Source organism: Salinicoccus sp. Bachu38 (assembly GCF_038561955.2).
Taxonomy (GTDB): Bacteria; Bacillota; Bacilli; order Staphylococcales; family Salinicoccaceae; genus Salinicoccus; species Salinicoccus bachuensis.
In genome coordinates this window covers 1-57,671 of the sequence record NZ_CP138333.2, presented here as the reverse complement: position 1 = coordinate 57,671, position 57,671 = coordinate 1, and the positions used below count along the sequence as shown (strand labels likewise).

Sequence of the window (57,671 nt, the reverse complement as noted above, 5' to 3'; positions counted from 1 at the left end):
GCAATCGAATCTACTGGGAAGTCCTGAGGCACGACCATACCAATTTTTGCACCTTCCAAGTTTGCGCCCAGATCTTCAAATTGTTCTTCATACTCGTCGTATAGATCTCCATGTGTCAAAGGCAACCATGCACTTACCATGCCATCCGATTCACCGGTTGCGACCGACTGCCACATGATGGCATTATCAAGCGGTGTTATTTCAACGCTGTATCCAGCATCTTCCAAGACTTTCTGGATGACGTAAGTAGAAGCAATTTCTGAATCCCATTCTACATATGAGAGAGTAAGGCTCTCTTCACCCAAGTTACCATTATCTTCTGTTCCGCCTTCTTCTGATGTCTCCGTCTCTTCCGTGCCCCCACATGCTGCAAGGACAACTGATAATACAAGTGTCAGTACTAAAAGATTCCACTTTTTCACAAAATAACCTCCTAAGATTATTGGTTCTATATATTTTTCTTGGACTGTGTAAAACGATCAATTATTATTGCTAATATCACGATACCCAATCCAGCAACAAACCCTGTACCTACTTGAGCTCTCTGCAGAGAACTCAATACTTCCGTTCCAAGACCCGGCGCACCGATCATGGATGCGATGACTACCATTGAAAGTGCCAGCATGATTGTCTGATTTACACCGGCCATGATGGACACTTTCGCAAGTGGCAATTGTACTTTGACCAGTTTTTGGAAAGGTGTAGTACCGAATGCATCACTTGCTTCAATCAGGTCTGTTGAAATCTGCCTAATTCCCAGATTCGTCAACCGAATCGTAGGGGGAGCAGAGAAAATAACAGAAGCAAACACACCCGGCACCATTCCAATACCGAAAAATGCAACGGCTGGTATCAGGTAAACAAAAGCCGGCATCGTCTGCATGAAATCTAGAACCGGTTTCATGAACGATTCGAAATAGTCACTTCTGGACATGAGGATGCCCAATGGGATGCCGATAATGACTGATATTAACCCACTTATGATTACCAGCGTCATCGTATCAATCAGATGCTCCCATAACCCCTGATTATATATGAATAGGAGACCGAGACCAATCAGCAACGGAGATACGATCTTTCTCGTCATGAATATTGCAGCCAATGCCATGATAATGAGGATGAAGAGTATTGGAGGTATAAACTCCAAAATAGTGATGATCATATCCATCAGACTGCCAAGATACAGTTTTATAGGGTCAAATATGAAGCTGAACGAACTGGTCAGCCAGTCCACAAAACTCGCTGTCCAGTCGGCAACAGGCAAACGCGGGAGACTATCCAACATCACCATTCACCTCGCTTCCCTGGGCCAGAACTTCAAACACCTTATCAAACTCTACGACACCGATCGTTTCTCCGTTTTCTTCGACACCTAGTTCCTTGACGCCCTCTTTAAAAGCATCGAATGTTTTGTATAGCAGTGCTTCCGAGTCAATCGTGTGCTTAGGATCAGATATCCAGTCATTGCCACGTGGTGTCATGATATGTTTGACCTTAAGCACCTTTGAGCGGTCTATATCTTTTACAAAAGATTTTACATAATCATCCGCAGGTTTTCTTACGATTTCTTCAGGTCTGCCTACTTGTGCGATTGCACCATCTTTCATGAGGGCGATGCGGTCCCCGATACTAAGTGCCTCATCCAGATCATGAGTGATGAAGACAATCGTTTTCTTCATCTTTTTTTGCAACTGCAGCAACTCATGCTGCATTTCCTTCCTGATCAGGGGATCGAGGGCAGAAAATGCTTCATCCATCAAAAGTATGTCCGTTTCGTTTGCAAGTGCCCGAGCCAGACCTACACGCTGCTGCATTCCACCGGACAATTGATCCGGATACTGGGTCTTATAGTTATCCAATCCGACCAGTCTGAGGGCGTTCTCCGCCTTCTCCAGCCTTTCTTTCTTGGGAATCTTTCTTACCTCCAACCCGAAAGCAGCATTCTCGAGTATATTTTTAAATGGAAACAAAGCAAACTTCTGAAAAACCATACTCAAGTTCACTCTTCTGAATTCTCTCAGTTCCTCTGCACTTAACTTGGAGACATTCTTATCTTTAACAATCAGATTCCCATCTGTCGGATCTATCAGGCGATTGATGAGTCTTATCAGAGTGGATTTGCCACTCCCTGAAAGCCCCATGACTACAAAGACTTCACCTTGTTCTACCGTCATATTCGCAGATTTTACCGCCACTGTGGCGCCTGTCTTCTTGAATATTTCATCCTTCGATTCATTGCTATGTAATAGATCCTGCACCTCTTTGGTGTAATCTCCAAAAACCTTGGTTACATCCTTTATTTCTATTATGCCCACATCTCTCATTCCTTAACTGTTCAACATTTTTTATCCGTTGCACCCTCTTAGTGCGCTTTACCAACCTAACATAAGGAATTTAATAAATCAAACTTGGTTAGATAAAATGCTAATGTAATATATTATTATAAGGTATTAAATAGTAAGCAATACATAGAAAATAAATATTGATATAAATTAATCATTATCATTTGACCAACATTGACCTTAGTGTTATAATATATATGCAAAGTCGGCAGGGTGTGAAGATATCCGGGGCTTTGTATATTATCATTAAAGGAGAGATGTGGAATGGCTTTTGAAATGAAACCTTTCAACAACAGCTTTTTTGATATGAGTCCTAGCGATATGTTCAGGGATGTTGGTCGTCAACTCTTTACACAATTCCCTGAAAGCACGATGAAATCCGACATTCGAGAGTATGACCACTCATATGTCCTCGAGGCGGAACTGCCAGGCATCGAGAAGGAAAACATCAATATTGAATATAGTAACGGTATACTGTCGATTTCAGGTGAACAATCCATCGATAATGAAGCCAAGGATGATCAGGGACGTGTCATTCATCGTGAACGCAGCTACAGCACCATAAAACGCCAATTTGCCTTCGATAACATCCGGGAGGACGGCATTTCAGCCGACTTCAATAACGGTATACTGAAAATAACACTCCCAAAAACAAATAGAGATGACCGCTCGAAACGCATTGAAATCAATTAGACGATAAATAATCAGTGAACAGGCATGAACCTTTTGGTTCATGCTTTTTTTATTGGTATAATAAGGAAAACTTACAGATTAAGAGGTGATGCGATGAACACGGGATGCAAATTATGCCACTCAGACACCAGCCTTTTCAGCCATCAAAAACTTGGTGACTACCACTTTTGCCCTTTCTGTGAATATGTTTCTAAAGATGAAAACAGCATCCTTTCTGAACAGGAGGAACTCAAAATCTACAACTCCCACAACAACTCGATCGATGACCCCGGGTATGTCGATTTCTTCTATGAGTTTCTGTATGATGCGGTCTTCCCCTATGTCAGCGGCGATGTTCAGGGCCTTGATTTCGGAAGTGGGCCGGCACCGGTTCTTGCCCAGATACTGGATCAGAACCATGATTTCCATATGGACATATACGACCTGTTCTATGTCCCGGAGAGGATCTATGAGGGAAAAAAGTACGATCTGATTACCGCTACTGAAGTGGTCGAACATCTGGAAGACCCCCTCGAATACTTCAGCCGGTTCGCCGACCTCTTGAAACCTGAGGGAGTACTTGCTGTCATGACCCTTTTCCACCACAATGACATGAATCATTTCAACAACTGGCACTATATGCGTGACCGCACTCATATCTCCTTCTATACGCCAAAAACCATGCATTATATTGCCAATAGAACGGGGCTGAAGATCATCCACACCAACAATGTACGGCATACAACGTTCATGCTGGATTCATGAAGAACTCAGCTATGAAAATGAATGTAAATGTAATGAATCTGAAAGGACTGCGCCAAAACTCCCGAAATTCAAGTATAATGGAGGGTAATATCTGAACAGGAGTGTGTCTTATGGTAAATACTTTTGGTAACGATTTCAAAACTGGGACAGTCGGCAAAGGACGGGATATGGAAGCGAAATATCTCAACCTGCTGTCAGAAAAATTCAATAGCGAAGAAAAAGTCGTCACGGAGATCATCAATCTCGAGTCCATACTGGACCTGCCGAAGGGCACTGAACATTTTGTCAGCGATCTGCATGGGGAATTCCAGGCTTTTCAGCATGTGCTGAGGAATGGGTCCGGCAACGTACGGGTAAAAATCCGGGATGTTTTCAAGGACAGGCTGACAGAGGATGAAATCAGCGAATTTGCAGCCCTCGTATATTACCCGGAGGACAAATTGAAACTGGTCAAGAACCAGGTAGGTTCAAGAGAGGCGCTGAACGAATGGTATAAAATAAAGATTCATCATATGATCGAACTGATATCTTTCGCCTCTTCCAAGTACACACGTTCAAAGCTGAGAAAAGCTTTGCCGAAACAATTTGTCTACATCATCGAGGAACTGCTCTACAAGAGTGATGAAGATACGAATAAAAAGCCTTATTATGAAAAGATCGTTGACAAGATCATTACACTCGGCCAGGCAGAGAAACTCATCATAGGCCTTTCCTATACAACACAGCGCCTGGTCGTCGACCACCTCCATGTAGTAGGGGACATCTACGACCGAGGACCGGAGCCGGATAAGATCATGGATACGCTGATCGACTATCATTCCTTGGATATCCAGTGGGGGAACCACGATGTACTGTGGATCGGTGCATATGCCGGCTCAAAAGTATGCCTTGCGAACATTCTCAGGATTTGTGCACGCTATGACAACCTTGATATCATCGAAGATGCATACGGCATCAACCTGCGTCCACTTCTGAACCTGGCTGAGAAATATTATGAAGACAATCCTGCCTTCCATCCGAAGCAGCATTCGGAAAAGGCACTTACAGAACAGGAAAAGCTCCAGATTACAAAAATCCACCAGGCCATCGCCATCATCCAGTTCAAGCTGGAAAGCCCGATCATCAAACGCCGTCCATATTTCGAAATGGAAGAGCGGCTCGTTCTGGAAAAAGTCGATTATGACAAGCAGGAAATCACAGTCTACGGGGAGACCTATCCATTGGAGCACACCTGCTTCTCGACTGTCGATCCAGAAGATCCAGTGAAACTGCTCGAAGAGGAAGAGGAAGTCATCGATAAACTCCTGCTCTCCCTCCAGCAATCGGAAAAGTTGAAACGCCACATGAATTTCCTGATGAAAAAAGGCAGCCTCTACCTGAAATATAATGGCAACCTGCTGATTCATGGATGTATTCCTGTAGACGAAGACGGTAATATGGAACAGATGGAAATTGATGGAAATATCTATGAAGGAAGGGAACTGCTGAACCAGTTCGAGAATCATCTCCGCAAAGCCTTCAAAGATATCGAATCGACGGATGACCTGTCGACGGATCTTGTATGGTACCTTTGGACCGGTAAACACTCCTCCCTGTTCGGCAAACGGGCGATGACTACATTTGAACGCTACTTCATCAAAGACAAAGCTTCTCACAAGGAAGAGAAGAACCCATACTATCACCTGAGAGAAGATGTGGATGTATGCCGGAAGATGCTTGAAGAATTCAACCTCGATCCGGAACAGGGCCATATCATCAATGGGCATACACCCGTGAAGGAGATCGATGGAGAGAATCCGATCAAGGCGGACGGCAAGATGATCGTCATCGATGGCGGCTTCTCCAAGGCGTACCAGAAGACTACAGGAATTGCCGGCTATACACTGCTGTATAACTCATATGGCATGCAACTCGTCGCCCACCAGCACTTCAATTCAAAGAAGAATGTACTGTTGAATGGTGCAGATGCACTCTCCGTGCGCCGCATCGTCGATGAGGAGCTTCAAAGGAAGAAGATACGCGACACCAACATCGGTGCCAGACTGCAGGAAGAGATTGAAATGCTGCAGGCACTCATGTCCTATCGTTACATTAATTAAACAAATTACATTTTGTAAGCAAATATAGTGACAACTATGATTATATTTGAGAAACTTGCAAAATAAGAAAAGGAGATGATTCATATGATCCACTATCTATTCAATGCCTACATCGGTAAAAATATGATTGAAGGCGGTCTGACAAAAGTTGAAAATGAAGGGCAAATGGGCGAGGAATTCGAACAGGAGTTCAATGTAAAACCCGAACAGATGAAAATCGCCGGCTATTTTGAAGCCATCGGTTCACTATTCCTGCTTGCTTCATTCCTGGGCAAATCATTCACTAGGATAGGATCACTTATGATCAGTTCCGTACTTGGAGTCGCTATCTTTAAACACCTTAAAGCCGGCCATGGCTATGAAGGCAGCAAAAATGCACTCAAATTCTTCAGCTTGAGCCTCCTAAGCTTCGTGGAGACCTTCGGCAAAAAATAATTTATATGAAGTGGATGGAAAGCTGGCCTCGAGCCAGCTTTTTTAATGAGCATTATCATTTTATCAAGTGCTGGCTGGCTGTATAATAAATGATGCTATAAAAAGAAAAGAATGTGGGAAAGGGATGTTTCACGTGAAAAAAGGATTTGCTGTGCTTGTCATCATCGGCCTCGCTACAGCTGGCCTGTTTGTAGCAGACAGTCAGACTGAGGACGGCCTATGGGAAACACTGGAATACCACCTACTCCCCGACCCGATGGCAAACAACACTTATGATGCCGGGGAATGCACCTACCATGTATTCGAAAAGGTGAAGGCACAGGGTGACATGATAGAAACAGACTGGCGGAATGCCGACCAGTGGGCGGAAAATGCAGAAGCCGATGGCTACACAGTCAATGATGAACCGAAAGCAGGTGCCATCCTGCAGACCGAAAGAGGTGAACTCGGACATGTGGCCTATATCGAGTCGGTCAACGAAGACGGTTCGCTTCATATTTCCGAAATGAATTATACCGAACCCTATGAAGTGACCGAGCGTACGATTACGGCAGATGATACAGGCCGATATTCATATATCCATCCAAAAGAGAATCCACGCCCAAAGGACCTGGAAGAGCAGGCATAGCATGAACATGCATGTTCTCCCCCTTTTATAATGCCGGGCGTTACAATTTTTATAACATATTCCGTTATAATAAATGATGAAAACATTGATTTGACAGCCTTTAAATGCAGTACCACAGCACTACTCTAAATTGCCGATATCACCCCCGTTATATCTCCGATGGTCCGCGATCCACTTCATTTGTCTTCCATGTGTCGATAGATTTTTTGGCACTTCTATATTTCTGTTCCAATCTAGAAAAGTGACTTCAACGACTTTATCAAGTCATCAAAGAAGGCAACCGTAAGCAACCCCAAAAGCATGAATGTGATTGAAAGAGTATCTTCAAAGAGGATAGCACCTAAAATGACCATAATCATACCAATATAAAAGCCGAGATCACCAAGCATTTCAAACGGCTGCTCTTCATCAATACTGATCTTATCCTTCATGTCCTTATCATTCCTGATGAGATCATCAATCGTCACATTGAATATGTCGCTGATCCTGATGAGGTTATCAATATCCGGATAGCCGCGATTTTTCTCCCATTTGTAGACAGCCTGACGTGAGACATTCAACGTCCTGGAGAGCTCTTCCTGCGACATCCCTTCATCCGTCCTCAATTTCTTCAATTTATTGCCAAACTCCATATCCATATTAGATAGCCCCCTTTTAAAGAAAGCGTACACCATTTCTCAAAATATGGGAATAAACCTTATGTTACTGCGGTAAACTCATGGTCTACATAAGGGCTGAAAAGCATTTTCGTGATATTGGCATGACGTTATACAGGCGTTACTGCCGTCATTTTCATTTTCTCCGTTTCGGCTTCAATGCCTGCGGTCCATGGGTGGCTATGAGATGCAGGAGCGGACGCCATGCATTGGTATGCTGTTGTGTTTCCTTTCCTTCAGCGATCCGCTTGAGCTGCATGGCATAGTAGACATTCCCCACAGCCGGCCCTATCTTTTCATCCAGTCCCTTTATGCCTGTAGTGAGGCGTCTGGTCGTTATACTCTCGTAGTCGCCTGACATGATACGGTTTGGAAGGTGAGGATCCAGGGCCATGGGTCTGGCGATGCCGATCATATCTGTATGTCCCTTTTCAAGCGCGGATTCCATGCTTTCATGGGATCTGAACCCGCCCGTAACGACAACAGGGATGTCGACCTTCTCCTTTAATTTCTGGGCATAGTCCAGGAAGAACACTTCCGAATCCGTACCAGTCGACATTTTCGGCTGTTCATAGTTCCCTCCCGAGATTTCAATCAGATCCAAACCCATTTCCGCCATCTTCTCGACGACAGTGATTGATTCCGCTTCCGTAAAACCATCCCGGTTGAAATCTGAAGAATTGAGCTTCAACGAGATGGGGAACGACTCTCCCAAATTCCCACGCATCCCCTTATAGATTTCTGTGAGAAAGCGCATGCGGTTTTCAAGACGTCCACCATACTCATCATCTCTCCGGTTGTCATGAGGAGATAGGAACTGGTTGACCAGGTAGCCGTGGGCGCCGTGAATCTGCACACCGGCAAACCCTGCTTTTTTGGCAACGGCTGCAGTGTTCACATATTTTTCTATAAGATTTTTGATTTCATCATTTGTCAGTTTACGTGGCGGATTGAAAGCACTCCTCAGGGCGTCACCCATCGGAATGGCACTTGGGGCCACAGGCTCTTTGGACATGGTCTTCGGCGACTGTTTGCCGGGATGGTTGATCTGCATCCAGAGACATGTACCATGTTTCGTACCCTTTTCTGCCCATCTCTTCAGCATGTCCATATCTTTTTCATCCTCGATGACGACATTGCCGGGCTCCCCGAGAGCATTGCGGTCGACCATCACATTTCCTGTCACGACCACACCCGCTCCGCCCTCGGCCCATTCCTGATAGAGTCTGATGTGCTTTTCAACGGGCTGATTGTGGGCGTTGGCCAGCGTTTCACTCATGGCCGACTTGAAGAAACGGTTTTTCACCCGGATGCCATTAGGCAGTTCCAATGGTTCTGATACTTTCATATTAATCCCCGACTTTCCATTCTTATTTAGTCCGTTTGTGCCATATCTTCATACATAATTATAATAGGAGATATAGACTCCTTTTCCCCATCGCATGCATCGTAATCCAAAGGTGACATGACAATTCCCATATTAAAAATATCGGGTGGAACCTCCAGTAAAAATGTAATATCAGCAGTGAAAGGAACGTGGAAATGATGATTGGACAATTGAATGATGTAATCGACTATATAGAAAGGAACCTTTCCAATGACCTGCAGCTCAGTGATGTTGCGCGTTATGTAGGTGAATCGGATCACCACTTCAGAAAGCTGTTTTTGTATATTACAGGCATGCCCCTCAATGAATACATCAAGAAAAGAAAACTGTCCGTGGCGAACCAGGACCTGGTTCAGGGACACAGCGTAACTGAAGTAGCCTTCAAATACGGCTATAATTCTGTGGAGGGCTTTTCAAGAGCTTTCAGATCCTGGAGTGGCATACTGCCCTCCGAAGCCTGCAGGACAGGTGCCATCACATCATTTCCCAAACTTTCATTCTATATCGACGTCAGAGGAGGAGAGAATATGGAAGTGAAAATAGTAGAAATGCCCGCCTTCACAATAGCCGGAGTCGAAAAAAGAGTGCCCATGCAGTTTGAAGGGACAAATGATTCCATCATGCAACTTGCGGAAAGCATTACAGACGAACAGAGGGCTGAGATGAGGCGCGTTCAGAATATCGATCCGAAGGAAATCATCAATGCATCCTATGATGCGGACGAGAAGTTTATGAAAGAAGAAGGGGACCTGACCCATATGATCGGTGTACTGACGACAGAAACAGACATCAGCGACAGCCTGGATAAGAAGCATGTGGACGCCTGCACATGGGCTATATTTCCAAACGAAGGAAAATTCCCCGAGGCAATGCAGGAGACGATGGCAAGAACCCATTCCGAATGGCTGCCTTCTTCCAACTATGAGCTGATCGAGGCACCGACGTTCTCGTTCACCCAAATGGATTCGGAAAAGGAGGGCCATGCGTACAGTGAAATATGGCTGCCGGTCAAGAAAACTCAATAAACCGGAAGGAGAGACCATCTGAAAAAGGATGGTCTCTTTTATAATGCAAAATTTTTTTATGCTATATTTATATAATTATAAATGTTTGAATTTTACAATATTAGGGAAACAGCATATAAAACTGAGTGGGAAAGGGGTATTGGAATGCCAGATTCTTTTGAAATTTCATTGAACGGCAGAAATCAGCAGGCTACAAGGGATAATACCGTGCTCAACTACCTGAAGGAAAATAACGTCGAACCGCCCAACCTCTGCTATCACCCGAGCCTTGGTGCTCTGGAGACATGTGACACATGCATAGTTAAAGTGAATGGCGAATATGTACGTTCCTGTTCCACGGAGTTGAAACCGGGGGATGTCGTGGAAACTTTCAGTGAGGAAGTCCATGAAGCACAGCTTATTGCGATGGACCGTATTCTGGGAAATCATGAACTCTACTGTACAGTCTGTGATTTCAACAACGGCAACTGTGAGATACATAACACGGTCAAGGAGATGCGGATCAGCCATCAGGAGACGCCGCACGAGACCAAAGGTGCCGAAGTAATGCGCAATGCCTTCTACCGGTACGATCCCGATCAATGCATCCTGTGTGGCCGCTGCGTAGAGGCTTGCCAGGATCTTCAGGTGAACGAAACACTGTTGATCGACTGGGAGCTGGAGAAGCCGCGTGTCATCTGGGATAACGATACGACGATCGACGAATCCTCATGCGTCAACTGTGGACATTGTTCAACAGTGTGCCCATGCAATGCCATGATGGAAGTCGGCATGGAAGGCGAAGCGGGCTTCCTGACAGGTCTGGCACAAGAGTCGTTCAGGCCGATGGTGGATATCACGAAGAATGTGGAAACTGGATACGAATCCCTCATGACGATCTCCGATGTGGAGGCACAGATGCGGGAGGACCGCATCGAGAAGACGAAGACGGTATGTACGTACTGTGGTGTCGGATGCTCGTTCGATGTCTGGACGAAAGGCCGCGAGATACTGAAGGTCGAGCCGCAGGTCGAAGCACCGGCAAATGGGGTTTCCACATGCATCAAAGGAAAGTTCGGCTGGGACTTTGTGAACAGTGAAGAACGTCTCACCAAACCACTCATCCGGGAAGGCGATGCATTCAGGGAAGCAGAGTGGGAAGAAGCACTCGATCTCATTGAAAGCAAGTTCAAGGAGACCATAAAAGAGAAAGGCTCCGATGCCCTTGCTTTCATCTCTTCCTCCAAATGCACCAATGAGGAATCCTACTTGATGCAGAAACTTGGACGGGGTGTCATCGGGACAAACAATATCGACAACTGCTCCAGATACTGCCAGTCTCCTGCCACGATGGGACTATGGCGTACAGTCGGATACGGTGGCGACTCTGGAAGCATCACGGATATCGCGCAGGCGGAACTTGTGATTTCAATCGGATCAAATACGGCAGAGTCGCATCCGGTTCTGGCAACACGCGTAAAACGTGCCCAGAAGCTGTATGGACAGAAAGTAATCGTCGCCGACCTCCGTGAACATGAGCTGGCCAATCGCGCAGACCTTTTCGTCAGACCGGCTCCGGGCAGCGATCTGATATGGCTCTCTGCAGTAACCAAATACATCATCGACCAGGGCTGGCATGATGAATCATTCCTCCGTGATCATGTAAATGATGTTGAAGAGTACTTTGCAAGCCTCGAAAAGTATACACTCGATTATGCTTCAGAAGTGACGGGCATGCCAAAAGAGCAGCTGATTGAGATCGCCACTTCCATCCATGAAGCGAAAACGACCTCCATCCTCTGGGCCATGGGCGTGACCCAGCACGGGGGCGGCAGCGATACAAGCACAGCCATTTCCAACCTTCTGCTCGTGACCGGCAACTACATGAAACCTGGGGCAGGCGCCTACCCACTCCGTGGTCACAACAATGTCCAGGGTGCAAGTGACTTCGGCAGCATGCCGGACCGCTTTCCGGGCTACCAGTTTGTCTCGGACGATGAAGTCCGTGCACGTTTCGAAGAAGGCTGGGGTACAGAAATACCAACAAGCAAAGGACTCAATAACCATGAAATGGTCGAAGCCATCCATGAAGGCAATCTGGAAGTTCTCTACCTGAAAGGGGAGGACATGGGCATCGTCGATTCGAACCTCAACCATGTCCATTCCGCTTATGAAAAACTGAAGTTCTTCGTCGTGCAGGACATATTCTTCTCGAAGACATGCGAATATGCAGATGTAGTCCTTCCGGCCAGTCCAAGCCTGGAAAAAGATGGCACATTCGTGAATACGGAGCGCCGCTTCCAACGTCTCTATAAAGTCATGGAGCCGCTCGGCGACTCCAAGCCGGATTGGCAGATCATCACAGAAATCGCCAACCGCATGGGTGCAGAATGGAACTATACACATCCAAGTGAAATCATGGATGAAGCAGCTTCCCTGACACCCCTGTTTGCAGGCGTCAGCTACGACCGCCTTGAAGGCTATGACAGCCTCCAATGGCCGGTGGCGGCAGACGGTACAGACACGCCGCTCCTGTTTGAAAAGGAATTCCCGCTGCCTGAAGGCAAAGCACGACTATGGCCGGTGGCATGGACGAAACCGCTTGAGTTCAAAGAAGAGTATGACCTTCATGTCAATAATGGACGACTACTGGAGCACTTCCACGAAGGTAACATGACGTACAAGTCCGAAGGCATCACCAAGAGGACGCCTGAAGTATTCCTTGAGGTGTCACCGGACCTTGCCAGGGAACGCGGACTCGAAGATGGTACAAAAGTACGTCTGACATCACCATACGGCAGTGTCAAAGTACGCTGCGTCGTCACCGACCGGGTATTCGGCAATCAGCTGTATCTGCCGATGAACTCCAACGGGGAAGGTGCAATCAACTACCTGACAAGCTCACATTCCGACAAGGATACGGATACACCTGCCTATAAGGAAGTTTCTGTGAAGATGGAAGTACTCGAACCAAAAGGCGACAATCCACTGCCTAGAATCAACCACCGTAACGGCAATCCCCAGCCGCAGATCGGCGTACGTGTCGAAGAGAAATGGGCAAGGGACGACTATATATTCCCAGGTGACCTTGTCAAAGAAAGAAGGGCGAATAAATAATGGCGAAAGCGACAAAAGTCATTCATAAGATGAAAATCGACCCGGAAGTGAAGCATGAGCAGGAGCTCAGGGAATTGGAGAATCTGCTCCTCGAACATAAGGACACACTGCATGACATGTTCGACATTGCGGATAAGATGAAGGACCGGGAGATACTCAATATGATCAGCAGTGCCCTCGGTCAGAGCGACAAGGTCATCCATCGGATAGTCACAGCAATCGATGAATCCGAAACGCCGCAGTCGATGAAGAACATGCTACTGCTGTTCCAGCTCCTTGGCACGATAGACATGGAACAGATTGAGCCCATCGTCCTAAAAATCAACAGCGGGATCGCCAGGGCCGCAGAGTATGAGCACGAGAAAAAACCTGCCGGCTATACCGGTCTTCTCGGTGCACTGAAAGATCCCCACGTAATAGAAGGGATGAATGTCCTCGTGAAGATCGTCCAAGGCATGGGGGAAGGAAAAGAGGATGAAGAGAGAGTCGAACCTCAGAAAGACCGTCTTGAAAATCCAGGGAAGGAAATGGAGGACGGATCAAAGCAGAATCAGGAGAGAAGATCTTCAGCATCCAGGAAGAAAAGAGCTGCTTCCTCCTCCAGACCAGCAGCAAAATGGTATGCCCTGGCAGCAGGTGCCGGTGCACTCGCAATTCCGTTGCTGATGAAAGGACAAAGAGTCAAAAACAATTCCCCTGTCGAATGACAGGGGATTGGTTTTGCAACTTCAAAAGTCAATGGAAAAACAATTCAGATCAGGGTGATGCGGATGAGAATATACACTGTAGGCCATTCGACCAATACCGAAGAACAATTTATCAATATGCTGAGAAAGGCGGATATCCAGTATGTCGCGGATGTACGCGCCTTCCCCTACAGCAGAAAATACCCACAGTTCAATGGGGATGAAATGAAGGGATGGCTCCGGAAAGAAAAGATGGACTATGCACATTTCCCGATGCTGGGCGGAAGAAGAGGCACATCTGGAGTTGTCGGCAGCGATTTGAACAGCGGTTGGAATAATCGGTCATTCCACAACTATGCAGACTATACCCTGACGGATGAGTTTAAAGAAGGCATGGAAATGCTGAAGGCCAAGGCCTGGGAGAACAATGTCGTCTATATGTGTTCGGAAAGACATCCTGCACGCTGCCACCGCCTGATCATAAGCAACTGGCTCGCTGCAAACGAGTGGGAAGTGCAGCATATCATCAACAACTCCAAAAATGAACCTGAACTGGTCAGGCATAAACTGGGGAGATGGGGTGCAGTACCGATCATCGAGACCGATGGCACCGTAGTCTACCCCCGGGATGTCTGACCTATCCGGAACCCTCCAGGGATTGGAGGTAGGCATACTGCAATTTTTTTACCTCTTCAGCCAGATTTTCGTCCGGCCCGTCCACTGTGATATCCTTTACGACTTCCTGGATCGACAGTCCTCTCAGTCGTCCGGAATCGATACCCAGCGCTTCCCGCCATTCCTCCAGCTGCCTGGTTGAACTGGCATATACAATCCGGCCCAGGCCTGCCAAAGCATGGGCGGAAGCGCACATGGAGCAATGTTCACCTGAAGTGTATACAGTCGCATGAAGACGGTCCGCTTCGTGCACGTTATTGGCAGCCCAGCGGGCGATTGCGAATTCCGGATGCCGTGTATCGTCACCTCCAGAAGTACGGTTGTGGTCTTCAAAGAGCACTTCACCATTCCGGGATACGAGTAAGGAGCCGAACGGTGCATTTCCTTTTTCCAGTGCTTCCCGGGCAAGTTCGATGCACCGTTCCAAATATTTTCGATCCGTTTCAGTAATCATGGTCCCATCCTTTCCACTATTTCTTTCATCCATTGGTCACTTCAATCATAATCCGGTTCCAGTACACCGTCAAACAAGTATGCTTCCACAATCGAAACTGTTTTCATTGTGTGCTTCCTTCTCTATAATTACTGGTAATACATCCAATAGGAGATTAAATATGATCAAATTTGAAAATGTGACAAAACGCTATGGTGACAAGGTAGCAGTGGACGATGTGAGCTTTGAAATCGAAGAAGGGGAGATTTTCGTCCTCATCGGACCTTCAGGCTGCGGCAAGACGACGACTTTGAAGATGATCAACCGCCTCATCCCATTGAGTGAAGGCTATATCTATTTCAAGGATAAGCCCATCAGCGACTACCCGATATACGAAATGCGTTGGGATATCGGGTATGTGCTTCAGCAGATTGCACTCTTTCCGCATATGACAATCAAGGAAAATATTGCTCAAGTACCGCAGATGAAGAAATGGACGGATGCCGACATCGACAAGCGGATCGATGAGCTGCTTGCGATGGTCGGACTGGAACCGGATCAGTACAAGAAGCGCACACCGGCTGAACTCTCCGGTGGTCAGCAGCAGCGTATCGGCGTTATACGGGCACTTGCTGCGGACCCGCCGGTCATACTCATGGATGAACCATTCAGTGCACTTGATCCCATCAGCCGTGAAAAACTGCAGGATGATCTCGCAGATCTTCAGGAGAAGATAAAAAAGACGATTGTATTCGTAACGCATGACATACAGGAGGCACTGAAGCTTGGAGACCGCATCTGCCTCCTCAAAGAGGGCCATGTCGAACAGATTGACACTCCCGAAGGATTCATGACCAATCCGAAAAATGACTTTGTCAGAGAGTTCATCGGTGACCTTGAATCGTACAGGATGCAGCAGGTGACGGTGGGAGATATCGCCAAAGACCACCCTTCCCTCCAGGCTGGGGAGCAGGTGGAATATCCGGAAGTCTCCCATGAAGCTTCCATACAGGACGTGTATAAATACTTATCAGAACATGAAGGCATCCTTATCAAGGAGAATGATGAAAGAAAAGTGCTGAAGCATAGGGACGTCTTCAAATACCTGGATACCAGTCAGCGGGGTGACGACCGATGAATACATTCTTCGAAACTTTGAATGCAAGAAAAGGCGAATTGCTCACAACACTGATCGAGCATATACAGATATCCTTCATCGCATTGCTGATTGCAGTCATCATCGGCGTCCCCCTCGGCATCATACTGACAAAAACGAAAAAGTTATCCGAAGTTGTCATAAACGTTGCAGCAGTCCTTCAGACCATCCCTTCCCTTGCGCTGCTCGGTCTGATGATTCCACTGTTCGGCATCGGCAAGGTACCCGCCATCATTGCACTGGTCATCTATGCACTGCTGCCGATCCTAAGGAACACCTTTACCGGCATAGACGAAGTCGACGACTCGCTTGTCGAAGCTGCCAAAGGAATCGGCATGAAGCCGATGCGGCGCCTGACCAAAGTAGAGCTTCCGATTGCGATGCCCGTCATCATGGCCGGCATACGCACAGCGATGGTGCTGATCATCGGTACCGCGACACTCGCCGCACTTATTGGGGCCGGTGGCCTCGGTGACCTGATCCTTCTTGGAATCGATCGGAATAATACATCACTCATCATCCTCGGTGCCATACCGGCAGCATTGCTCGCCATCTTTTTCGATATTGCGCTTCGGGTGATACAGGACCTCTCCTATAAGAAGATCATCATCACACTCGGCACCATACTGGTCGCAATGCTGCTGATTTCCGCCGCTCCGCTCCTCGCACAGAGAGGAGATACGATAACAATCGCAGGGAAGCTTGGCACCGAACCTTCCATCATTACGAATATGTACAAGATCCTCATCGAAGAGGAGACGGATTATACGGTGGAGGTCGAAGATGGTCTCGGCAAAACGTCCTTCCTGTTCAATGCACTAAGATCTGACGATATAGACGGATATCTCGAATTTACAGGAACGGTCCTCGCTGAGCTGACAAAAGAAGAACTGGAGTCCAAAGAGGAAGAAGCGGTATATGAACAGGCCAATAGAAGCCTCGAGGATCAGTTCGACATGACACTGCTCGAACCGATGGAATACAATAATACCTATACACTGGCTGTGAAACGTGAATTCGCAGAAGAGAATAACCTGGAAACCATTGGAGACCTGAGAAGCATCGAAGACCAGATCGACCCCGGATTTACATTGGAATTCAACGACCGTGAGGACGGTTGGCCGGCAATACAGGAGGCATATAACCTCGACTTCGATAATATCAGGACCATGGAACCAAGCCTAAGGTATCAGGCGGTGGAGGGTGGAGACATCAACCTTGTCGATGCCTATTCCACTGACGCGGAACTGAGGCAGTTCGACATGGTCATCCTTGAAGATGATCGGAATGTCTTCCCACCTTACCAGGGCGCCCCTTTGTTCAAACAGTCATTCCTCGAGGAACATCCTGAAATCGTTGAACCGTTGAATAAACTTGGTGGTATGATCACCAATGAGGAAATGCAGGAAATGAACTATAGGGTGGCTGTTGAGAGCGAAGACCCTTATGTCGTTGCGGAAGACTACTTGAAGGAAGCCGGTCTGATCGAGTAGGAAATGAGCGGACAGTTCATGCCGCTCCCCAAAAAGCTGGGCTTTTAAGAGCAGAGAAATCTGCTCTATTTTTATGTGCTGTTCAGCTGGGGCCGATGCCGTTCACGATATCATCTCCCTATACTCTTTGAGCCATTCTGTATTACAGTATTTGATGAATCCGATGATGACAGTGACCGGAATTTCAAATCTTTCTACTACAGCCCGAAGCATCTTTGTAAATATACATCATTAATAAAAGGGAAAGATTTAATATGTCCATAGGGGTGGGGCTAAGCGCTCATTTATAGTAGTATACACAACCGGGTATCCATAGATGGAAATGGATGCTGTTATAAAAATTTTCAATTATTCCTCTTTGATTGGGTATAAGTAGTTCACATTATTCTTTATATAGGGGTGTTCAAATTGTATAAGAAAAGGGAGATAAGTCTAGTATTCTGGTTGGCCTTGGCCATCTGTATCCTGTTCGTAGGTATCGGGGCAATCATCCCTGAGAGGATGGAATCATCGACGCAGTACATAACCACCCTCATTTCCAAAAATTTCAGCTGGTATTACCTATTGCTGATTCTGGCAATTCTATTTGTCTGCATCTATCTGCTCTTCTCCAGGTTCAGTAATATCACATTGGGCAAAGAAGGCGAAGATCCGGAATTTTCATTGCATTCCTGGTTTGCAATGCTGTTCAGTGCAGGTATGGGAATCGGTCTCGTATTCTGGACGACAGCCGAGCCGATCAGCCATGCATTCAGTGCGTCACCGATAGCAGAACCCGGGTCCCAGCAGGCAATCAACCAGGCAATGCAGTTTTCTTTCTTCCACTGGGGCATCCATGCTTGGGCGGTATATGGTATTGTCGCCCTGGTATTTGCCTACTTCAACTTCCATAAAGGATACAAAGGATTGGTAAGTGCCACTTTGACACCATTATTCGGTGAGAAGCGGATGAGGGGTCCTCTCGGAATCCTCATCGATGTTCTCGCAGTCATCGCCACTGTCACGGGAGTCGCAGCAACATTAGGGTTTGGCGCACTCCAGATCAATCAGGGATTCAACTTCCTATTTGGTATTCCTGCAAACTTTCTTGTCCAGTTCATCATCATTGCAGTGGCCACTCTTCTATTCACATGGTCGACATGGTCCGGCATCAACAGAGGCATCAAAATGCTGAGCAACTTCAACATGGTCATTGCCGTCATCGTCCTCGTCGGCCTGTTCCTTGTCGGCCCCACACTGTATATTTTGAACATGTTTACCAGCTCACTCGGTAACTATATCGCAAACTTCTTTGACATGAGTCTCCGTCTGCCGATGGACGACAGTAACGCCTTTTCCTGGATTCAGAACTGGACGATATTCTATTGGGCATGGTGGGTGTCCTGGGCTCCCTTCGTCGGCATCTTCATCGCACGGGTCTCCAAGGGCAGGACGATCAAGGAATTCATCCTCGGCGTCCTTTTTGCCCCGACACTTGTATGCTTCATATTCTTCGCTGTATTCGGTGCCTCTGCAATAAATCTGCAGGTCGAGGGGATTGCAGACATTGCATCATATGCGACAGAAACCGCGACATTCGCCATGCTTGAACAATATCCGCTAGGTTTCATGTTGAGTTTGCTGACACTCGTAGTCATCGCTGTATTTTTCATCACATCCGCGGACTCGGCAACCTATGTCATCGGAATGCTCACCACCAACGGAAGCAATCTCCCGAACGGAATGGTGAAGATCATCTGGGGGATCATCCTTTCAGCATTTGCATTGATCATGATCTATACAGGCGGTACCCAGGCGATACAGAATCTGCTGATCATCGCTGCCCTGCCTTTCTCGCTCATCATCATATTCATGATATGGTCACTTTTCATTGCTCTGGCCAAAGACCACCCGCGTTCCAGTAGTGCACATAAGGGTATACCTGAGCAGGATGCCGGAGTGAGAAAATGACATCTATACTTTCTGCATTTACTTTCAAATAAACTATAGGGATTTACAGCTGCTGCTGAAGGGTAGAAATATATACGGATGTAAAAATGAAAAGGAGGTACCAAAATGTCAGATGTAAAATCTGAAGTGGAGAAATTGGATGGCTGGACACTTGAGGGTGAAAAAATAAGCAAGAAATTTAAATTTACCAATTATTTGGATGGTATCCATTTTACAGAAAAAATCGGCATCTATGCTGAAAGCGTTCAGCACCATCCAGGGATTTCAATCAACTATACGACGGTCACCGTGTCATGGACGACCTTTTCCAAAAAGGAACTGACTGAAAAGGATGTTTCCGGTGCCAAGGCCTGTGAAAATCTATATCGTCTTTTCAAACAAGCCGAGAAATAGAGCTGATTACCATACCCATGGAAGATAATTCCATGGGTGTACTTGATTTAAAGAACCATAAATTATAATTTCAGTAATTTGTTCCTTTTAATTTATAATGCCATGCGATGTTCCATAAACCTATTGAATTCAACGTTTTTATATACTAGATAGTGATTTTGTAACGCAATGTATTATAAATTTCATTCTCAATTATAAAAATCCAAATTGTACTTCTCACGTTAAATTTGTTACTATCAATAGGTTATTTATTTATACAATAGTAAAAACAGTGGGAGATTATTCAATATCCCATGAATAATAAGGAGCAGATCAATGAAGGATTCTTCAAATCCCGACAGTAGAAAATTATCGAATGTATTTATATATTCGGTCGTAATAGTCGCATTACTGGTAGTTGTTGGTGCAATCAATCCAGATCAGTTTGGTGCGGTTGCCGGATCCATATCAAATTGGGTAAGCAATTACTTCGGATGGTATTACATGATCATTACATCCGCCATGTTGTTCTTTTGTGTTTTTCTCATCTTTAGCCCCATCGGAAAATTAAAGTTGGGCAAACCGCATCATAAACCTGAATTCAGTACACGTTCTTGGCTGACCATGCTGTTTAGCGCAGGTATGGGTATCGGGGTCGTGTTCTATAGCACATCCGAACCCATTTCACACTTCATCGCACCGGCAACTGCCGAACCTGAAACAGAGGAAGCCATCCTCGAAGCGATACGTGCGACCATATTCCACTGGGGGGCGCATGCATGGGGAATGTACGGTGCAGTCGCATTGGCTCTGGCATATTTTCAGTTCAGAAAAGGTGAATCAGGACTACTCTCCAAAACTCTGCGTCCGATATTGGGCGACAAAGTCGACGGGCCCGTAGGTGTCCTCATCGATGTTCTTACTGTATTCGCCACAGTAGTGGGTGTCGCCGTCTCACTTGGCGTAGGTACTACACAGATTAACGGGGGTTTGAATTACCTGTTCGGCGTCCCGATCGACCTGACGATGCAAGGTGTAATCATTGCCGTCGTCACCATCCTTTTCCTCGCCAGCGCGTGGAGTGGCTTAACAAAAGGAATCAGATATTTGAGCAATTTGAATATGATATTGGCAGCAATATTGCTTCTGACTGTTCTTATATTAGGTCCGACGATGCTGATATTGAACATGCTGCCGACTGCTGCAGGGGAGTACATCAACACATTTGTAGCAAGAACTCTCGATGCAGCACCGCTGAGCGACCAGAAAAATGATTGGCTGCAAGCCTGGACGATCTATTACTGGGCATGGTGGCTGAGCTGGAGTCCTTTCGTGGGCATCTTCATCGCCCGTGTATCAAAAGGCCGTACAGTGCGGGAATTCATCATGGCACTTCTTATCGTACCGACTACCATCGGTATCATCTGGTTTACCGTGTTTGGTGTCACAGGTATTGAAATTGCCGATAAAGTACCATCAATAGTGGAACTTGGACCGGAAACACAGCTGTTCGCCATATTCAACGAATTGCCGCTGAGCATACCACTTTCGATTATAGCAATCATATTGATATCTTCATTCTTCATCACATCTGCTGATTCCGCCACATTCGTACTGGGCATGCAGACATCGAATGGTTCACTGCGTCCATCAGCAAGGATAAAAATCGTATGGGGCATCGGCCTGTCCTCCATTGCCTATGTGCTGCTCCTTTCAGGTGGGGAAACTGGGCTCGAAGCCCTTCAGTCCGCAGCCATCATCGCAGCCCTGCCATTCAGCTTTGTCATCATCATGATGATGGTTTCATTCTATAAGGATGCCAACGAAGAGAGAAAATACCTCGGCCTCACGATTACTCCAAACAAGCATCGCATGAAAGAGTACCTTAACAGGGAACAGAGAGAATACCAGGAGCAGAAAGAAGCAGGTGTGGACGAAAGAGATCTATAGTCTGAAATAAAAAGAAGCAGAGCTTTTGAGCCGACCCCCAGAAGTTAGACCTGAAATCTAACTTCTGGGGGTCACTACATTTTTCTGCTTCTTTTTATTTAATGAGACATCATTTTTATCAACTTTCAACATATTGACCTTTAAAACATTGGTAATGATGATATGATTTTCAAGCTCATATAACATTTAAAAAATAATTGTCCCTCCAGAGTGAAATATTCCGAAATATTACGGTCATATCTCCACATTACAGAGATCGGTGTATATTGTAACCTCGTTATTATGTGACTGTAACCCACAGTGTAATTATGCGTGTTATAGTGGGTCTTGTGCTTGAGAAAACAAGACATCAAAACGTGATGCACCCTAAAGATTAAAAACAATCAATTGATGATATATACCCATTTATGGAGGATGAAAATTTTTATGAAGAAAACAATATTGACGACGACACTCGCACTTGGACTTGGCGTATCCGGCATCGCAGCCGACCAGAATGCAGAAGCATCAGAGATCAACAAGGACGAGCTGGCACAGATGGCCCAGTCCAATTCAAGTGAACTGAATAACGCACCGATTCACGATGGTGAATACAGCTATAACTTCACCGTTGACGGTGTGAACTACAGCTTTGAATCCAATGGTACACAATATACATGGTCCTATGGCGGCTATGATAACGCACTGCCACAGGAACCAGCAGAAGCGCCACAGGTAACTGAGGAAGCAACTCAGGAGGCAGCACCACAAGAGGCGCCACAAGCAGTTGAAGATGCACCACAACAGACTGAAGCACCACAAGTGGTGGAAGAAGAACCGGTACAACAGACACAGCAGGTCGAAGATGTACAGGCGGCAGCCCCTTCAGAAAACACTCAAGTTTCAGCTGATGGCTCCACGAAGGAGCAGTTCCTCGCAGCCGGCGGTTCAGAAGCAATGTGGCAATCCATCGTAATGCCTGAATCCAGCGGCAACCCGGATGCAGTCAATGAACTGGGCTACAGAGGCCTCGGTCAGACGAAGCAGTCATGGGGCACCGGTTCCGTACAGGAGCAGACTGAAGGCATGCTGAACTATGCCAAAGAACGTTATGGCTCCGTTTCAGAAGCCATCCAATTCCGTGAAGCAAACAACTGGTGGTAAGATCTTTACCCATATCCACTCCCTTATGAATTGGGATTTCCAATTCATAAGGGAGTTTTTTGTATTAAAGATATCCAATTATTTTTTACTGAATATAACAAATATTATTAAAAATGATACCATAGATATATACCCATTCTCAGCGTGTTCTTTTTTCATTGGAAAACGGAGACTCACTGATTATGTGCAAGTGTCAGAATACCTGATTCATATATTCGCTTACAGGAGGGGGTTCATCGTATTCCATATCAGTCTTTTGTAATCCATCCGCTTAGGCATGCCGTAAAATTATGAAGAGAGGAGTATACATATGGAAATTACAGGCACATTGATAATAGTACTCGCAATTGTCGCATTGCTCATCGCTGGAGCCATCGGCTGGTATCTGTTTATGAAGGCCAGATACCGTACCGTTCCTTCCAACGAAGCGCTCATCGTCACCGGACCGAATCTGGGGGATGAGACCAAAGAGACAAATATATATAAAGATGACCAGGGCCGTTATATGAAGGTTATCCGTGGCGGCGGCCACAGGCTCAAACTTTTCCAGACCGGAACCAGAGTGTCCCTGAAATCATTCCAACTGCAGATTTCAACACCCAAGGTGTATACACTTGAAGGTGTGGGCATCTACGGTCAGGCTGTCGCAACTGTAAAAGTGGCTGATGATCTTGATGGCATCGTAAAGTATGCAGAACAGTTTCTTGGTAAGGACCAGGAGGATATTGAGCATGAAATCTCTGAAGTCCTGAATTCGAATCTGCGTGCTATCCTGTCCAAGATGACAGTGGAACAGATCAACAAGGATCGCGAGAGCTTCAACGAACAAGTACGTGAAATTGCCCAGGACCAGTTGAACAGAATGGGATTCAAAATCACTTCGCTGGGCCTTTCGGACTTGAGGGACGATGAAAATTACCTTGAAAACCTCGGGCGTCCACAGATTGCCAGGGTAAAGAAGGAAGCAGAAATTGCCGAATCCGAAAACAGACGTGAAACCGAGATCCAACAGGCTAAAGATAACGAAGATATTTCCAATGAACAATATAAGAGGGAAATGAATATTGCCGACAGCCGCAAGGAAAAAGACTTGAAGGATGCTAAAATACTTGCTGAAACCGAGAAGGAAAATGCAGCTGCCAGAGCCGCCGGCCAGCTTGAAGAGGAAGAGAGGCGCCTGGAAGTAGAGCGTCAACGTCTGGAGATCCGCGAGCAGGAGAAACAGAACGAATTGAAGCTTCGCCAGATGGAACGTGAAAACGATGTGGCGCTTGAGAAGCAGCAGGTGGAGGTCCGGAGACAGCAGGCTGAAGCGGACTATTATGCACGTACCAAGGAAGCTGAAGCAAGAGCCGAGGCACGTATGGCGGAAGGTAAGGCTGAAGCGGAAGTCATCCGGGAAAAAAGCATGGCTGAGGCTGAGGCCATCGAACGACGTGCCAAAGCAATGGCTGAGCACAAAGACGTCATCATCCTGGAACAGTTCATTGAAATCATGCCTGAATTCGCTAGAGCTGTCAGTGAATCACTTGGTAATGTGGAGTCCATCCGTATTCTCGATGGAGGTAGTGGGGACCAGTTGAACTCATTGCCGAACACAGTTACAGGAACCATGGCCAAGCTTCAGGAAAGCATGGGCCAGATGACCGGCTTCGATCTGGAAAGCTTCCTCGGAACTCTATCCAACGAGGAAAAGAAAGAAAAGGATCAGGAACCTGCTGACACAGCGGAGCAGGATAGGGACGATTATTCCATTTAGCAGCGGGTGCATTATTTACAAAAAAATTAAAGATAAACAGGGTCGGACCATTATTCATAATGGTCCGACCCTGTTTTTAAGCATATCCATTTTGGCTCTGCGTTTGAAGGGCGAGCAACTACATCCCTTTTTGGTTTAGAATCAATTGAAGTTTCGCATGAATGCACTTGGAACTTCCGACTCGAACCGCAAGGATTTTCCACTCGTGGGATGTTTGAATGCAAGGACGTGGGCGTGCAGTCCCATTCTTCGTATCGGATTGCTGCGGGATCCATACTTTTTATCCCCCACAATGGGATGGCCCAGTTCCTGCATATGGACACGAATCTGGTTTTTACGTCCTGTCTCCAAATGGACTTTCAGCAATGATAAATTTCGACTGGATTTCAATACTTTATAGTGGGTTACAGCCTTTTTCCCATGGTTTGGATTTTTGCTCGATCGCACGGTGAGCGTTTTATCCTCCGTCAGCCATGAAGTGATTGTCCCGTCCTGCTCCACCTTTCCTTCGACGAGTGCGATGTAGGACCGTTCCGAAACGGCATCCTTCCAGGCATTCTGCAGCTTCTGCTGCACATTTTTACTTTTGGCGAACATCATGACTCCAGAAGTATCGCGGTCGAGCCGATGCACGACAAAAACCCGATTTTTGGGATGGCTGCGCTGCACATGGTCTGAGAGCTGACGGTAGGCAGTCATCTGATTTTCCTTCTCTGACGCAATCGACAGCAGTCCCGCTTCCTTTTCAACCACAATCACATCATCATCTTCATGCAGAATTTCTATTCCTTTGATTTTTACATTCCTGGCACCAAAATGGGATTGGATCTCAACACGATCCCCAGGATGGAGAAGCGCATTAAACTGGGTCGTCGCTTCGCCGTTTACATATACCTGGCCACGGCCCAAAACTCCTTTGACTGATTTCCGGCTGCGTGACGGCATCATCTCAAACAGGAACTTCAACAGTTCTGTTGGTTCCTGTACTTTCCATTCCGCATCCGGTCCACTTGACTGTTTTCTATTTTTCATCAAAAAACTTCCTTTACTTCATTCTCTTTTGAAGATTGTCTTCCATTCATTTCATTTTAAACGACTGATGGACATTTTGAAAATATAAATGTAGTTCTGTAGAGTAATAGAAAATGGGTAGACTATAGTATACATCCTAATATTATCAGCCACTTCATATTCCATAGAGTTGAAATTGGAAGATGCGGATGTTCATTTAAGACAAAGGCGGAGATGTGATGAAAGAATTCTACAGTGATGTTATCCAGTATAGAGGTACACATTATGATTTTGGCTATTTCCAGGGTGAACTGCTCAAAGACTCCCTGATTCTGCCCAACCGTGAAAAACAATGGGAATCACGTAAAGATCGTCATTTTTTAATCAACCCTGAAGAATATAAAAATGTAATTTCAAAATTTTCACCAGCCATACTGGAGGAGATCCATGGTCTTGCTGATGCACTTGAGATGGAAATGGAAAAGGCATTTCGGCTATTCGGCGGTTATTATTTGGAATATACCCGAAGCGGCTGCTCCGTTTTCACCGATGCCGACTTCATGGTCCGCAATTATGACAGCCACCCGCGTGGTTATGAAGGGCGATACATGTTCTACGCACCAACTGACTCCGGATACGCTGTAATCGGGCCCTCCATGCAGATTACGGGGAGGATAGATGGCATGAACGAAAAAGGGCTTGTGATGGGCTACAACTTCACCCACAGTAAAAATTCAGATGATGGGTTCATATGCAATATGATTGGCCGCCTGATATTGGAGACATGCGCGAACGTGGGTGAGGCCATATCGCTATTGAAAGAACTGCCTCACAGACACTCGTTCAGCTATATCATTTTGGATGCGGAGGGCGAATCCTACGTCGTTGAAGCATCCCCAAGGAAAGTCGCAGTCAGAAGGGCCAATGTATGTACGAACCATTTTCATTTGCTGGATGAAGAAAACCGTTACCGCCAACAGGAAACACGCCAGCGGGAAAAAACGATACAAGCCCAGCAGCTGCAGGCCACCAACCCTTACCAGGCTTTTAAAGTGATGAATGGTCCCGACCATGGCATATTTTCGAACAAGTACGATGCTGCAGCCGGAACGATACACACCTCCGTCTATTTTCCCAAGGAATTAAAAGCATGGTTCGTGATCGGCCCTGATAAAGAACCAGTCATCTTCGACTTTGCGAAGTGGCTGAAAGGCAATAACGTCAACGTCAAGCAGATCAAAGGAACACTTGAATACCACCGTCCCTTTGTGAATATGGGTTAACATTTCTGCCGAAGCTTGATTAACTTGCATATCGGTACTGGAATTCAAAATCCAGATCTGTTCAATTTCAGGTTGCATGAAGAAATGATTGGACCCTCTCATTTGCTGAATGCTCTCCGTTTGCCATGTCTTTTTCAAATTAAAATGAACGCTCCCTGGAATGGTAGGAAAAATCCGGGGAGCGTTCTTTGATCATGGATATATTTTCGCTTTAGAGTAACTATTCGAGTTTCCTTTTACCGAAATAAAACAGTCCGACAACTATACCGACTGTCATCATGACGATTGAGAAAATGAGGAATGGGATCGGCCCCCACATAAAGACGAGTGGTGCGGATAATGCTGTAACCAGACCGCCGCCGAGGAATGGTTCAAAAACCAGCTGCTTATAGCCGAAACCCTCAGCTGCCGGCGATTTCATTTCCGGGTCGGCGACACGCATCAGCATCAGTCCTGTTGCAGTTACCCCTGTTGATTGTCCAAAATCACCTACAGCTCTTTCAAGCCAGTAATCCGGCATCATCCTTGGTCCAAAGACGAAGAATCCGAACAGATTCCAGGCAACTCCGAATAGAGCCAACAGTAGGAATGGGACAAGATATTCCCCAATGACTGAGATTGATACAGTCGCTATTGCACTTGCGATAAGTATATCAAGTGAGAACCCCTGTATACTGGTCACCGTGTTTCTGTCCACCAGTTCTGATGTATCGAACTTACTGACGAAGATCTGTACAATCAGACCACCGATCATCGCCAGTGGGAATAACGGCACATATGTCATAAAATCAGAGCCGAAGACCGCAGCTTCCAACCAGGTGATGCCCCGCAATATGACATAACCCACAAGAATGGCCAGTCCAACGATAGTAAAATGAAATGTGAATGTATCGATCGATTCAGCTCTGACAGTCTTTTTCCCGCCTTCTCCGCGATCTTCAAATTCAACGATACCTGCTTTTTGAGTCGGTGACATGCCTTTAACATCAGTAATCACCTGTGTCTGGTTTCTTCGTACGCCCCAGTTGATCAGCGCAATACCGGCAACGACACCTGTTAAAATACCGACGGTCGCCAATCCGACAGCAATGTCATAGGCTTCCGGGAATCCGAGTTCATCAAACGTGTCCTGCAGACCGGCCGCTGTACCATGTCCACCTTCGAATCCAATCTCAATGAGGGCACCGATAAATGGTGGCATATCGTAGAATGGTACTAACACCAGCATTGCAAGCAGCAAACCGATGACATACTGACCCCAGCCGAGTGTCCAGCCGAAAGCGAGCTGAGGTCCCCCAACATCCCATATTCTCTTTAGATTTGGAAGGACTGTCCCTATAAATAAAGTGGCAAACACTATATTTATCATCAGGCCGGGGAGTGTGGACCATACTTCCATAATTTCAGAAGTTAAAATTCCGGTTGACCAAAATGAATCCTCCCCGATAAAATTCCCCAATATCCGGCCGAGCACCTCAGGCCCTAAAAGCAATGCGAGGAATCCGCCGATGACAGAGGCGGGCAGAAAGAGGTTCTGCATCAATGATGAACGCATCCGGATCCATTTTCCAATCAACAGAAACAATCCTAAGTAAAGCAAGGCAAACCCTATTTGTTCTGGACTCATGATCTCCATATCTCCTTTTAGTTTTCAGTTTCTAGCTTATCTTCCCTGAAGAACAGTAAGTTAATCAACAACTTTTATAAAGACATTTATCAGAGGTTAGGAAATTTCCCCCGGCCCGGCATCCGAATAGTTTTTATTTTTATGGATTGCTTTTTAAAATGAATTTTTTATATAAACTCTATCAAGTCAAGATATGGTTTATTTGTGGTATTGCTCATTCCTGATGATCTTATTCACCCTGAATATCTGTTCAAGCAGCATGACCTTCATCATTTGATGGGGATAGGTGAGGGCGCCGAAGCTGATTGCCTGGTCGGAGCGTCTGCGGACGCTCTCCCCAAGGCCATTACTGCCCCCGATGATGAATACCACATCGCTCCTGCCGGTATTCATCCATTTCTGATACTCCTCCGCCAGACCCTCACTGGTATACGCTTTGCCTTTGATTTCCAATGTGACCACATGCTGTGCATCCTTGATTTTGGAAAGGATCTTCTCGGCTTCCTTCTCCTTGATGATTTCAATATCCTTCGCACTTGCATTGTTCGGTTCCTTCTCATCCTGAATCTCAATGAGTTCGAGCTTTGCATAACCGCTGATACGCTTTTTATATTCCTCAACGGCCTGTTTCCAATACTTTTCTTTCAACTTCCCAACACTGATCAGCGTGACTTTCATTTCAAATCATCCTTTTGTACGAGCTATAATGCCTTGACTATAATTCTGAATTGTTAAATAATTAAGGTAACTTTATACACATAAAGTGAGAAAGGAGTAATCATATGTCAAATACGACTTACAGTATACTGAAATTCCGGAACGTGGACGAGCTTCGGAAGATAATCGATTACGCCATCAAAGACGGAAAGGATTTTGATTTCAATTCAATCGAACCGATACCGGATGCTCTGAAGGTGGAGCACATCCCTTATCAGGACGCTGCCATCGGTTCCTACTATAACACTCTCGACAGGGAAGAGCAGGCATCGCTCATTGAGAACCTTAAGGATAAGCACTATACGAATGTCGAGGAGATTATTGAGCAGGCAGCCGCCCAGGAAAAGGAACAGATCCTAGTGGCAGAAGAACGCATCGACCTGGGACAGAAGTATTATGAAAATATAATGGAATATGGCTATCCTGATTTCTTCGAATGGGCGAATGACCACTGGAATACAAAAGGGAACGCGATAGATACTGTCGTTGACGAGGAAAATCTGGAAATTTCATTTTCAACTTCTTCGAGTGCGGTGGAAAACCTGATGAAGAACCTTTACGAAAAAACCGAGGTTCCTTTTATCTACCAATATACCAATGATACATTTACTGTGTATGGAGAGATGTGCTGTGATGAAGAAGGCATAAGAAATAGTCAAATTGATGAAAAGTCGGTGAAGGAGATTTTTGCTGAAAGAAATGCTGGTTAATTCGGCTTATCCACAATACTGCGGGTGAACTATGGTGTGGTTATTCACAATAGTTCGCCTATTTTCATGCATAGACTTATAGTTATCCACATGATTTCAACATATCCACGGATAAATACTCATTATTCGTGCATATTACTTTTTTTTACTCATTATATTCACATAAATATAAATAAAACAGCCAGTTTTACACGACTGACTGCTTAGTTATCCACACTTTTTATACTTTACCCACATTTATGACTATTTATCCACAGAGTTTTCACACATTTTTGTGGATAACTTTTATATCTGATATATCTTCGTCGGTACGGCTTTGTCTGTATCGCTTATCGTTACATGGTTGGCCGTATCGATATCATATTGGTTCAGCACCTGCTCAACACTCATTTTTGCCAATTCCTTTATATTGTTGTCCAAACTCAGATGGCTGAGATATATGCGTTTTGTACGGTCGGTTATAACGTCACGCATGGCGTGTGCAGCATCCTCATTTGAAACGTGTCCGACATCGGACAGGATCCTCTGTTTGGTCACCCATGGATATCTGCCCATTCTAAGCATATCGACGTCATGGTTGCTTTCGAACACAAAACAGTCACTCTCCTTGATGATGCCCTTCATCTGGTCGGAGACATAGCCTGTGTCGGTGATGATGGACAGCTTCCTGTTGTCTTTGATAAATGTGTAGAACTGCGGGTCTATGGCGTCATGGGAGACGCTGAAGGATTGTACGTCCATGCCGAGCAGTTCTTTCTCCTCCAAAGGATTGAAGTGGAACTTCTTGTCGCTATGGACTTCGATATCCTTGGCCTCTATCCTCTGCCACGTCTTCTCATTGGCATAGATTGGAATGCCATAACGTTTGGAAATGACTTTGAGACCTTTGATATGGTCGCTGTGCTCATGGGTGATGAGTATAGCATCGATATTCTTCAAGGAAGTATCCAATGTATTCAGCGACTCCTCTATACGTTTACAGGAGAGTCCCACGTCTATGAGCAGGCTGCCTTTTTCAGTTTCTATATACGTGCTGTTCCCGGTGGAACCGCTGGCTAACACGCTCATCTTCATTACTGTCACTCACTTTCGATAATATCTTCTGTTTCACTGATGGCATCGACATAGATTGCCTTTTCGACACCCTGATCTGTAATCTGCAGCTCCCATTTCGGCCTGAGGAGCACCTGATCATCATCGCTCAAGATGATGTAGTAACCGAGTCTCGCATTCTCTATCACTGCTTCTCCGGATATTCTTTGCCGCATGTAAAGATCTGACACAACCTGTCTCGGATTTCTCACTGCAATCGGGGAAGTATAGCTGTTTTCACGCAAGTTGGTGATATAACCTTGCTCATATTCTGCCGCTTCCGTACCATCCCCTCTATATATCACACGTGCCGCTTCATTGTTGAAAATCGGATAGTCACCATAATACTGGTTGAAAAGCATGGCGGCGTCATTACTCATTACATCATCATACTGGTAATTCCCGCCTCTGTAAACCTGTTCGTTCTTATGCCCCCGGAGGGATTCCGCCGTCATCTCGGGTGTGCCGTTTCCGGCTTCGAACTCCTGATGGATGATGTAGCCATCATTTGTAATTTCGACACTGTCTTCAACGACATCTTCAACTTCGGTGAAGTCCACTTTCTCGCCGGCAAGTATGTTCAGTTTTTCAGGCTGATGCTCCGGAAGCTGGCTCAGGTCGATATCGGTTTCCTCAAGCACGCCTGGTGTACTCTCAATCTCCCTGATGTCTTCCTGCTGTTTGTTGTAGTACATCATGAGGAGGGCGACATTGATGAGCAGGAAGACGAGGATGTATAGAGACTTGGTCAATTTCCAATCCATTACTCCAGCCCCCCTTCATTGAACCGCATCCATTCCCCATCATACTTCACATACCACTCGGGTACGAATTCCACCACATTGAGCTCCGTCTGGGACTCTGAAAAGCGCATATCATAGCCGATGGTGATTTTCGATACTTTCTGCAGATCGATGTCTTCGTTCAGAGCAATCTGATAGCGGACATCTTCAATGCGGGCGAGTGCTTTCGTCTCTTCACTCGGAATCTGTGCATTGATATAAATCAGGGGACGTTCGTATTCAAACAATGCATTACTGCCATATTTTGTTGTAACGGTGTGGGCAATTTCATCACTGAATACGGCGTAGCCGTTCAATGTATACCGGTATGTTGACTGGCTGCCTTCCTCATCGTAGTCGAACAGCATATGTTCCGGTGCAAGACCTATATGAGAATTGAGGAAATTGAAACTCCGCTGGATGGTCTGATGGGGATCGCGATCGGATGTCAGGGACTCATCCAGATTGGTGTATACATAATTGTATGTTTCTGTGTTATAGGTCGCCAGACTGTTTTCCCCTTCGTATACATAGACATCCTCATTCTGGGTCACGCTGATTTCATCTTCCATGAAGAGCAGATCATTGACCGTGTCTATGCTGATCTGTGTCGAAAGAAAGTTCTCTATGCTCACTTCCCCCGGGTCATCCGGCCCATATATGGCTGTCTTATTATTGGATGTCTGCTGGTTGGTGATGATGGGGGTATAGTCTTCGAAGGAGTTTTCGTATTCATTGACGATGGAAAGGAGATACGCGCTGTCTATGTTCGTCTGGGCCACCGCCACACGATCCAGCGCTTCATTCAGCAGATAGAAGGTCACCTGGGGGGAGGCGATATCCACCACGAGCCGGTCGAAGCTGTAATCGGGCAAAGTACCTTCATATGTGAATCCAAGCACTTGAAAGAGGGACTTGGAGGGCATTTCTGATGGATAGTCGACGACCAGGAACTCCTCATTGCCATTCTCCTTCACAGCAGGCTCCAGACGGTTCATATTATTGTAAACATCTATACCTTCAATTTCGGTGCCATCGAGGAACTCCCTGACGCCTACAACGGCATTCTCTTCTATCGTTCCCCTGACATTTTCCCCATCCACCCAGATGAGCTGATAAGCGCGCATGACACTGTCGAATGGAACGGGCTCGCCCTGTCCGATATTGGAGGTGGATTCGATTGTCGTATCAATCTGTGAAAATTCCGGCTGGTAGCTCCATACCATATAGGTCAGTACGGCACTGCTGATGACAAGAAGAAAGAGGATGACGGATTTGACTGTTTCCTTATACATCCCAATCATCCTCCTCAAGCGTTTCGCATGGCAGATTGATGAATATCGTCGTGCCTTTGTTCTCCACACTGTTTGCCCATATCCTGCCATCATGCACTTCCACTATTTCCTTTGAAATGGCGAGTCCGAGCCCGGTGCCGCCCATTTTGCGGGCCCGTCCCTTGTCCACACGATAGAACCGCTCGAATATGCGATCGACCTTGCTCGCCGGTATGCCGAGTCCGTTATCTTTGATCTGGACTGTCATTCTATTGTAAAGGCGGTTCTGTTTCACATGGAACTCCACTTTCTTGTAGTCGTTGTTCGAGTACTTGATGGCGTTGGAGATGACATTATCAAGCACTTGTCCCATCTTGTCCATGGCAATTTCCGTGAAAATCGGAGTGGGAGGGATGTTGCGGACAAACTCCACATCATCCTTGTGCGTCATCTCGAAACGGTCGATGATCCGATTCAGGAACTGGTTGAAATCGACAATTTCACGTTCCAGCTCCTCTGCTTCATTATCCATTCTGGAAAGCTGCAGTAGGTCTTCCACAAGGCGGATCATTCGATCCGTCTCCTCGCGTGTCACGCCCAGGAATTTCGGTGCAAGCTTTTCATTCTTCCATGCCCCTTCCTGGAGGGCTTCGATATAGCTTCTCATGGAAGTGAGCGGGGTCCTGAGTTCATGGGAGACGTTCGCTACGAACTCCCTGCGCTCATTATCCACACGTTCCTGTTCGGTTACATCATGAAGTACCGCGATATAGCCATTGATGAATCCGGTGTCCTTTACAATCGTCGAGAAGCTTACCCGGATGGTCGTCTCTTCTTCCTCATGATCGAGGAACAACAGCTGGCTTTCATTCATCTCCTGGATGTCTTCAAGCACCATCTCCTCATCGAGCTTCAAAAGCTCCAGCATATCCTCACCATGGAGATTCTTCCCCGACATGCCGAGCATATCGAGAGCCATTTCATTGACCACCCGTATGCGGCCCCTGCGGTCCGTAGCGATGATACCATCCGACATGTGGGTGATGACGGAATCGAGACGCTTCTTCTCGCTCTCCGTATTGGCCTGCGCTTCCTGCACACGCTTCGAGAGGATGTTGAAGGAGCCTGCAAGCTCGCCGATTTCATCGCTGCTGTAGATTTTTACGCGGGATGTATAATCACCTTCCGACATGAGGAGCGCCTGGTTCCGCATGTCTGTGATGGGCTTCGTGATGGTCCGTGCAATGAAGATGCCGAGGATGCTCGTGATGATCAATGAAATTACAGTGGCAATGATGAAGGTGTTGTTGATCGCCTCCAGCTGCTGGTATACCGTTTCTATATTCGAAGCCGTATATATGGCGCCGAGGATCTGGTTGTCCTGTATCACCGGCTGGTTGAGCAGCCAGACACGCTGGTGGTTCTGTTCCACATCGACGTAGATTTCCTCATTGCGCGTGCCGGTGGTGATTGATTCTTCAGTGAGCGGTGCATTGATCCTCGAACCGATGCTCGATTCATTGGATATGCGGCTTGTGCCCACGAGGACATTATCAGAATTCACATATCTGATTTCTTCGATTTCCGGCCTGTTTCCATAGTCGGAGAGCAGACTCTGGATCTCTTCACGGAACTGTTCACTATCGTCTCCATACTCTGTGTAGAGTTCATTGATCCTTGTATCTATGAGACTCACCTGGGTCTCGATGTTGTCCTGAAAGTTCCCGGTCAGTTCTTTCTCAAGCGTATTCGTAAAATACAGACCGATGATCTGCATTCCGATGACGATGAGGAGTACATATATGATAACAAGCTTTATATGAAGAGACTGCAAGTTTCTGAAAAACTGCTTCATCAAAAGTTAACTCCTTTATTCGTCACCTTGAATGTAATACCCGACACCTCTTCTTGTCATGAGGTATTCAGGATGGGAAGGATCCGCTTCGATCTTCTCCCTGAGGCGCCTTACAGTTACATCGACTGTCCGCACATCTCCGAAATAATCATAGCCCCATACCGTTTCAAGCAGATGTTCCCGGGTCATGACCTGCGAGAGATGCTGTGCCAGATAGTTGAACAGCTCAAATTCCCGGTGGGTGAGTTCAATATCCTTGCCATGCTTCTTTATGGCATAGGAATCCGGAAGAATCGTGATGTCCTTTATCTGGATGTTGTTGTTTTCCGGCTCCTTGTCCTTGGTTCCGGTGTCGCTCTTCCTTCTCAGATTCGCTTTCACCCGGGCAATCAGTTCGCGTGTCGAAAATGGCTTCGTCACATAGTCATCGGCCCCCAGTTCCAGACCGAGCACCTTATCTATTTCGGAATCTTTGGCTGTCAGCATGATGATTGGCATATCGTGCGTCTTGCGGACTTCCCGGCATACTTCCATGCCATCCATCCCCGGCAGCATGATGTCGAGCAATACAATATCCGGCACGACTTCAAGTATCATTTCCAGTGCATCGATTCCATCATAGGCACAATGCACTTCATATCCTTCCTTCTCGAGGTTGAATTCCAGTATATCCGCGATGGGTCTCTCGTCATCCACTACGACAATCTTCTTGGGCATTTCATTCCCTCACTTTCCTTAGGTGCCTATTTCCATACTCATATCCATTATAAATGTATCACTTTTCCATTCTTATTTCCATTCCACCATAACAAAAAAGCCCCCAGCATAGTATGCTGACAGCTCTCGAAGTACGGTCCCGACGGGAATCGAACCCGCGATCTCCTGCGTGACAGGCAGGCATGTTAACCGCTACACCACGGGACCATGGTGATGATATTAGTAAGTGACCCGTACGGGATTCGAACCCGTGTTACCGCCGTGAAAGGGCGGTGTCTTAACCACTTGACCAACGGGCCGCATTGGATGGTGACTCTGAACACAAAGGTTATTATAGCATGATATAAATTTCATTTTCAACTGAAATTTTAATTTTAATCAAAATAAATATCCTGTGGCGGATCGCCACAGGATATTTGCTAGTTCCAGAAATCTTTCAGGAGATTCGTCTGATTCCGGTCAGGTCCTACCGAAAAGATGGAAACACTGACACCTGTCAGCCGTTCGATCTCTTCAAGGTAGTTTCTCGCATTGTCCGGAAGGTCTTCCATGCGTTTCACGTCTGTGATGTCTTCCTGCCATCCGGGCATTTCCTTGAAGATCGGCTTGGCACGCTCGAGTGCATCCAATGTTGCCGGATATTCGGTGATCTCTTTCCCGTCTATCTCATAGGCTGTACAGATCTTGACCGTATCAAGTCCACTCAATACGTCGATGGAGTTGAGTGAGAGGTCGGTGATGCCGCTTACGCGTCTCGAGTGGCGGACGACAACGCTGTCGAACCAGCCTACACGGCGTGCACGGCCGGTTGTCGTTCCGTATTCACGTCCGACTTCCCTGATATGATCGCCGCTGTCGTCGAACAATTCTGTCGGGAATGGACCATCACCGACTCTTGAAGTATAGGCCTTGCATACTCCGACAATGCTTTTGACGGATGTCGGACCGACGCCGCAGCCGACTGTGACGTTGCCGGCAACCGGGTTGCTGGACGTGACGAACGGGTATGTACCGTGGTCGATATCGAGCATGACTCCCTGGGCTCCTTCAAAAAGCACTTTCTGATTGGCCTGGAATGCATCATCAAGCACTTTTGCCGTGTCCGTCACGTAAGGTGCCAGACGCTCGGCCGCTTTCTGGTAGGATTCGAAGATTTCATCGAAAGTGAACCCTTCGCGGCCATACAGCGCTTTGAACATATGGTTCTTGATTTCGAGATTCTCTTCAAGCCTTTTTCTGAACACCGGTTCATCTATCAGATCCGCCATGCGGATGCCGATCCGTTGCACCTTGTCCACGTAGCATGGGCCGATGCCGCGTTTCGTCGTACCGATCTTGTTGTCCCCACGGGCTTCCTCTTCCAATTCATCCTGCAGGAGGTGGTAGGGGAGGATGACCTGTGCACGGTTTGAAATTCTCAGGTTGTCCACGGATATGCCACGTTCGATTAGCCCATCAAGTTCCTTGATGATGGAAAGCGGGTCGATGACCACACCATTGCCGATCAATGAAATCTTATCATCATAGAATATACCTGAAGGTACGAGATGCAGCTTGTATGTTTCGCCACCGAACTGGATGGTGTGGCCTGCATTGTTTCCTCCGGAGAAGCGCGCGATGATATCCGCGTCTTCTGACAGGAAGTCTGTGATTTTACCTTTTCCTTCGTCGCCCCATTGCGTTCCGACTACTACTGTTCCAGACATATGTTTGCCCCCAATTTTTTCATTGAAATACCGTAATCATTCTATCAATAAGAATGCATGAATGCAATAAAAATACGAACGTTTTTATAATGGTCATATAAAAACATTCGTAAATTTAATTCGGTGGGATATAACCGTCATCATATCCCCTGTTATCCTGATCGAAGAAACTGCTGTAGGATTTGTTGAATATCAGTTTTACAGTTCCCGTCGGCCCATTCCTGTGCTTGGCCAGGATGATTTCTATCTCATCCTGCTCCCTCTGGGCGCCTTCTGCGTCCTCTTCGCCATCTCCCCGGACATAGTAGTCCTCGCGGTAGAGGAAGGCGACGATGTCGGCATCCTGCTCGATCGATCCGGATTCCCGCAGGTCGCTCATCATCGGACGCTTGTCCTGGCGTGTTTCCACACTTCTTGAAAGCTGACTCAGGGCGATGACTGGACATTCCATCTCGCGTGCCAGTGCTTTGAGCATACGTGAGATTTCGGAAACTTCCTGCTGACGGTTGTCACTTCTCTTATTGCTCGACCCCTGGATCAGCTGGAGGTAGTCGATGATCACCATATCAAGCCCATGCTCCTGCTTCAGACGCATGCATTTGGAACGGATATCGTTGACCCGGATGCCCGGCGCATCATCGATGAATATCTTCGATTCTGCCAGACTCCCGATGGCGGTCGTGAAGTTATCCCAGTCGTCATGATTGAGATTCCCCTGACGCAGTTTCGTCGCGTCGATCATTCCCTGGCTTGAAATCATACGGGAGACCAGCTGATCGGCCCCCATCTCCAGCGAGAAGATTGCTACGGTATGCTTTTCAGCAGAGGTACCGACGTGTCCCGCAATATTCAGGGCAAAGGCCGTCTTACCCATGGAAGGACGGGCGGCCAGTATGATGAGGTCATTCCGGTTGAAGCCCGATGTCATGAAATCAAGGTCACGGTAGCCTGTCGGGATTCCGGTCGTCGTATCCGTCTGCCCGGCCCGTGCCTCGACCTGCTCATACACTTCATGCACAACGGATTTCATCGATTTGAAGCCTTCGTTGCGCCGGTTTTCGGAGATGGACATGATTCTTGATTCTGCCTCCGTCAGGAGATCTTCGATATCCGCCTCCTCGGAAAACCCTTCATTCGCAATCTCTTCAGCCGTCTGGATCAGCTTCCTTTTGAGGGCGTATCTCGCCACGATATCCACATAGAAACCGACGTTGCGGCTCGTCGGCACAACATTGGAGAGTTCCGCCAGATATCTCGGACCACCGACTGAATTGAGCACTTCCATGCTCTTCAGCTGATTGATCAGTGTGACCACATCAATGTTCTGATGGTTTTCACTCAAGATCCCCATTGCCCGGTAGATGTGCTGGTGTTCTGAACGGTAGAAATCTTCCGGCTCCAGCGTTTCTGCTGTGGAAATGAAAATTTCGGGATTGATCAGAATGGCACCAAGGACAGACTGCTCCGCTTCCATATTGTGCGGCATCTGCTGATGTATATCCAAAATCAATCCCTCCCTGGATTTCTATTGCTCAACAACATGCACCTTGATTTCTGCATGGACTTCCGGATGAATTTTCACATTCATCTTATGGTATCCAAGGCTCTTCAATGGCTGGGACATGTCGATCTTTCTTTTATCCAGCTTGATGCCATGCTGCTTATCGTAGGCTTCCGCTACCTGCTTTGAACTGATGGAACCGAACAGGCGGCCATCCTCGCCGGATTTCGTCTTGATTTCGACTTCCTTCTGTTCCAGCTCCTCTTTAAGCACCTTCGCCTCTTCCAGCTCCTGCTGGGCCTTTTCCGCTTCTCTATCCTGCTGTTCTTTCAGTTTCTTCAGGTTTGCCGGCGTCGCTTCCTCAGCCAGCCCCTTCTTGAGCAGGAAGTTCTGTGCATATCCTGTAGCGACTTCTTTCACTTCGCCTTTTTTGCCTTTATTCTTGACGTCATTCAGAAAAATCACTTTCATTCCGCTTCACTCCTGTTATAAAGTATTTCATCTATCACTTCGACGAGCTCATCGTAGAGTTCGTCCATTGTCTTGTCGGTTACACGCGTCGCTGCATTGGACAGGTGACCGCCCCCGCCGAGGGCTTCCATCACTAGCTGTACATTCATCTCGCCAAATGAGCGCGCGGAGATGCCGATGGATTCATCTTCCCTTGTGGCCATTACGAAGGAGGCCTGGACACCTTCAATCTGCAGCAGCTGGTCGGCCGCCTGGGCGACGGTGACCGGGTGATATGTCATGGATTGGTCAGCCTTGACGATGGCAATGCCATTATCCATGATTTCAGCCGATTTGATCAGGTCGCTTCTTGCGATGTACGTATCGATATCATCCTTCAGGAATGTCTGGGCGAGGACCGGATCGGCCCCGTTGCTTCTCAGGAAGCTTGCAGCATCGAATGTCCGCGACCCTGTACGGAGCGTATAGTTCCGCGTATCCACGATGATTCCCGTAAGCATGATCGTCGCTTCCAGGCGGGAGAGCTTCTTCTCCTTGTTCTGGTATTCAAGCAGCTCAGCCACAAGTTCACTTGCGCTGGAAGCATATGGCTCCATATAGACGAGCAGGGGATTGGAGATGAAGTCATCGGAGCGTCTGTGGTGGTCGATGATGACTTTCCGCGTCGCCTTGTTCAGAATCACTTCGTCGAGCACCATGCTCGGGCGGTGGGTATCCACAACGACGACGGTCGTTCTTGGATTCATCTTCTCCCAGGCCTCTTCTGAAGTCACAAACATCTCCATCAGATCTTCGCGTTCCTGCAGCTCCTTCATCATACGCTGCAATGTTTCATCTATATCCTCATCATTCAGTACGATATGCGCCTCGATACCATTCATCGAAGCAATTTTGGCGACACCGATGGCCGAGCCCAATGAATCCATATCCGGATGCTTGTGACCCATGATGAGCACATTGTCCCCTTCTAGAAGGATATCCCTGAGGGCATGCGAGATGACACGCGCCTTCACGCGCGTCCGCTTCTCCATCGGATCAGTCTTTCCGCCGTAGAATCTGGCATTTCCATTCATTGCTTTGATGGCCACCTGGTCACCGCCGCGTCCAAGGGCAAGGTCAAGACTCGACTGGGCCAGTTCGCCGACTTCTATATAGTCGTCCGAACCTTCCCCGATACCGATGCTCAAGGTGATCTGGGCTCCAAGCTCCTGCGAGCGGTCCCGTACTTCATCGAGCAGGTTGAAGCGTGTCGACTCGATATCTTTCAGGCTCTTGGAATTCAGCAGTACGATGAAGCGGTCCTGTGAGAACCGGCGGATATAGATATGATGCCGGTTGGCCCATTCGTTGATCGTGTTCGTAATGCTGTTGTTGAGCTCGCTTTTCAGGGCTTCGCTCATGTTCTGCGTCACTTCATCATAGTTATCAAGGAACAGGATGCCGAGCACCGGCTGCTTGTCTTCAAGCTCCGTCTCGCGATTGCGCTGACTCGTAATGTCGATCAGATGAAGCGCCTGGTGCTTTTCATCCCAATAGATTTTATAATATTTGTCATTATATGTCGATTCTGTCGTACTGATGTTATTCGCCTTCAGTGTCGTCATGATGTTCGGGAACAGCCGGTTGATCGGCGCACTCATATTTTCCTTCGAAATTTCCTTGCACATATAGTCGTTCATCCACTCGATTTCATCATCATCGTTCAATATGATGAGCCCCATCGGCAATTCATCAATGGCATACTGCTTGCTTCCGGCAATATCCACCACCATCTGGCGGAACCTGTTTTCATTGATGACAAAAGAGCGGTAGAGGTACATGAATAGAAGTGTCATGAGAATGGTACTTACGATTAGAAAGAGCAGGCCAATTCTGAAATGGTTCGTCAGCACAAAAATATTCATTACCAGAATATGAAATGCTGCAATGGCGAAAGGTATGAAAACCATTTTCTTGTCCAGCACATTATACATTCCCGTCACTTCCTTTTCGTCTGTAGTAGAGTCCTTAGCCTGAAGATCATTTCAAATATGCCGATCAATAGTGTGAGCGGCCTTAGGATCGCCAATGGAACCAGCAGCAGTATGGAAAGCACCATATTCAGGTTCTTTTCCCTGAAGAAGAAATAGCTGAAGCTGAGACCATGGAGGAAGATGGCCCATTCAAGCACGACCAGCAGATTGCCCATTGTCGATTGGGCGGTTGTTCCCTCGGTTGTAAAAAATGATACTATAAACACGATCAAAAATAAATATAGGATGAATCGTGGGAAGGCCCAATCCTTGAATGACCGGTAATTCCAAAGCTTTATTGACGAGGATTTGAACAGAACCCGCTGCATCAGTACAGTGTAGAGGGCAAGCATGAACGAAATCACCGTGACATAGGCAGGCAGATTGATGAATATCTGATCCATGGAAGCACGCATGATATCGGCGTCAAATGTGGAGGACGCGAGCGTGCCATACATCTCAATCTGTTCCATGTACCAGTTGCGGAAGTCCAGGTAGATATTCGAGAGGGGTTGGATGAATCCGAGACCCTGCAGGAGGTTCAATCCGCCAATGATGCCGAGCATCAGTGTAAATGTCACATAGAAGAGGGTAAGCTCCTGCGACACCTCTTTTTCCAGTGTGCGGTGCACTACTGTAGCCACTATATATAATACCACAAACCATAGCCATGCATCCGGTGACAGGAGCAGAACTGCAGGTATGAGGAAACTGATGAATGTCAGCCAAAAATGATAGTTCGACCGATGTTTCAGGTCAACAAGGAAATACACGGCGAACGGCAGCAGGACCGCGCCGAAAAGCAGACTGATGTCGGCAAGTGTAATGAACACAAATACAATAAGCAGTACGAGCATCAGTTGAAGCATTGATACTTTTTTATCCAATTTTCCACTCCTCCAACCATAAAATAAAGCTCCTAAACGAATAGGAGCATCCAGTACTGTTTATTATAACGCTTCAAGCTTTTCCTGACCACTCATATACGGTCTGAGCACTTCAGGGATGGTCACTGAACCGTCTTCATTCTGATAGTTTTCAAGGAGGGCAGCCATCGTCCGGCCGACTGCAAGTCCACTGCCATTCAACGTGTGCAGGAACGCGGGCTTTGCGCCTTTTTCCCGCTTGAATTTGATGTTCCCCCGACGGGCCTGGAAATCCGTCATGTTGGAGATGGAACTGATTTCCTTGTAGTCGTCATAGCTTGGCAGCCATACTTCCACATCATATGTTTTGGAAGAACCGAAACCGATGTCTCCTGTACACAGCAGCACAGTGCGGTGCGGTATCTCGAGCAGGTTCAAAATATTTTCAGCATGTGCGGTCATCTCCTCGAGGGCACCCCAGGAATCTTCCGGACGTTCCACGCGCACCATTTCCACCTTATTGAACTGGTGGAGACGAATGAGACCGCGTGTATCCCTCCCGGCAGATCCCGCTTCACTTCTGAAGCAGGCAGTCTGTGCGGTGAATTTCACCGGCAGCTGAGCATCCTCCAGTGTTTCGTCCTTATAGAAGTTCGTCAGCGTGACTTCGGAGGTTGGGATCGTATACATCTCCATGCCGTCGATCTTGAAGAGATCCTCCTCAAATTTCGGCAGCTGACCCGTTGAATACATCGCTTCCGCACGGACGATCTGCGGGGTCATCATTTCCCTGTAGCCGTTCTTGTTGTGCACATCGAGCATGAAGTTCATCAGGGCCCGTTCCAGACGTGCACCATCGCCGGTATGATAGACGAACCGTGCACCGGATACTTTCGCCGCCCGTTCGAAATCGGCGAGCTCGAGATCCTCGAGGATATCCCAGTGGGCTTTCGGTTCGAAATCGAACCGGCGCGGGTCTCCCGTCCTGCGTATTTCAACATTCTCAGTATCGTCCGCACCTTCCGGCACATCGTCATGTATCAGGTTCGGTACACGGCTCATCCTGTCTTCAAAATCCGCTTTGACGTCGTTGAGCCGGGCATCGATGTCCTTGATGTCTTCCCCGACCTGGCGCATGGCCTGGATGGCATCATCGGCGTTTTCCTTGTTGCGCTTCTTCTGGGCGATTTCCTCTGAAACCCTGTTGCGCTCCTTCTTAAGCTCCTCGGTCTCCTGGATCAGCTTTCTCCGGGACTCATCAAGCTCCAGTATTTCATCTATTATTGCAGGATCCACCCCGCGCTTCTGCGTCTTTTCTTTTACCTTTTCAACCTCGTTGCGAATCAGTTTGATATCCAGCATAAGCCTAACCTCCATATTTATAGAAATAAAAGATACCACGCCCCGGAAAGGGACGTGGTATACGCGTTGCCACCCTAATTTGATGCATGAAGCATCATCTCATCGATTTAACGGTACGGGGTACCGGCCACTCTTGTCGAAGGATGGAAATTCATATTCCCCTGTGGCCATTTTCACCATCCATGGCCTCTCTGCAGACAAGTGGAACACTACTGTTTCCTTCAAGCGGCTGATATTCAGCTTGGTACTATTCTATTATGAATATCCTGAAAATGCAAGGTACTGCCTACAGGGTAAGACCTGGACGCTCATATACGACTTTGCCTTCGGCAATGACCGTATGCGCATGGTTGACGCCGTAGTGGTAGGGGACATATTCATGGTTTGGCACATCCCAAAGCACTATATCTCCAGAATCTCCCGCTTCCAGCGTCCCTGAATCCGCACCGATGGCGTGGGCCGCATTCACCGTCACAGCGTTCCAGATCTCGTTCGGCGTCATCTTCAGCTTCAGGCTCGCAATCGCCATGATCATCTGGAGATTGTCCGTCACACAGCTGCCCGGGTTGTAGTCGGTCGCAAGGCTTACAGCACCGCCCTGTTCAATCATTCCCCGGGCATCAGCATACTTATCTTTCCCAAGATAGAAGGTTGTCCCCGGGAGGAGTACCGCAACCGTACCACTGTCCTGTAGCATCCTTTTGCCTGCATCACTTGCGGCGACGAGGTGGTCGGCACTGATGGCATCCTGTTCGAGGGCCAATTCCAGCCCGCCGAGCGGATCGATTTCATCCGCATGGATTTTGACTTTCATCCCTTTCTCATTTGCAGCTTTCATATACCTTCTCGACTGTTCGATTGTGAAGACGCCCGTCTCACAGAAGATGTCCGCAAAATCGGCATAGTCTTTCGCTTCATCCAGCAGTTCGATCATGTCATCAAGGAAGGCCTCACCATCGGTGCCTTTCGGGATTGCGTGCGGACCAAGGAAGGTATGCCGCATCGTAATGGGGAATTTCTTGGATATTTCCCGGGAAACTTTAAGCTGCTTCAGCTCATTTTCACGATCCAGTCCGTAGCCGCTCTTGCTTTCGATGGTGAGCACACCATGCTGGATCATGCGGGTGATGTTCTTCGATGCCTTATCCAGCAGTTCCTGATGTGTCGCTTTCCGCGTCTGCTCGACTGTATTCAATATACCGCCGCCCTGTTCAAGGATCTTCAAATAGTCGACGCCCTGGCGCTTGAGCGCCATTTCATGCTCTCGTGAGCCCCCATGCACCACATGCGTATGCGGATCGACGAGGGCAGGGGAGGCGATCATGCCGCCGGCATCGATGATTTCCGAGGCTTCGTATTCATCGTTTTCTTCCCCTCTGTAGACGACCCTGCCATCCTTGAGGACGATCATCGCCTGATCGATGATCTCCAGTTCATCCATTTCCTTGCCTTTGAGTGGTCCATCACTTTTCTTCGGCAGGATGAGTGCCTTTATATTTCTGATGATGATATCGTTCATGACTGATTCTCCTTTAGCATTGGAATATTGACGCCTCTCTCTTTGGCTGTATCGATCGCAATGTCGTATCCTGCATCGGCATGCCTGGCAACTCCCATGCCCGGGTCGCTCGTGAGCACACGCTCAAGCCGGCGCTGTGCATTTTCGGTACCATCCGCAACGACCACCATACCTGCATGCAGGGAATAGCCCATGCCGACACCACCGCCGTGGTGGACGCTGATCCAGGAGCCGCCGGCTGCCGTATTGACGAGTGCATTCAGTATCGCCCAGTCGCCGACGGCGTCGCTGCCGTCCTTCATGCTTTCGGTCTCCCGGTTCGGACTGGCGACTGAACCGCTGTCGAGATGATCGCGTCCGATGACGACCGGAGCGGAGATTTCGCCACTCGCAACCATTTCATTCAAAGCAAGCCCCATCTTTGCACGTTCACCGTAGCCGAGCCATGCAATCCTCGCCGGCAGCCCCTGGAATGCGATCTTCTCCTGGGCCATGTCCAGCCATCGGAGCAGCTTTTCATTCTCCGGGAACAGTTCGCGCATCTTCCTGTCCGCCGCTTCGATATCCTTCGAATCTCCGCTCAGTGCCACAAATCGGAAAGGCCCCTTGCCTTCACAGAAGAGGGGACGGATGTAGGCTGGAACGAAGCCCGGAAAATCGAAGGCGTTGTCCACTCCTTCGTCAAAAGCGACCTGGCGGATATTGTTGCCGTAGTCGAAGACGATTGAACCATTCTTCTGGAACTCGAGCATCGCTTCAACATGGCTTGCCATGGACCGTGAGGAGAGTCTGACATACTCTTTCGGATCCAATTCCCGCAGCTTCACAGCTTCTTCCAGGCTGTACCCTTCAGGGACGTAGCCGTTCAGTGGGTCGTGGGCGGACGTCTGGTCGGTCACCACATCTATTTTGAACTTGCGCCTCAGTATTTCATGATGGACCTCAGCGGCATTTCCAAGAAGGCCGATGGAGAGTGCTTCACCATTATCCCTTGCCTTCTCAGCCATCCTCAGTGCTTCATCCAGTGAATCCGTCTTCGTATCAAGATAGCGTGTATCGATCCGCTTCTGAATTCGTGTCGGATCGACTTCCACACAGATGGCGACCCCTTCGTTCATTGTCACGGCAAGCGGCTGGGCGCCCCCCATGCCGCCGAGTCCGGCGGTCAGGGTGATCGTTCCGCGCAGCGTACCGTCATAGTTCTGGTTCGCAAGCTCGGCAAATGTCTCATATGTCCCCTGGACGATCCCCTGGGAGCCGATATAGATCCAGCTGCCCGCCGTCATCTGGCCGTACATCATCAGCCCTTTTTTATCCAGTTCGTTGAAGTGGTCCCAGTTTGCCCATTTCGGCACAAGCACCGAGTTGGATAGAAGGACGCGCGGCGCCTCCTCATGCGTCCTGAAGACCGCCACCGGTTTGCCGGACTGGATCAGCATCGTCTCATCCTTCTCGAGGGTGCGCAATGTCTCCTCGATAGCTTCAAACGCCTCCCAGTTCCTTGCCGCCTTGCCGATGCCCCCGTAGACGACCAGGTCCTCAGGACGTTCGGCCACTTCAGGATCCAGATTGTTGTACAGCATCCGTAGGGCCGCCTCCTGTTCCCATCCTTTACATTCCAGTTCCAACCCTTTTTTCGCAGTGATTTTTCTAGCAGCGATTTTTCTAGACATATTCTGCCACCCCTTTGATTTGTTTGAGTTCGTCCGATAGTATTTTTATATCTTTGCTAAAATTGCGGTCCTGGCTGATGAAGGCCACGTAACCGCGGTATGTGTCGAATTTCTCCCGCGTCTCCGGCGACAGCTTGTCCTCCCCCTTGATTTCGACAGCTGTCAGTGCGATGAACAGTTCGATTGCCAGCACATTCCTGACATTCCCAATGATGTCCCTGGCATGACGGGCGCCGATTGTCCCCATGGAGACGTGATCCTCCTGGTTGGCGGATGACGGTATGGAGTCGACGCTCGCCGGGTGGGCGAGTGTCTTGTTTTCGGACACGAGGCTTGCTGCTGCATACTGCAGAATCATCGCCCCGGACTGCAGTCCCTCCTGCGGGCTGAGGAATGCCGGAAGATCTCCATTCAGTGCTGGATTGACGAGCCGTTCGATGCGCCGTTCCGATATGTTCGCCATTTCGCTGACGCCGATCTTGAGCAGGTCCATCGCAATCGCAATCGGCTGACCATGGAAGTTCCCGCCTGAAATCACTTCGTCCTCCCCGAAAATCAGAGGATTGTCATTGGCGGCATTCATCTCGATCTCGAGTTTTTCCTTCACATAGGCCAGGGTCTGCAACGAGGCGCCATGGACCTGTGGGATGCATCTGAGCGAATAGGCATCCTGGACCCGGACTTCCCCCTGGCGCGTCGTAAGCTTTGAGCCTTCCAGCAGATCGCGCATCCTTTCGGCCACTTCGACCTGTTCCCTGTAACCCCGAGAGAGGTGCACCTTTTCATTGAATGCATCCGTAATGCCGTTCAGTGCCTGATGGGTGAGGGCGGCGATCCACATGCTGTCATCCATGATCTTTTCCGCTTCGATGTAGTTGATCAGCCCCTGGGCCGTCATCGGCTGGGTGCCATTGATCAGTGCCAGGCCTTCCTTCGCCTCCAGCCTCAGCGGTCGGATATTCAGTGCATCAAGCACTTCCTCCGATGCCCACAGGCGTCCCTCATAAAATACTTCCCCTTCGCCGATGAGTGCAATTGCCAGATGGGCGAGGGGGGCGAGGTCCCCGGAAGCACCGAGTGATCCCTGTTCAGGCACTTTCGGAATGATCCGCCGGTTGATGAATGTCTTCAGCTGGTCGACCAGTGCAACTGTGACGCCGGAGTGGCCCTTCAGCAGAGTATTCAATCTCAGCACCATCATCGTCAGTACCGTTTGTTCTGCAAACGGCCTGCCCACACCACACGAGTGCGAGCGGATCAGATTGACCTGCAGCTCGGCCGTCCTGTCCCCGGAAATCCTTACATCGCTGAACAGGCCGAATCCGGTTGTGATTCCATATATCGTCTTCCCCTGTGCGATGATGTTTTCCACCGTTCTTCTTGATTCACGTACATTGCGATAGGCTGCTTCTGAAATTTCGACCGTGCTCCTGTCATCTGCGAGGAATGCCTTCATCCTGTCGATTGTCAGATTCTCTCCGGTCAGTGTTAGAACTGTCATATTTACGCCTCCTTCAAGCATTAAAAAAAGACACAGCCATCCCTTCGGGATGTTCAGTGTCTCTAATAGCTGATGTCTGTGACATGATTATTCGATTATCTTCTAGATATGGTTGATGCCAAGACCGAGCGTCTCGTGCTCCTTGCCTTTTATGGGTGCACCGATGGTGCCATAGAAGCATACAGCGATCCATTCCCCTTCGTCATCCTCCGGGTACGGACGTCCCCTGACAATCGAAAAGGACAGTCCTACAGTACGCATCACTTCACCCACGCTCAGTTTGCCACGCGTCACACCTTCAGCCGCTTCGATGATTGCATGGTAGAGTGCATGCGTTTCACGATACATCTCCCCATTGATCAGCTGGTTGCGTTTTGCCGCCGTCTCCACGGAGGAGATGACCTTCTTCAGATCCATCGATCCGACTTTTCCTGTAGTTACTCTGAAAGACTGATACTCCGGCATCAGTTCACTTGCCGTACCGGCGCCCACCAGGGCGACGAGTGTCGCATACTTGCCAAATTCACGCTGTTGATTCGGATTCATTGATCTACCTCTTTAAAATCCATCTATGGTTATTTATCTGATTCACTAATGACTACCCTTATTATAGCGCTTTCATGAAAGAAGCGCAATTCGTCATCCAATAAAAAACCCTGGCCTTTGGCCAGGGTCGTAATCATCCGGGAATTGCTGCTATTCCTCGGTGTCTTCCATTGGTTCAGTATCTGCAGCTTCGGATTCGTCCAGCTCGAGCGTCTCCTCTTCAAGCTCTTCCTTGACCTTGGCCACCGTCGCCACCTGCTGGTCTCCTGTCATCTTGATCAGCCTGACCCCCTGGGTGTTCCTGCCGGTCGTCGAGACTTCCTCCATGACCAGACGGATGATGACACCATGGTTCGTGACGATCATCAGATCTTCATCACCATCGATGGCGGCGATATAGACAAGCTTGCCGATGCGTTCCGTAAGGTTGGCCGTCTTTACGCCCATACCGCCGCGTTTTGTAATCCGGTATTCCGCCTCAGGTGTGCATTTTCCATAGCCATTGTCGGTTACGACGAGGATGGACTGCCCTTCAGACAGGACGTCGAGTCCGATTACATAGTCTTCTCCGCGCAGCTTGATGCCTTTCACGCCTGCAGCCGTCCGGCCCATCGTCCGTATCTGTGCTTCAGGGAACCGGATCAGGTTGCCGTCCCGCGTTCCGAGGATCACTTCCTTGGAACCATCCGTCAGACGGACGGCAAGCAGTTCATCATCGCCCCGGAAGGAGATCGCGATCTTGCCATTCTTATTGATGCGTTCGAAGTTGTCCAGCGTCGAACGTTTCACAAGTCCATTCTTCGTGGCGAATACCAGGAATTTATCCTCCGTATCCTCATCCTTCACCCCGATCATGGTGCTGATCACTTCACCCTTGTCGATTTCCAGCATGTTGACGATCGGTATGCCTTTCGACTGTCGGGACAATTCAGGGATTTCGTAGCCTTTCAGACGGTATACCCGGCCCTTGTTCGTGAAGAACATGATGTAGTCATGGGTGCTCATCGTCACGATCTGGCTGACGAAGTCATCTTCAATCGTATTCATGCCCTGTACGCCGCGTCCGCCCCGATGCTGCGCGCGGTAGGTGGAGGAGGGCAGGCGTTTGATGTAGTTGTTGTGACTGAGTGTCACGACAATCTGCTCTTCCGGGATGAGGTCCTCATCCTCGATGTCGGACAGGCTGCCGAGCGTAATCTCGGTCTTGCGGTCGTCACCGTACTTCTCCTTGATTTCAGTCAGTTCCTCGCGGATGATTTCAAGCAGCTTGTCATCGTCTGCAAGAATCTCCTTCAAGTACTGGATCGTCTTCAGTATTTCATTGTACTCATCCTCGATCTTGCCGCGTTCAAGTCCTGTGAGGCGTCTGAGACGCATATCAAGGATTGCCTGGGACTGGCGTTCCGACAGGTTGAACTCTTCCATCAGTCCATTCCTTGCCGCTTCGTCATTCTGGGATCCGCGGATGAGCGCGATGATTTCATCGATGTTATCGAGTGCGATCTTCAGCCCTTCGAGTATATGGGCACGGTCTTCTGCACGTTTCAGATCGAACTTCGTCCGTCTTGTGATGATGACTTTCTGGTGTTCAAGGTAGTGGGCGAGGATTTCCTTCAGACCCATTATCTTTGGCTGGCCTTTGACAAGCGCCAGCATGTTGATGCCGAAACTCGTCTGCAGTGGGGTCTGCTTGTAGAGGTTGTTCAGGATGACATTGGCATTCTTATCCTTGCGGATCTCTATGATGATCTTGACCCCTGCCGTAAGACTCGTCTCATCCCGCAGGTCGGTGATGCCTTCGATCTTCTTGTCTCGGGCAAGCTCGGCAATCTTTTCAACCAGTCTTGCCTTGTTGACCTGGTAGGGGATTTCGGAGATGACAATGCGTTCCTTGCCGTTGCTCATCATTTCGATTTCACAGCGTGAGCGCATGATGACGGAACCGCGTCCTGTTTCGTATGCCTGTCTGATGCCGCTTTTGCCGACAATCAGTCCGGCAGTCGGAAAGTCCGGGCCTTTCACATGCTCCATCAGTTCGGGCAGGGTGACCTCACTGTCGTCAGCGTACGCAAGGACCGCATCGATGATTTCTGTCAGATTATGCGGCGGAATGTTTGTCGCCATGCCGACCGCGATACCGCTCGTCCCATTGACGAGCAGGTTCGGGAATCTCGAAGGGAGCACGACGGGCTCGCGTTCATTGCCGTCATAGTTGTCCTGGAAGTCGATGGTGTCCTTGTTGATATCGCGCATCAGCTCCATGGAGATCCTGCTCATCCTCGCCTCGGTGTAACGCATCGCCGCAGCGCTGTCGCCGTCCATGGAACCAAAGTTCCCCTGGCCGTCGACGAGCGGATAGCGGTAGCTGAAATCCTGCGCCATACGCACCATGGCGTCATAGATCGAGGAGTCGCCGTGCGGGTGGTATTTACCCATGACGTCCCCGACGATCCTGGCCGATTTCTTGTATGGCTTCTCGGAAGTCATCCCATTGTCATGCATGCCGTACAATATCCTGCGGTGGACCGGCTTCATGCCATCCCGCACGTCCGGCAGTGCCCGGGAAACGATGACACTCATCGCATAGTCCAGGAAGGATGTCCGCATCTCTTTGCTTATGTTGGTTTCTTTCAATCTATCCGTTCTGTCATTCATTCAAAATAACCTCCACTGATTAAACGTCAAGATTTTGGACGTATAATGCATTTTCTTCAATAAAGTTCCTTCTGTGCTCGACGATATCCCCCATCAGCATTTCGAATGTCTGGTCTGCATCGACCGCATCCTCCAGGGTCACCTGGAGCAGTGTCCTGAAGTCGGGATCCATCGTCGTCTCCCACAGCTGATCCGCGTTCATCTCGCCGAGGCCCTTGTATCTTGCCAGGGAAATCTTGGGTGTGTCCTTGAGTTCGCTTCTGAGGGTCTCGAGCTCCCTGTCATCAAATACATAGTATTTGTTCTTTCCCTGTTCCACCTTATAGAGCGGCGGCTGGGCGATATATACATAGCCTGCTTCGATGAGCGGTTTCATGAAACGGTAGAAGAAGGTCAGAAGCAGTGTACGGATGTGTGCACCATCGACATCGGCATCCGTCATGATGACGATCTTGTGATAGCGGGCTTTGGACAGGTCGAACTCTTCGCCGATGCCTGTACCGAGCGCCGTAATCATGGAACGGATCTCATTGTTGTTCAAAATCTTGTCGAGGCGGGCCTTTTCCACGTTCAGGATCTTCCCGCGGAGCGGAAGGATTGCCTGGGTCGTGGAGTTGCGTCCGGATTTTGCAGAACCTCCGGCGGAATCCCCCTCGACGATGAACAGCTCGCTCTTTGCAGGATCCTTGCTCGAACAGTCGGCGAGTTTCCCCGGCAGGCTGGATATTTCGAGTGCGGATTTCCTGCGTGTCATTTCCCGGGCCTTCTTGGCTGCCACCCTTGCACGCTGGGCGGTAAGGCCTTTTTCCACGATGATTTTTGCGGAAGTCGGATTTTCAAGCAGGAAACGTTCGAATCCTTCACTGAAAAGCTGGTCGGTGATCAGCCTTGCTTCCGAGTTGCCGAATTTCGTCTTCGTCTGGCCCTCGAACTGCGGATCCGTATGCTTGATCGACACGACTGCCGTCATGCCTTCGCGGACATCCTCGCCGCTCAGACGGTCTTCGCCATCCTTGATGATCCGGTTTTTGAAGCCATAGCTGTTGATGACTTTTGTCAGTGCACGCTTGAAGCCGTCTTCATGTGTACCGCCTTCATACGTATGGATGTTGTTGGCATAGGACATCAGTGTCGAGTTGTAGCCGTTGTTATACTGCAGGGCGATTTCAACTTCCACTTCGTCCCTTTCGCTGTGCATATAGATGACTTCATCATGCAGAACCTCGCGCGTCTCGTTCATCTGCTCGACATATGACTTGATGCCACCTTCGTAGTAGTACTGGAAGGAGACGTCTTCCTCCCCCCGTTCATCGAACAGGTTGATTTCAAGCCCCTTGTTCAGGAAGGCGAGTTCCTTGATGCGTTTCTGCAGCACTTCGATATCGTATTCCGTCGTCTCTGTAAAGATCTCATCATCCGCCTTGAAACGGATTTCCGTACCGGTCTTGTCCGTCTCGCCGATGACCTTCAGATCAAAATCGGGCACGCCTCTCGTATAGCTCTGGTGATGGATCTTGCCGTCAAGGTGCACATAGACCTCAAGCGTTTCACTCAGCGCATTTACGACGGAGGAACCGACGCCGTGCAGGCCGCCGGATACCTTATATCCGCCACCGCCGAATTTACCGCCGGCGTGGAGCACTGTCAGAATGACTTCGACCGCAGGACGGCCCATCTTCTCCTGGATATCCACCGGGATGCCGCGGCCGTTATCGGTCACCTTCACCCAGTTGTCCTCTTCGATTGTGATGCTGATGCGATCGGCATGACCTGCCATCGCCTCGTCAATGCTGTTATCTACAATTTCCCATACGAGATGGTGCAGCCCTTTTGAAGCTGTAGAGCCGATATACATTCCCGGGCGTTTACGGACCGCTTCCAATCCTTCCAAAACTTGTATCTGCTCAGCGCCATACTGTTCCATATTCTTTTCAGCCATATTATCACCTTCCATTATACTTTCACCTTGCCGTCTTCTATGCCAAGTGCCTGCATCTCATCCATGATTGCGTGGTTGATGTCACTGATCGACGTTGTCGTGACGAACGTCTGGACCCTGTTTCGTATCGAGGTCAAGAGATGCGACTGTCTCGTCTCATCCAATTCACTCAGTACATCATCCAGAAGCAGTATCGGGTATTCCCCGATCTCCTCATTGATCAGTTCGAGTTCGGCCAGTTTCACCGACAGGGCTGTGGTCCGCTGCTGACCCTGTGAACCATATGTCTGGACATCGAAATCATTGATATAGAACGCAATATCATCCCTGTGCGGACCGATCAGCGCCTGGCCCCGTTCAATCTCCCGCTCGAGCGTATCCTGAAGCAGCCCCCTGAGCTCCAGCTCAAGTGCACCCACTTCAGTCGCCTCGTACTTTATATTCGGCTTGTACCTGACGGCCAGGATTTCCTGGCCATTCGATATATCCGAGTGTATCTTCCGGGCATACTTTTCAATCGTATCCACGAATTGCTGCCTCTTTAAAATAATTAAACTTGCATAGTATGCAAGTTGTTCATTCAACACATCGATCATGACCCGATCGACATTCTTCTGTTTTAGGTAGTTGTTCTTCTGGGCCAGCACCTTCTGGTAGCCGCTCAGCATGTTGATATACACTTTCGAAATCTGGCCGCATTCCATATTGATGAATTTGCGCCTGATCTGCGGGGACCCTTTGACGATGTTGAGGTCTTCCGGGGCAAAAAGCACCACATTCAAGTGTCCGATATACTGGCTCAGTTTCGATACTTCCATATGATTGACCTTCGCCCGTTTGCCCCTGCTACTGACGCTCAGGGACAACGGCAGGTTGCTGTAGGAAGTCGTGATATTGCCATTGACGAATGCCTCGTCCTGGTTGAAGCGTATCAATTCCTTATCCTTTGAAGTCCGGTGACTTTTCGCCAGTGCAAGGAAATAGATCGATTCAAGCAGGTTCGTCTTTCCCTGGGCATTCCGGCCGATGAAAATATTAAGTTTTGGATGAAATTCGAGATCCAGTGTTTCATAATTCCTGAAATTGCCAAGGTGTATGCGGTTTAAGATCATTGGGAATATTCTATCCTAAACTGGCCGAATTCCCCCAGATCCACTTCATCACCTTCATGCAGCTTCTTCCCTCTGCGGTTTTCTGGCTCTCCGTTCAACAGCACTTCATTCTCCTGCAGGAACCATTTGGCCTCTCCGCCGGTCCCTATGATACCTTCGTGCTTCAGAAATTGTCCTAATGTAATGAGTTCGTCAAATCGGATACTTTCCATGCACTCATCCTCCTTAATCTCACTACTACATTATACTACATTTTCGGATAAATTTCACTCCAAACGCCCAAATAAAGCCATAGGAGCGCCCAAGTAGACAAATAAGGTTTCACCCCTGGAAATATAAAAAGCGACTGAGACCCCCTTTTTTTAGATTCTGGGGCTCAGTCGCAGATTTGATTCAATATTAATATGTCCGAATCGGCAGGATCAGCTGGACGACCGCATCCGATTCAGCCGCCTTCAGTGTGAATGGGCGCATCGTACCGAAGAATTCGATCACGACTTCGTCATCGTTGATTGCTTTCAGCGCATCCATCATGTATTTGGAGTTGAAGGAGATCTTCAGGTCTTCGCCTTCCACTTTTCCAGTATTGATATCTTCATGCACCGTACCGACTTCCGGTGAGTTCGATGACAGCGCGACACCGCCATTTTCCACACTCATGCGGATGACATTGTTGCCGCCTTCACGTGCCAATAGGGATACACGGTCAATCGCATGATAGAACTCCCCATTGTTCACCGTCACTTTCGTTTCGTAGTTTTCGGGGAACAGGCGGGATGTATCCGGATAGTTCCCTTCAAGCAGCCTGGAGATGAAGCGCATGTTGCCATAGCTGAACAGCACCTGGTTCTGTGAAAAGTGGATTTCCACTTCATTGTCCGAATCATTGATGATCTTGTTCAGTTCCGTCAGCGATTTTCCGGGAATGATGGCATGCATGCTGTCCATTCCAAACTGGTCCCCTTCAAGTTTTCTGAGGGCGAGTCTATGGGAGTCGGTGGCAGTGAACTGGATGCCGCTGTCTTGGAACTGCCAGTTCACCCCGGTCAATACTGGACGTGTTTCGGAAAGGGAGACTGCGAAGTTGGTCTGATTGATGATGTTCTTCAGTACAGTTGAAGGCAGGATGATGCTTTCCTCATCGTTGACTTCAGGAAGCAGCGGGTATTGGTCCGGATCGTTTCCGCTCAGGTTGAATTCGGATTGGGAAGCTGAAATCTTTGTCTGGAATGCATCATTTGTTTCGAGTTCTACAAAATTGCCGGACAGCTTCTTGATGATATCCACAAAGAATCTTCCAGATAGTACAACTGTACCTGTTTCATGGATTTCAAGGATTTCTTCATTATCAATTTCAGTGGGAATGGTGATTTCAATAGAAATTTCAGAATCACTACCAGTAAGAAGCAAATGATCCTCTTTCACTTCAATTTTTATGCCATTGAGAATCGGCAATGTCGTCCGGGGAGAAATTGCCTTGAGACAATGATTCAGCTGTTCGATGAAATACTGGCGGTTAATACTGATTTTCATAAGTTAATGACTCCTTATATATATTGATTAGTATTTTAAGTAATAACAGTAGTAAGGCCTGTGGATTTGTGGATAAGTCCATTCAGGCCAGACCAGGAGAGTTATCCACATGTTGGTAAACTGTTTGTTACAGTGTAACATTTATCCACAGTGTTCACACTTTTAATTGATACGGTTTTCTACCTCTTCCAGCTCCTGTTTGAAGCGTTCATCTTCTGTAATCATCTTCGAAATCTTTTCATGGGCATGGATGACGGTGGAGTGGTCCCGCCCGCCAAAAACCTCTCCAATCTTCGGCAGCGAGTAATCGGTGAGCTCCCGGGCGAGGTACATCGCAATCTGCCTCGGAAAAGCAATTGATTTCGTCCGTTTTTTGGAAGCGAACGATTCGATCTGGATATCATAGAATGAAGCGACCGCCTCCTGGATATCCGTAATCGTAATCTTCTTGGATTTTGACTGGGTGACCAGGTCCTTGAGTGCTTCCGAAACCATTTCGGGCGTCAGGGGCTGGTTGACGAGCTTCGAGTACGCAGCCACACGGGTCAGAGCACCTTCGAGTTCCCGGATGTTCGTGTGGATATGGTTCGCAATGTAGATCATCGCTTCATTGGGGATCTCCACTTTCTCCTCCTCACACTTCTTGCGGAGGATGGCAATCCGCGTCTCAAGGTCAGGCGGGGTGATATCAGTGATCAGCCCCCATTCGAAACGGGATCTGAGCCTGTCCTCGAGCGTCGGAATCTCCTTCGGAGTACGGTCGCTCGAGATGACGATCTGCTTGTTGTCTTCATGGAGCGCATTGAACGTATGGAAGAACTCCTCCTGGGTGGATTCCTTTCCTGCGAGGAACTGGATATCATCGATCAGGAGTACATCGACATTGCGGTAGCGGTTCCTGAACTCTTCAGTCTTGTTGTCACGGATCGAATTGATGAATTCATTGGTGAACTTTTCGCTCGACAGATATGCCACTTTCGCGTTTGGCCGATGCTCAAGCACATAGTGGCCGATGGCATGCATGAGGTGGGTCTTGCCAAGGCCGACGCCGCCATAGATGAAGAGCGGATTGTAGGCTTTGGCCGGGGCTTCAGCCACGGCGAGCGATGCTGCATGACTGAAGCGGTTCCCGTTTCCGATGACGAATGTCTCAAAAGTATTGTTTACATTGAGCTGGTTGTTCACAGGAACTTCAGGTTCGGGCGCCGTCCTTGCCGGAAGCTGCGCCGGCGCCTCCTCTTCTTCGGTGACAATCCTGATTTCAGGCTTCTCTCCCATGACCTCGAACAGCTGCTCCTGGATGAGCCCACTATAGTTCTTTTCAAGCCAGTCCCTCTGAAACTGGGTATCCGCTTTGATCACAGCCGTCTCATTGTCCAGGTGGATCATTGAAGTATCCTGGAACCATGTCTGGTAGCTTGCATTGGCAATGGTCCCTTTGATGCCTTTCAGCGTATTCTCCCAGATTTCCTTAATACTACTCAT

Annotated in this window: 48 protein-coding genes and 2 tRNA genes (1 of these 50 running past the window's edge); 18 read left to right on the top strand and 32 right to left on the bottom strand. The window is 48.1% G+C overall.

Annotated elements, in window-relative coordinates; genetic code table 11:
• The 3 genes in view from RQP18_RS00250 to RQP18_RS00240 are tightly spaced (at most 26 nt apart) and all read right to left on the bottom strand, a layout consistent with a single transcriptional unit that may run on beyond the window.
• Positions 1-422, bottom strand: the 5' portion of a protein-coding gene (locus RQP18_RS00250; protein ID WP_342388192.1) for a glycine betaine ABC transporter substrate-binding protein. 466 nt of this gene lie to the left of the window's left edge; only the first 422 of its 888 coding nucleotides appear in the window; the start codon lies at positions 420-422; its stop codon lies beyond the left edge, outside the window.
• A gap of 26 nt (positions 423-448) precedes the next feature.
• The gene (locus tag RQP18_RS00245; RefSeq protein ID WP_342388191.1) at positions 449-1,285 is read right to left on the bottom strand and encodes an ABC transporter permease; all 837 of its coding nucleotides are present in this window, start codon (positions 1,283-1,285) and stop codon (positions 449-451) included.
• A complete protein-coding gene (locus tag RQP18_RS00240) occupies positions 1,275-2,324 on the bottom strand; it encodes a quaternary amine ABC transporter ATP-binding protein (RefSeq protein WP_373446094.1) in 1,050 nt (349 codons plus the stop codon). Before RQP18_RS00240 ends, RQP18_RS00245 begins: the two co-directional genes overlap by 11 nt.
• A 282-nt stretch (positions 2,325-2,606) precedes the next feature.
• Between RQP18_RS00240 and RQP18_RS00235 the strand changes: the two genes are divergently transcribed.
• The 5 genes from RQP18_RS00235 to RQP18_RS00215 all read left to right on the top strand — a co-directional run bounded on the left by RQP18_RS00235 (position 2,607) and on the right by RQP18_RS00215 (position 6,941).
• Positions 2,607-3,035: an Hsp20/alpha crystallin family protein gene (locus RQP18_RS00235; protein WP_342388189.1), complete on the top strand. Its 429-nt coding sequence runs from the start codon at positions 2,607-2,609 to the stop codon at positions 3,033-3,035.
• A 93-nt stretch (positions 3,036-3,128) separates the two neighbouring features.
• A complete protein-coding gene (locus tag RQP18_RS00230; RefSeq protein WP_342388188.1) occupies positions 3,129-3,779 on the top strand; it encodes a class I SAM-dependent methyltransferase in 651 nt (216 codons plus the stop codon).
• Positions 3,780-3,946: 167 nt separating this feature from the next.
• Positions 3,947-5,878, top strand: a complete 1,932-nt coding sequence (locus tag RQP18_RS00225; protein ID WP_342389421.1) for a fructose-1,6-bisphosphatase — start codon at positions 3,947-3,949, stop codon at positions 5,876-5,878.
• Between the two features lie 84 nt (positions 5,879-5,962).
• Positions 5,963-6,313, top strand: coding sequence for a hypothetical protein (locus RQP18_RS00220; protein WP_342388187.1), 351 nt, complete (start codon positions 5,963-5,965; stop codon positions 6,311-6,313).
• Positions 6,314-6,437: 124 nt separating this feature from the next.
• Positions 6,438-6,941, top strand: a complete 504-nt coding sequence (locus tag RQP18_RS00215) for a CHAP domain-containing protein (protein WP_342388186.1) — start codon at positions 6,438-6,440, stop codon at positions 6,939-6,941.
• A 233-nt stretch (positions 6,942-7,174) separates the two neighbouring features.
• Here RQP18_RS00215 and RQP18_RS00210 read toward each other — a convergent pair whose 3' ends face one another.
• The gene (locus tag RQP18_RS00210; protein WP_342388185.1) at positions 7,175-7,579 is read right to left on the bottom strand and encodes a helix-turn-helix transcriptional regulator; all 405 of its coding nucleotides are present in this window, start codon (positions 7,577-7,579) and stop codon (positions 7,175-7,177) included.
• Between the two features lie 154 nt (positions 7,580-7,733).
• Complete coding sequence (locus RQP18_RS00205; RefSeq protein ID WP_373446093.1) at positions 7,734-8,927, bottom strand: NADH:flavin oxidoreductase/NADH oxidase family protein; 1,194 nt, start codon at positions 8,925-8,927, stop codon at positions 7,734-7,736.
• A 212-nt stretch (positions 8,928-9,139) separates the two neighbouring features.
• On the opposite strand from RQP18_RS00205, the gene RQP18_RS00200 reads away from it, so the two are divergent.
• The 4 genes from RQP18_RS00200 to RQP18_RS00185 all read left to right on the top strand — a co-directional run bounded on the left by RQP18_RS00200 (position 9,140) and on the right by RQP18_RS00185 (position 14,427).
• Positions 9,140-10,009: an AraC family transcriptional regulator gene (locus RQP18_RS00200; protein WP_342388183.1), complete on the top strand. Its 870-nt coding sequence runs from the start codon at positions 9,140-9,142 to the stop codon at positions 10,007-10,009.
• Between the two features lie 144 nt (positions 10,010-10,153).
• Complete coding sequence (gene fdhF / locus RQP18_RS00195) at positions 10,154-13,105, top strand: formate dehydrogenase subunit alpha (protein ID WP_342388182.1); 2,952 nt, start codon at positions 10,154-10,156, stop codon at positions 13,103-13,105.
• Complete coding sequence (locus RQP18_RS00190; RefSeq protein ID WP_342388181.1) at positions 13,105-13,812, top strand: DUF1641 domain-containing protein; 708 nt, start codon at positions 13,105-13,107, stop codon at positions 13,810-13,812. The genes fdhF and RQP18_RS00190 overlap by 1 nt, the downstream gene beginning before the upstream one ends.
• 63 nt (positions 13,813-13,875) lie before the next feature.
• Positions 13,876-14,427 (top strand): DUF488 family protein, encoded by a 552-nt coding sequence (locus tag RQP18_RS00185; RefSeq protein WP_342388180.1) that lies wholly within the window; start codon positions 13,876-13,878, stop codon positions 14,425-14,427.
• Between the two features lies 1 nt (position 14,428).
• Here RQP18_RS00185 and RQP18_RS00180 read toward each other — a convergent pair whose 3' ends face one another.
• Positions 14,429-14,920, bottom strand: coding sequence for a nucleoside deaminase (locus RQP18_RS00180; protein WP_342388179.1), 492 nt, complete (start codon positions 14,918-14,920; stop codon positions 14,429-14,431).
• A 160-nt stretch (positions 14,921-15,080) separates the two neighbouring features.
• Between RQP18_RS00180 and RQP18_RS00175 the strand changes: the two genes are divergently transcribed.
• From RQP18_RS00175 to RQP18_RS00145, 7 genes are all read left to right on the top strand, one after another.
• Positions 15,081-16,037 (top strand): ABC transporter ATP-binding protein, encoded by a 957-nt coding sequence (locus RQP18_RS00175; RefSeq protein ID WP_342388178.1) that lies wholly within the window; start codon positions 15,081-15,083, stop codon positions 16,035-16,037.
• The gene (locus RQP18_RS00170) at positions 16,034-17,548 is read left to right on the top strand and encodes an ABC transporter permease/substrate-binding protein (protein ID WP_342388177.1); all 1,515 of its coding nucleotides are present in this window, start codon (positions 16,034-16,036) and stop codon (positions 17,546-17,548) included. Before RQP18_RS00175 ends, RQP18_RS00170 begins: the two co-directional genes overlap by 4 nt.
• Before the next feature lie 408 nt (positions 17,549-17,956).
• A complete protein-coding gene (locus RQP18_RS00165; RefSeq protein ID WP_373446092.1) occupies positions 17,957-19,498 on the top strand; it encodes a BCCT family transporter in 1,542 nt (513 codons plus the stop codon).
• A gap of 105 nt (positions 19,499-19,603) precedes the next feature.
• Positions 19,604-19,891 (top strand): 4a-hydroxytetrahydrobiopterin dehydratase, encoded by a 288-nt coding sequence (locus tag RQP18_RS00160; protein WP_342388175.1) that lies wholly within the window; start codon positions 19,604-19,606, stop codon positions 19,889-19,891.
• 315 nt (positions 19,892-20,206) lie between these two features.
• Positions 20,207-21,820, top strand: a complete 1,614-nt coding sequence (locus tag RQP18_RS00155; RefSeq protein WP_342388174.1) for a BCCT family transporter — start codon at positions 20,207-20,209, stop codon at positions 21,818-21,820.
• A 426-nt stretch (positions 21,821-22,246) separates the two neighbouring features.
• Positions 22,247-22,963, top strand: a complete 717-nt coding sequence (locus RQP18_RS00150) for a hypothetical protein (RefSeq protein ID WP_342388173.1) — start codon at positions 22,247-22,249, stop codon at positions 22,961-22,963.
• 310 nt (positions 22,964-23,273) lie between these two features.
• On the top strand, positions 23,274-24,722 hold the full coding sequence (locus tag RQP18_RS00145) for a flotillin family protein (protein ID WP_342388172.1): 1,449 nt from the start codon (positions 23,274-23,276) through the stop codon (positions 24,720-24,722).
• 141 nt (positions 24,723-24,863) lie between these two features.
• On the opposite strand, the gene RQP18_RS00140 is transcribed toward RQP18_RS00145, so the two are convergent.
• Positions 24,864-25,754, bottom strand: coding sequence for an RluA family pseudouridine synthase (locus tag RQP18_RS00140; RefSeq protein ID WP_342388171.1), 891 nt, complete (start codon positions 25,752-25,754; stop codon positions 24,864-24,866).
• Positions 25,755-25,972: 218 nt separating this feature from the next.
• Here RQP18_RS00140 and RQP18_RS00135 point away from each other — a divergent pair, with 218 nt between their 5' ends.
• The gene (locus RQP18_RS00135; protein WP_342388170.1) at positions 25,973-27,016 is read left to right on the top strand and encodes a C45 family peptidase; all 1,044 of its coding nucleotides are present in this window, start codon (positions 25,973-25,975) and stop codon (positions 27,014-27,016) included.
• Between the two features lie 220 nt (positions 27,017-27,236).
• Here RQP18_RS00135 and RQP18_RS00130 read toward each other — a convergent pair whose 3' ends face one another.
• Together RQP18_RS00130 and rlmH are read right to left on the bottom strand one after the other, a co-directional pair.
• Positions 27,237-28,643 carry a sodium/glutamate symporter gene (locus RQP18_RS00130; protein ID WP_342388169.1) on the bottom strand — a complete coding sequence of 469 codons (1,407 nt, stop codon included), beginning with the start codon at positions 28,641-28,643 and terminating at the stop codon, positions 27,237-27,239.
• A gap of 198 nt (positions 28,644-28,841) precedes the next feature.
• Positions 28,842-29,321 carry a 23S rRNA (pseudouridine(1915)-N(3))-methyltransferase RlmH gene (gene rlmH, locus RQP18_RS00125; RefSeq protein ID WP_342388168.1) on the bottom strand — a complete coding sequence of 160 codons (480 nt, stop codon included), beginning with the start codon at positions 29,319-29,321 and terminating at the stop codon, positions 28,842-28,844.
• A gap of 104 nt (positions 29,322-29,425) precedes the next feature.
• On the opposite strand from rlmH, the gene RQP18_RS00120 reads away from it, so the two are divergent.
• Positions 29,426-30,070 (top strand): hypothetical protein, encoded by a 645-nt coding sequence (locus RQP18_RS00120; RefSeq protein WP_342388167.1) that lies wholly within the window; start codon positions 29,426-29,428, stop codon positions 30,068-30,070.
• A 285-nt stretch (positions 30,071-30,355) separates the two neighbouring features.
• On the opposite strand, the gene RQP18_RS00115 is transcribed toward RQP18_RS00120, so the two are convergent.
• The 23 genes from RQP18_RS00115 to dnaA form a co-directional block, all read right to left on the bottom strand.
• Entirely contained in the window at positions 30,356-31,144 is a 789-nt protein-coding gene (locus RQP18_RS00115; RefSeq protein ID WP_373446091.1) for an MBL fold metallo-hydrolase, read from the bottom strand.
• 5 nt (positions 31,145-31,149) lie between these two features.
• Complete coding sequence (yycI, locus tag RQP18_RS00110; protein WP_342388166.1) at positions 31,150-31,926, bottom strand: two-component system regulatory protein YycI; 777 nt, start codon at positions 31,924-31,926, stop codon at positions 31,150-31,152.
• Entirely contained in the window at positions 31,926-33,239 is a 1,314-nt protein-coding gene (locus RQP18_RS00105; protein WP_342388165.1) for a YycH family regulatory protein, read from the bottom strand. Before RQP18_RS00105 ends, yycI begins: the two co-directional genes overlap by 1 nt.
• A complete protein-coding gene (gene walK / locus RQP18_RS00100) occupies positions 33,232-35,073 on the bottom strand; it encodes a cell wall metabolism sensor histidine kinase WalK (RefSeq protein ID WP_342388164.1) in 1,842 nt (613 codons plus the stop codon). The genes RQP18_RS00105 and walK overlap by 8 nt, the downstream gene beginning before the upstream one ends.
• Before the next feature lie 15 nt (positions 35,074-35,088).
• The gene (yycF, locus tag RQP18_RS00095; protein WP_342388163.1) at positions 35,089-35,790 is read right to left on the bottom strand and encodes a response regulator YycF; all 702 of its coding nucleotides are present in this window, start codon (positions 35,788-35,790) and stop codon (positions 35,089-35,091) included.
• Between the two features lie 134 nt (positions 35,791-35,924).
• A tRNA-Asp gene (locus tag RQP18_RS00090) sits at positions 35,925-35,997 on the bottom strand.
• Between the two features lie 20 nt (positions 35,998-36,017).
• Positions 36,018-36,089 (bottom strand) — tRNA-Glu (locus RQP18_RS00085).
• A 120-nt stretch (positions 36,090-36,209) separates the two neighbouring features.
• Entirely contained in the window at positions 36,210-37,496 is a 1,287-nt protein-coding gene (locus RQP18_RS00080; RefSeq protein ID WP_342388162.1) for an adenylosuccinate synthase, read from the bottom strand.
• A 115-nt stretch (positions 37,497-37,611) separates the two neighbouring features.
• A complete protein-coding gene (dnaB, locus tag RQP18_RS00075) occupies positions 37,612-38,982 on the bottom strand; it encodes a replicative DNA helicase (RefSeq protein ID WP_031546795.1) in 1,371 nt (456 codons plus the stop codon).
• A gap of 39 nt (positions 38,983-39,021) precedes the next feature.
• On the bottom strand, positions 39,022-39,468 hold the full coding sequence (gene rplI, locus RQP18_RS00070; protein ID WP_342388161.1) for a 50S ribosomal protein L9: 447 nt from the start codon (positions 39,466-39,468) through the stop codon (positions 39,022-39,024).
• Positions 39,465-41,441 carry a DHH family phosphoesterase gene (locus RQP18_RS00065; protein ID WP_342388160.1) on the bottom strand — a complete coding sequence of 659 codons (1,977 nt, stop codon included), beginning with the start codon at positions 41,439-41,441 and terminating at the stop codon, positions 39,465-39,467. The genes rplI and RQP18_RS00065 overlap by 4 nt, the downstream gene beginning before the upstream one ends.
• 5 nt (positions 41,442-41,446) lie before the next feature.
• Positions 41,447-42,367 carry a DUF2232 domain-containing protein gene (locus tag RQP18_RS00060; protein ID WP_342388159.1) on the bottom strand — a complete coding sequence of 307 codons (921 nt, stop codon included), beginning with the start codon at positions 42,365-42,367 and terminating at the stop codon, positions 41,447-41,449.
• 63 nt (positions 42,368-42,430) lie between these two features.
• A complete protein-coding gene (gene serS / locus RQP18_RS00055; RefSeq protein WP_342388158.1) occupies positions 42,431-43,708 on the bottom strand; it encodes a serine--tRNA ligase in 1,278 nt (425 codons plus the stop codon).
• Positions 43,709-43,994: 286 nt separating this feature from the next.
• Positions 43,995-45,227 (bottom strand): imidazolonepropionase, encoded by a 1,233-nt coding sequence (gene hutI, locus RQP18_RS00050; protein ID WP_342388157.1) that lies wholly within the window; start codon positions 45,225-45,227, stop codon positions 43,995-43,997.
• Entirely contained in the window at positions 45,224-46,900 is a 1,677-nt protein-coding gene (gene hutU / locus RQP18_RS00045) for a urocanate hydratase (protein WP_342388156.1), read from the bottom strand. The genes hutI and hutU overlap by 4 nt, the downstream gene beginning before the upstream one ends.
• Positions 46,893-48,401 (bottom strand): histidine ammonia-lyase, encoded by a 1,509-nt coding sequence (gene hutH / locus RQP18_RS00040; RefSeq protein WP_342388155.1) that lies wholly within the window; start codon positions 48,399-48,401, stop codon positions 46,893-46,895. Before hutH ends, hutU begins: the two co-directional genes overlap by 8 nt.
• A 102-nt stretch (positions 48,402-48,503) precedes the next feature.
• The gene (hutP, locus tag RQP18_RS00035; RefSeq protein WP_342388154.1) at positions 48,504-48,947 is read right to left on the bottom strand and encodes a hut operon transcriptional regulator HutP; all 444 of its coding nucleotides are present in this window, start codon (positions 48,945-48,947) and stop codon (positions 48,504-48,506) included.
• A gap of 150 nt (positions 48,948-49,097) precedes the next feature.
• The gene (gene gyrA, locus RQP18_RS00030) at positions 49,098-51,602 is read right to left on the bottom strand and encodes a DNA gyrase subunit A (protein ID WP_342388153.1); all 2,505 of its coding nucleotides are present in this window, start codon (positions 51,600-51,602) and stop codon (positions 49,098-49,100) included.
• A gap of 19 nt (positions 51,603-51,621) precedes the next feature.
• Entirely contained in the window at positions 51,622-53,541 is a 1,920-nt protein-coding gene (gene gyrB, locus RQP18_RS00025) for a DNA topoisomerase (ATP-hydrolyzing) subunit B (protein ID WP_342388152.1), read from the bottom strand.
• A gap of 14 nt (positions 53,542-53,555) precedes the next feature.
• Positions 53,556-54,653 (bottom strand): DNA replication/repair protein RecF, encoded by a 1,098-nt coding sequence (recF, locus tag RQP18_RS00020; RefSeq protein WP_342388151.1) that lies wholly within the window; start codon positions 54,651-54,653, stop codon positions 53,556-53,558.
• Positions 54,650-54,865, bottom strand: a complete 216-nt coding sequence (gene yaaA, locus RQP18_RS00015; protein WP_342388150.1) for a S4 domain-containing protein YaaA — start codon at positions 54,863-54,865, stop codon at positions 54,650-54,652. The genes recF and yaaA overlap by 4 nt, the downstream gene beginning before the upstream one ends.
• 187 nt (positions 54,866-55,052) lie before the next feature.
• Positions 55,053-56,186: a DNA polymerase III subunit beta gene (gene dnaN, locus RQP18_RS00010; protein ID WP_342388149.1), complete on the bottom strand. Its 1,134-nt coding sequence runs from the start codon at positions 56,184-56,186 to the stop codon at positions 55,053-55,055.
• A gap of 162 nt (positions 56,187-56,348) precedes the next feature.
• Positions 56,349-57,671, bottom strand: coding sequence for a chromosomal replication initiator protein DnaA (gene dnaA / locus RQP18_RS00005; protein ID WP_373446090.1), 1,323 nt, complete (start codon positions 57,669-57,671; stop codon positions 56,349-56,351).

Coding starts and splice junctions, on each gene's coding strand:
- RQP18_RS00245 (WP_342388191.1), bottom strand. CDS start 1,285: ATGTTGGATAGTCTCCCGCGTTTGCCTGTTGCCGACTGGACAGCGAGT.
- RQP18_RS00240 (WP_373446094.1), bottom strand. CDS start 2,324: ATGAGAGATGTGGGCATAATAGAAATAAAGGATGTAACCAAGGTTTTT.
- RQP18_RS00235 (WP_342388189.1), top strand. CDS start 2,607: ATGGCTTTTGAAATGAAACCTTTCAACAACAGCTTTTTTGATATGAGT.
- RQP18_RS00230 (WP_342388188.1), top strand. CDS start 3,129: ATGAACACGGGATGCAAATTATGCCACTCAGACACCAGCCTTTTCAGC.
- RQP18_RS00225 (WP_342389421.1), top strand. CDS start 3,947: ATGGAAGCGAAATATCTCAACCTGCTGTCAGAAAAATTCAATAGCGAA.
- RQP18_RS00220 (WP_342388187.1), top strand. CDS start 5,963: ATGATCCACTATCTATTCAATGCCTACATCGGTAAAAATATGATTGAA.
- RQP18_RS00215 (WP_342388186.1), top strand. CDS start 6,438: ATGTTTCACGTGAAAAAAGGATTTGCTGTGCTTGTCATCATCGGCCTC.
- RQP18_RS00210 (WP_342388185.1), bottom strand. CDS start 7,579: ATGGATATGGAGTTTGGCAATAAATTGAAGAAATTGAGGACGGATGAA.
- RQP18_RS00200 (WP_342388183.1), top strand. CDS start 9,140: ATGATGATTGGACAATTGAATGATGTAATCGACTATATAGAAAGGAAC.
- fdhF (WP_342388182.1), top strand. CDS start 10,154: ATGCCAGATTCTTTTGAAATTTCATTGAACGGCAGAAATCAGCAGGCT.
- RQP18_RS00190 (WP_342388181.1), top strand. CDS start 13,105: ATGGCGAAAGCGACAAAAGTCATTCATAAGATGAAAATCGACCCGGAA.
- RQP18_RS00185 (WP_342388180.1), top strand. CDS start 13,876: ATGAGAATATACACTGTAGGCCATTCGACCAATACCGAAGAACAATTT.
- RQP18_RS00180 (WP_342388179.1), bottom strand. CDS start 14,920: ATGATTACTGAAACGGATCGAAAATATTTGGAACGGTGCATCGAACTT.
- RQP18_RS00175 (WP_342388178.1), top strand. CDS start 15,081: ATGATCAAATTTGAAAATGTGACAAAACGCTATGGTGACAAGGTAGCA.
- RQP18_RS00170 (WP_342388177.1), top strand. CDS start 16,034: ATGAATACATTCTTCGAAACTTTGAATGCAAGAAAAGGCGAATTGCTC.
- RQP18_RS00160 (WP_342388175.1), top strand. CDS start 19,604: ATGTCAGATGTAAAATCTGAAGTGGAGAAATTGGATGGCTGGACACTT.
- RQP18_RS00155 (WP_342388174.1), top strand. CDS start 20,207: ATGAAGGATTCTTCAAATCCCGACAGTAGAAAATTATCGAATGTATTT.
- RQP18_RS00150 (WP_342388173.1), top strand. CDS start 22,247: ATGAAGAAAACAATATTGACGACGACACTCGCACTTGGACTTGGCGTA.
- RQP18_RS00145 (WP_342388172.1), top strand. CDS start 23,274: ATGGAAATTACAGGCACATTGATAATAGTACTCGCAATTGTCGCATTG.
- RQP18_RS00140 (WP_342388171.1), bottom strand. CDS start 25,754: ATGAAAAATAGAAAACAGTCAAGTGGACCGGATGCGGAATGGAAAGTA.
- RQP18_RS00135 (WP_342388170.1), top strand. CDS start 25,973: ATGAAAGAATTCTACAGTGATGTTATCCAGTATAGAGGTACACATTAT.
- RQP18_RS00130 (WP_342388169.1), bottom strand. CDS start 28,643: ATGAGTCCAGAACAAATAGGGTTTGCCTTGCTTTACTTAGGATTGTTT.
- rlmH (WP_342388168.1), bottom strand. CDS start 29,321: ATGAAAGTCACGCTGATCAGTGTTGGGAAGTTGAAAGAAAAGTATTGG.
- RQP18_RS00120 (WP_342388167.1), top strand. CDS start 29,426: ATGTCAAATACGACTTACAGTATACTGAAATTCCGGAACGTGGACGAG.
- RQP18_RS00115 (WP_373446091.1), bottom strand. CDS start 31,144: ATGAAGATGAGCGTGTTAGCCAGCGGTTCCACCGGGAACAGCACGTAT.
- yycI (WP_342388166.1), bottom strand. CDS start 31,926: ATGGATTGGAAATTGACCAAGTCTCTATACATCCTCGTCTTCCTGCTC.
- RQP18_RS00105 (WP_342388165.1), bottom strand. CDS start 33,239: ATGTATAAGGAAACAGTCAAATCCGTCATCCTCTTTCTTCTTGTCATC.
- walK (WP_342388164.1), bottom strand. CDS start 35,073: ATGAAGCAGTTTTTCAGAAACTTGCAGTCTCTTCATATAAAGCTTGTT.
- yycF (WP_342388163.1), bottom strand. CDS start 35,790: ATGCCCAAGAAGATTGTCGTAGTGGATGACGAGAGACCCATCGCGGAT.
- RQP18_RS00080 (WP_342388162.1), bottom strand. CDS start 37,496: ATGTCTGGAACAGTAGTAGTCGGAACGCAATGGGGCGACGAAGGAAAA.
- dnaB (WP_031546795.1), bottom strand. CDS start 38,982: ATGCCGCACAATATGGAAGCGGAGCAGTCTGTCCTTGGTGCCATTCTG.
- rplI (WP_342388161.1), bottom strand. CDS start 39,468: ATGAAAGTGATTTTTCTGAATGACGTCAAGAATAAAGGCAAAAAAGGC.
- RQP18_RS00065 (WP_342388160.1), bottom strand. CDS start 41,441: ATGTATAATGTGCTGGACAAGAAAATGGTTTTCATACCTTTCGCCATT.
- serS (WP_342388158.1), bottom strand. CDS start 43,708: ATGCTGGATATCAAACTGATTCGCAACGAGGTTGAAAAGGTAAAAGAA.
- hutI (WP_342388157.1), bottom strand. CDS start 45,227: ATGAACGATATCATCATCAGAAATATAAAGGCACTCATCCTGCCGAAG.
- hutU (WP_342388156.1), bottom strand. CDS start 46,900: ATGTCTAGAAAAATCGCTGCTAGAAAAATCACTGCGAAAAAAGGGTTG.
- hutH (WP_342388155.1), bottom strand. CDS start 48,401: ATGACAGTTCTAACACTGACCGGAGAGAATCTGACAATCGACAGGATG.
- hutP (WP_342388154.1), bottom strand. CDS start 48,947: ATGAATCCGAATCAACAGCGTGAATTTGGCAAGTATGCGACACTCGTC.
- gyrA (WP_342388153.1), bottom strand. CDS start 51,602: ATGAATGACAGAACGGATAGATTGAAAGAAACCAACATAAGCAAAGAG.
- gyrB (WP_342388152.1), bottom strand. CDS start 53,541: ATGGCTGAAAAGAATATGGAACAGTATGGCGCTGAGCAGATACAAGTT.
- recF (WP_342388151.1), bottom strand. CDS start 54,653: ATGATCTTAAACCGCATACACCTTGGCAATTTCAGGAATTATGAAACA.
- yaaA (WP_342388150.1), bottom strand. CDS start 54,865: ATGGAAAGTATCCGATTTGACGAACTCATTACATTAGGACAATTTCTG.
- dnaN (WP_342388149.1), bottom strand. CDS start 56,186: ATGAAAATCAGTATTAACCGCCAGTATTTCATCGAACAGCTGAATCAT.
- dnaA (WP_373446090.1), bottom strand. CDS start 57,671: ATGAGTAGTATTAAGGAAATCTGGGAGAATACGCTGAAAGGCATCAAA.